45 protein-coding genes and 1 pseudogene (1 of these 46 only partly in view) are annotated in these 57029 nt (G+C 72.9%); 15 read left to right on the top strand and 31 right to left on the bottom strand.

The genetic code is table 11. The features are described 5' to 3' along the window. The 5 genes in view from ACFY2L_RS30635 to ACFY2L_RS30615 are tightly spaced (at most 30 nt apart) and all read left to right on the top strand, a layout consistent with a single transcriptional unit that may run on beyond the window. Positions 1 to 1071, top strand: the 3' portion of a protein-coding gene (locus tag ACFY2L_RS30635; RefSeq protein WP_390658829.1) for a beta-ketoacyl-[acyl-carrier-protein] synthase family protein. The gene continues 198 nt to the left of window position 1, outside the view; the window shows 1071 of its 1269 coding nt (coding positions 199–1269); the start codon falls outside the window, past its left edge; it ends in the stop codon at positions 1069 to 1071. Beyond that, on the top strand, positions 1068 to 2321 hold the full coding sequence (locus ACFY2L_RS30630) for a ketosynthase chain-length factor (RefSeq protein ID WP_390824000.1): 1254 nt from the start codon (positions 1068 to 1070) through the stop codon (positions 2319 to 2321). The genes ACFY2L_RS30635 and ACFY2L_RS30630 overlap by 4 nt, the downstream gene beginning before the upstream one ends. Positions 2322 to 2351: 30 nt before the next feature. Then, a complete protein-coding gene (locus ACFY2L_RS30625) occupies positions 2352 to 2609 on the top strand; it encodes an acyl carrier protein (RefSeq protein WP_390658831.1) in 258 nt (85 codons plus the stop codon). 1 nt (position 2610) lies between these two features. Next, the gene (locus tag ACFY2L_RS30620; protein WP_390658832.1) at positions 2611 to 3090 is read left to right on the top strand and encodes an SRPBCC family protein; all 480 of its coding nucleotides are present in this window, start codon (positions 2611 to 2613) and stop codon (positions 3088 to 3090) included. 22 nt (positions 3091 to 3112) lie between these two features. Next, a complete protein-coding gene (locus ACFY2L_RS30615; protein WP_390658833.1) occupies positions 3113 to 3436 on the top strand; it encodes a TcmI family type II polyketide cyclase in 324 nt (107 codons plus the stop codon). Between the two features lie 84 nt (positions 3437 to 3520). Here ACFY2L_RS30615 and ACFY2L_RS30610 read toward each other — a convergent pair whose 3' ends face one another. The 7 genes from ACFY2L_RS30610 to ACFY2L_RS30580 form a co-directional block, all read right to left on the bottom strand. Then, positions 3521 to 4549: a methyltransferase gene (locus ACFY2L_RS30610; protein ID WP_390658834.1), complete on the bottom strand. Its 1029-nt coding sequence runs from the start codon at positions 4547 to 4549 to the stop codon at positions 3521 to 3523. 37 nt (positions 4550 to 4586) lie between these two features. Next, the gene (locus ACFY2L_RS30605) at positions 4587 to 5669 is read right to left on the bottom strand and encodes a nitrous oxide reductase family maturation protein NosD (protein WP_390658835.1); all 1083 of its coding nucleotides are present in this window, start codon (positions 5667 to 5669) and stop codon (positions 4587 to 4589) included. 176 nt (positions 5670 to 5845) lie between these two features. Beyond that, positions 5846 to 6355: an O-acetyl-ADP-ribose deacetylase gene (locus ACFY2L_RS30600; RefSeq protein ID WP_390658836.1), complete on the bottom strand. Its 510-nt coding sequence runs from the start codon at positions 6353 to 6355 to the stop codon at positions 5846 to 5848. A gap of 51 nt (positions 6356 to 6406) precedes the next feature. Continuing rightward, positions 6407 to 7819: a phytoene desaturase family protein gene (locus ACFY2L_RS30595; RefSeq protein ID WP_390823999.1), complete on the bottom strand. Its 1413-nt coding sequence runs from the start codon at positions 7817 to 7819 to the stop codon at positions 6407 to 6409. Positions 7820 to 8258: 439 nt separating this feature from the next. Next, a complete protein-coding gene (locus tag ACFY2L_RS30590) occupies positions 8259 to 9116 on the bottom strand; it encodes an inositol monophosphatase family protein (RefSeq protein ID WP_390658838.1) in 858 nt (285 codons plus the stop codon). An 88-nt stretch (positions 9117 to 9204) separates the two neighbouring features. After that, positions 9205 to 11088: a gamma-glutamyltransferase family protein gene (locus ACFY2L_RS30585; protein WP_390823998.1), complete on the bottom strand. Its 1884-nt coding sequence runs from the start codon at positions 11086 to 11088 to the stop codon at positions 9205 to 9207. Between the two features lie 61 nt (positions 11089 to 11149). Next, positions 11150 to 12415: a YhgE/Pip domain-containing protein gene (locus ACFY2L_RS30580; RefSeq protein ID WP_390823996.1), complete on the bottom strand. Its 1266-nt coding sequence runs from the start codon at positions 12413 to 12415 to the stop codon at positions 11150 to 11152. A gap of 211 nt (positions 12416 to 12626) precedes the next feature. Between ACFY2L_RS30580 and ACFY2L_RS30575 the strand changes: the two genes are divergently transcribed. Beyond that, complete coding sequence (locus ACFY2L_RS30575) at positions 12627 to 13289, top strand: hypothetical protein (protein ID WP_390823995.1); 663 nt, start codon at positions 12627 to 12629, stop codon at positions 13287 to 13289. Positions 13290 to 13353: 64 nt separating this feature from the next. Here ACFY2L_RS30575 and ACFY2L_RS30570 read toward each other — a convergent pair whose 3' ends face one another. The 9 genes from ACFY2L_RS30570 to ACFY2L_RS30530 all read right to left on the bottom strand — a co-directional run bounded on the left by ACFY2L_RS30570 (position 13354) and on the right by ACFY2L_RS30530 (position 25037). Further along, the gene (locus ACFY2L_RS30570; protein ID WP_390658842.1) at positions 13354 to 14883 is read right to left on the bottom strand and encodes an NCS1 family nucleobase:cation symporter-1; all 1530 of its coding nucleotides are present in this window, start codon (positions 14881 to 14883) and stop codon (positions 13354 to 13356) included. A gap of 174 nt (positions 14884 to 15057) precedes the next feature. Next, positions 15058 to 16077 (bottom strand): TIGR03842 family LLM class F420-dependent oxidoreductase, encoded by a 1020-nt coding sequence (locus ACFY2L_RS30565; RefSeq protein WP_390658843.1) that lies wholly within the window; start codon positions 16075 to 16077, stop codon positions 15058 to 15060. Positions 16078 to 16088: 11 nt separating this feature from the next. Then, a complete protein-coding gene (hydA, locus tag ACFY2L_RS30560; protein WP_390823994.1) occupies positions 16089 to 17492 on the bottom strand; it encodes a dihydropyrimidinase in 1404 nt (467 codons plus the stop codon). Between the two features lie 139 nt (positions 17493 to 17631). Further along, positions 17632 to 18474, bottom strand: a complete 843-nt coding sequence (locus ACFY2L_RS30555; protein ID WP_390658845.1) for a nitrilase-related carbon-nitrogen hydrolase — start codon at positions 18472 to 18474, stop codon at positions 17632 to 17634. Between the two features lie 182 nt (positions 18475 to 18656). Next, positions 18657 to 20243 carry a PucR family transcriptional regulator gene (locus ACFY2L_RS30550; RefSeq protein WP_390658846.1) on the bottom strand — a complete coding sequence of 529 codons (1587 nt, stop codon included), beginning with the start codon at positions 20241 to 20243 and terminating at the stop codon, positions 18657 to 18659. A gap of 43 nt (positions 20244 to 20286) precedes the next feature. Continuing rightward, complete coding sequence (locus ACFY2L_RS30545) at positions 20287 to 21570, bottom strand: aspartate aminotransferase family protein (RefSeq protein WP_390658847.1); 1284 nt, start codon at positions 21568 to 21570, stop codon at positions 20287 to 20289. Further along, positions 21567 to 22409, bottom strand: coding sequence for a nitrilase-related carbon-nitrogen hydrolase (locus ACFY2L_RS30540; protein ID WP_390658848.1), 843 nt, complete (start codon positions 22407 to 22409; stop codon positions 21567 to 21569). The genes ACFY2L_RS30545 and ACFY2L_RS30540 overlap by 4 nt, the downstream gene beginning before the upstream one ends. Before the next feature lie 182 nt (positions 22410 to 22591). Next, complete coding sequence (locus tag ACFY2L_RS30535; RefSeq protein ID WP_390823993.1) at positions 22592 to 24628, bottom strand: hypothetical protein; 2037 nt, start codon at positions 24626 to 24628, stop codon at positions 22592 to 22594. 157 nt (positions 24629 to 24785) lie between these two features. Next, entirely contained in the window at positions 24786 to 25037 is a 252-nt protein-coding gene (locus ACFY2L_RS30530; protein ID WP_390658850.1) for a helix-turn-helix domain-containing protein, read from the bottom strand. A 32-nt stretch (positions 25038 to 25069) separates the two neighbouring features. Between ACFY2L_RS30530 and map the strand changes: the two genes are divergently transcribed. Continuing rightward, on the top strand, positions 25070 to 25846 hold the full coding sequence (map, locus tag ACFY2L_RS30525) for a type I methionyl aminopeptidase (protein ID WP_390658851.1): 777 nt from the start codon (positions 25070 to 25072) through the stop codon (positions 25844 to 25846). Between the two features lie 273 nt (positions 25847 to 26119). Beyond that, positions 26120 to 28663, top strand: a complete 2544-nt coding sequence (locus tag ACFY2L_RS30520; RefSeq protein ID WP_390823992.1) for an ATP-dependent Clp protease ATP-binding subunit — start codon at positions 26120 to 26122, stop codon at positions 28661 to 28663. Positions 28664 to 28685: 22 nt separating this feature from the next. Here ACFY2L_RS30520 and ggt read toward each other — a convergent pair whose 3' ends face one another. After that, entirely contained in the window at positions 28686 to 30497 is a 1812-nt protein-coding gene (gene ggt / locus ACFY2L_RS30515; RefSeq protein ID WP_390823991.1) for a gamma-glutamyltransferase, read from the bottom strand. Between the two features lie 143 nt (positions 30498 to 30640). Here ggt and ACFY2L_RS30510 point away from each other — a divergent pair, with 143 nt between their 5' ends. Continuing rightward, the gene (locus tag ACFY2L_RS30510) at positions 30641 to 31387 is read left to right on the top strand and encodes a hypothetical protein (protein ID WP_390658854.1); all 747 of its coding nucleotides are present in this window, start codon (positions 30641 to 30643) and stop codon (positions 31385 to 31387) included. A 97-nt stretch (positions 31388 to 31484) separates the two neighbouring features. Beyond that, positions 31485 to 33038, top strand: coding sequence for an alpha/beta fold hydrolase (locus tag ACFY2L_RS30505; RefSeq protein ID WP_390824006.1), 1554 nt, complete (start codon positions 31485 to 31487; stop codon positions 33036 to 33038). A 161-nt stretch (positions 33039 to 33199) separates the two neighbouring features. On the opposite strand, the gene ACFY2L_RS30500 is transcribed toward ACFY2L_RS30505, so the two are convergent. Together ACFY2L_RS30500 and ACFY2L_RS30495 are read right to left on the bottom strand one after the other, a co-directional pair. Then, entirely contained in the window at positions 33200 to 33943 is a 744-nt protein-coding gene (locus ACFY2L_RS30500) for an amino acid ABC transporter ATP-binding protein (protein WP_390658855.1), read from the bottom strand. Between the two features lie 134 nt (positions 33944 to 34077). Continuing rightward, entirely contained in the window at positions 34078 to 34497 is a 420-nt protein-coding gene (locus tag ACFY2L_RS30495; protein ID WP_390658856.1) for a DUF6278 family protein, read from the bottom strand. A 164-nt stretch (positions 34498 to 34661) separates the two neighbouring features. Between ACFY2L_RS30495 and ACFY2L_RS30490 the strand changes: the two genes are divergently transcribed. Next, the gene (locus ACFY2L_RS30490; protein ID WP_390823990.1) at positions 34662 to 36728 is read left to right on the top strand and encodes an SGNH/GDSL hydrolase family protein; all 2067 of its coding nucleotides are present in this window, start codon (positions 34662 to 34664) and stop codon (positions 36726 to 36728) included. Between the two features lies 1 nt (position 36729). Here ACFY2L_RS30490 and ACFY2L_RS30485 read toward each other — a convergent pair whose 3' ends face one another. From ACFY2L_RS30485 to ACFY2L_RS30465, 5 genes and pseudogenes are all read right to left on the bottom strand, one after another. Further along, entirely contained in the window at positions 36730 to 37509 is a 780-nt protein-coding gene (locus ACFY2L_RS30485) for an exodeoxyribonuclease III (RefSeq protein WP_390823989.1), read from the bottom strand. 30 nt (positions 37510 to 37539) lie between these two features. Continuing rightward, positions 37540 to 38175 (bottom strand): MBL fold metallo-hydrolase, encoded by a 636-nt coding sequence (locus ACFY2L_RS30480; protein ID WP_390658859.1) that lies wholly within the window; start codon positions 38173 to 38175, stop codon positions 37540 to 37542. Between the two features lie 70 nt (positions 38176 to 38245). Beyond that, entirely contained in the window at positions 38246 to 39547 is a 1302-nt protein-coding gene (gene pcaC, locus ACFY2L_RS30475; RefSeq protein ID WP_390658860.1) for a 4-carboxymuconolactone decarboxylase, read from the bottom strand. A gap of 201 nt (positions 39548 to 39748) precedes the next feature. Then, positions 39749 to 39970, bottom strand: a pseudogene (locus ACFY2L_RS30470) (potassium-transporting ATPase subunit KdpA); the annotation flags it as partial. 338 nt (positions 39971 to 40308) lie between these two features. Further along, on the bottom strand, positions 40309 to 41130 hold the full coding sequence (locus ACFY2L_RS30465; protein WP_390823988.1) for a universal stress protein: 822 nt from the start codon (positions 41128 to 41130) through the stop codon (positions 40309 to 40311). Between the two features lie 301 nt (positions 41131 to 41431). On the opposite strand from ACFY2L_RS30465, the gene polX reads away from it, so the two are divergent. After that, complete coding sequence (gene polX, locus ACFY2L_RS30460; protein WP_390823987.1) at positions 41432 to 43159, top strand: DNA polymerase/3'-5' exonuclease PolX; 1728 nt, start codon at positions 41432 to 41434, stop codon at positions 43157 to 43159. Between the two features lie 240 nt (positions 43160 to 43399). On the opposite strand, the gene ACFY2L_RS30455 is transcribed toward polX, so the two are convergent. Together ACFY2L_RS30455 and ftsH are read right to left on the bottom strand one after the other, a co-directional pair. Beyond that, a complete protein-coding gene (locus tag ACFY2L_RS30455) occupies positions 43400 to 43930 on the bottom strand; it encodes an HPP family protein (protein ID WP_390658863.1) in 531 nt (176 codons plus the stop codon). A 49-nt stretch (positions 43931 to 43979) separates the two neighbouring features. Next, positions 43980 to 45935, bottom strand: coding sequence for an ATP-dependent zinc metalloprotease FtsH (gene ftsH / locus ACFY2L_RS30450; RefSeq protein WP_390823986.1), 1956 nt, complete (start codon positions 45933 to 45935; stop codon positions 43980 to 43982). A gap of 308 nt (positions 45936 to 46243) precedes the next feature. Between ftsH and ACFY2L_RS30445 the strand changes: the two genes are divergently transcribed. Then, positions 46244 to 46672 carry a Crp/Fnr family transcriptional regulator gene (locus ACFY2L_RS30445; protein WP_390658994.1) on the top strand — a complete coding sequence of 143 codons (429 nt, stop codon included), beginning with the start codon at positions 46244 to 46246 and terminating at the stop codon, positions 46670 to 46672. Between the two features lie 24 nt (positions 46673 to 46696). Continuing rightward, a complete protein-coding gene (locus tag ACFY2L_RS30440) occupies positions 46697 to 47374 on the top strand; it encodes a CBS domain-containing protein (protein WP_390823985.1) in 678 nt (225 codons plus the stop codon). A 165-nt stretch (positions 47375 to 47539) separates the two neighbouring features. Here ACFY2L_RS30440 and ACFY2L_RS30435 read toward each other — a convergent pair whose 3' ends face one another. The 5 genes from ACFY2L_RS30435 to ACFY2L_RS30415 all read right to left on the bottom strand — a co-directional run bounded on the left by ACFY2L_RS30435 (position 47540) and on the right by ACFY2L_RS30415 (position 55742). Next, positions 47540 to 49897, bottom strand: a complete 2358-nt coding sequence (locus ACFY2L_RS30435; RefSeq protein ID WP_390823984.1) for an SWIM zinc finger family protein — start codon at positions 49895 to 49897, stop codon at positions 47540 to 47542. 77 nt (positions 49898 to 49974) lie between these two features. Continuing rightward, positions 49975 to 52815 carry an SNF2-related protein gene (locus tag ACFY2L_RS30430; protein ID WP_390823983.1) on the bottom strand — a complete coding sequence of 947 codons (2841 nt, stop codon included), beginning with the start codon at positions 52813 to 52815 and terminating at the stop codon, positions 49975 to 49977. 85 nt (positions 52816 to 52900) lie between these two features. After that, positions 52901 to 53494, bottom strand: a complete 594-nt coding sequence (locus ACFY2L_RS30425) for a sugar kinase (protein ID WP_390658868.1) — start codon at positions 53492 to 53494, stop codon at positions 52901 to 52903. 87 nt (positions 53495 to 53581) lie between these two features. Continuing rightward, positions 53582 to 54730, bottom strand: coding sequence for an ROK family glucokinase (locus ACFY2L_RS30420; protein ID WP_390658869.1), 1149 nt, complete (start codon positions 54728 to 54730; stop codon positions 53582 to 53584). A 262-nt stretch (positions 54731 to 54992) separates the two neighbouring features. Beyond that, positions 54993 to 55742: a GntR family transcriptional regulator gene (locus tag ACFY2L_RS30415; RefSeq protein ID WP_390658995.1), complete on the bottom strand. Its 750-nt coding sequence runs from the start codon at positions 55740 to 55742 to the stop codon at positions 54993 to 54995. 117 nt (positions 55743 to 55859) lie between these two features. Here ACFY2L_RS30415 and ACFY2L_RS30410 point away from each other — a divergent pair, with 117 nt between their 5' ends. Further along, positions 55860 to 56864, top strand: a complete 1005-nt coding sequence (locus ACFY2L_RS30410; RefSeq protein ID WP_390658870.1) for a Gfo/Idh/MocA family oxidoreductase — start codon at positions 55860 to 55862, stop codon at positions 56862 to 56864. The last annotated feature ends 165 nt before the right edge of the window (positions 56865 to 57029 follow it).

Here is a 57029-nt window from a genome sequence, read left to right as displayed (position 1 = left end):
ACCGCCCGGAGCGACCGGTACATACAGTTCGCGCTGGTCGCCGGGGCGGAGGCGGTGCGCGACGCCGGCCTCGACCTGGGCCGGGAGAACCCGTGGCGGGTCGGCGTCTCGCTGGGCACCGCGGTCGGTGGCACCACCCGTCTGGAACACGACTACGTGCTGGTCAGTCACCGCGGTCAGCGCTGGGACGTGGACCACCGGCAGGCGGAGTCGCATCTGCACCGGGCGTTCACGCCCGCCACCCTCGCGGCCACGGTGGCCGAGCGGTTCGAGGCGCGCGGTCCCGTGCAGACCGTCTCCACCGGCTGCACCTCGGGGCTCGACGCCGTGGGGTACGCCTTCCACACGATCGAGGAGGGACGGGCCGACGTCTGCATAGCGGGTGCGTCGGACTCACCGATCTCCCCCATCACGATGGCGTGCTTCGACGCGATCAAGGCGACGTCGCCGAACAACGACGACCCGGCCCACGCCTCGCGCCCCTTCGACGCCGACCGCAACGGCTTCGTCATGGGCGAGGGCGGTGCCGTCCTCGTGCTGGAGGAGCTGGAACACGCCAGGGCCCGTGGCGCGCGGGTGTACTGCGAGCTGGCCGGCTACGCCACCTTCGGCAACGCCTACCACATGACCGGCCTGACCAAGGAGGGCCTGGAGATGGCCCGGGCGATCGAGTTCGCCCTGGACCACGCCCGTCTCGACCCGACGGCCATCGACTACGTCAACGCCCACGGGTCGGGCACCCAGCAGAACGACCGTCATGAGACGGCCGCCGTGAAGCGGGCCCTGGGGCAGCACGCCTACGCCACCCCCATGAGCTCCATCAAGTCCATGGTGGGTCACTCGCTCGGCGCGATCGGCGCGATCGAGGTCGTCGCCTGCGTCCTGGCCGTGGCCCACCAGGTGGTACCGCCCACCGCGAACTACGAGACCCCCGACCCCGAGTGCGACCTGGACTACGTGCCGCGGGTCGCGCGCGAGCGGACGCTGAACAGCGTGCTGTCCGTGGGCAGCGGGTTCGGCGGGTTCCAGTCCGCGGTGGTCCTGACCCGGCCGAGGGAGAGGACACGATGAGCGAACCGCATCCACGGCGCGCCGCCGTCACCGGAATCGGTGTGGTAGCGCCCAACGGAACCAGCACCCAGGCCTTCTGGAAGGCCACGCAGGAAGGCATCAGCGTCCTGGACCGGGTGACCCGCGAGGGGTGCGAGCACCTGCCGCTGCGGGTGGCCGGCGAGGTCCGTGGCTTCGACCCGGCGGCCGCCGTCGAGGAGCGCTTCCTCGTGCAGACGGACCGGTTCACGCACTTCGCGATGGCCGCGGCCGACCTGGCGCTGGAGGACGCCCGGCTCGGGCAGGCCGACACCGCCGACGCCCCGTACTCGGTGGGCGTCGTCACCGCGGCCGGATCCGGCGGCGGCGAGTTCGGGCAGCGCGAGCTGCAGCAGCTGTGGGGCAAGGGCAGCCGGTTCGTCGGGCCGTACCAGTCGATCGCCTGGTTCTACGCGGCCAGCACCGGCCAGATCTCCATCCGCCGCGGCTTCAAGGGCCCCTGCTCGGTGGTCGCCGCCGACGAGGCGGGCGGCCTGGACGCCCTCGCGCACGCGGCGCGGGCGGTGCGGCGGGGCACCGATGTGCTGGTGACCGGCTCGACCGAGGCGCCGCTCGCCCCGTACTCGGTGGTCTGCCAGCTCGGCTACGACGCGCTGAGCACCGTCGAGGAGCCGGATCGGGCCTACCGCCCGTTCACCGACTCCGCGTGCGGGTTCGTGCCCGCCGAGGGCGGTGCCATGTTCGTCGTGGAGTCGGAGCGCTCGGCGCGGGAGCGGGGGGCGCGGATCCAGGCCACCCTGGAGGGGCACGCGGCGACGTTCACCGGGGCCGGCCGCTGGGAGGCGTCCCGGGAGGGACTCGCCCAGGCCGTCCGGGGCGCGCTGGACGAGGCGGGCTGTGCCCCGGAGGAGATCGACGTGGTCTTCGCCGACGCCCTCGGGGTGCCGGAGGCGGACCGGGCCGAGGCCCTCGCGATCGCCGACGCCCTCGGGGCGCACGGCCGGAAGGTGCCGGTCACCGCGCCGAAGACCGGCATCGGCCGGGCCTACGGCGGGGCGCCGGTGCTGGACACGGCGGCCGCGGTGCTCGCGATGGAGCACGGCCTGATCCCGCCCACCCCGCATGTCTTCGACATCTGCCATGACCTCGATCTGGTGACCGTCCGTGCCCGTGCCGTCGAGATGCGCACGGCGCTGGTCCTCAGCCGGGGCCTCATGGGCTCGAACTCGGCGCTGGTGCTGCGGCACGGCGCCGCCCACGCCTCCTGGTGAGGCGCCGCAGAACAGAAGGAGTGGAACCGTATGAGTGACCGCATCACCGTGGAAGAGCTGTCCGAGCTGATGAGGAAGGCCGCCGGGATCACCGTCCCGCCGGCCGAGCTCCAGGAGCAGTCCGACACCGGTTTCGACGAGCTCGGCATCGACTCGCTCGGCCTGCTGGGCATCGTGGGCGAGCTGGAGAACCGGTACGGCGCGCCGATGCCGCCGGACGCGGAGCGCTGCAAGACGCCCCGGCAGTTCCTGGATCTGGTGAACAGCGCGCTGCCGGCGGGGGCGTGAGATGACCGGACACACGCAGAACGAGATCACCATCGCCGCCCCGCTGGACCTGGTCTGGGACATCACCAACGACCTGGAGAACTGGCCGCGGCTGTTCAGCGAGTACGCCTCCGTGGAGATCCTGTCCCGGGAGGGGCGCAGGACCACGTTCCGGCTGACCATGCATCCGGACGAGAACGGCAAGGTCTGGAGCTGGGTCTCCGAGCGGGAGCCGGACCGCGACGCGCTCACCGTCCGGGCGCGCCGGGTCGAGACCGGGCCGTTCGCGCACATGGACATCCACTGGCGGTACGAGGAGGTCCCGGCCGGGGTGCGGATGATCTGGACGCAGGACTTCGCGATGAAGCCGGACGCGCCGGTCGACGACGAGTGGATGACCGACAACATCAACCGGAACTCCAAGGTCCAGATGGCCCTGATCCGGGACCGCATCGAGAAGGCCGCGGCCGAGCGCGGAGCCACGCCGGGCCTGACCGACTGAGCCGGACGGAGGACAGTCCCCCATGCACCAAGCCCTGATCGTCGCCCGGATGGCCCCGGGTTCGGCTCCGGACATCGCCAAGGTGTTCGAGGAGTCGGACCGGGGAGAGCTGCCGCACCTCGTCGGGGTCGCCCGGCGCAGCCTCTTCCAGTTCGGCGACGTCTACCTGCATCTGATCGAGTCCGAGCGCGATCCGGGACCGGCCATCGCCAAGGTGACGGATCATCCCGAGTTCCGGGGCGTCAGCGAGCGTCTGTCGGCGTACGTCAGCGCGTACGACCCGCAGACCTGGCGGTCCCCCAAGGACGCGATGGCGCAGCGCTTCTACCTCTGGGAGCGCGATTGACGCCGGCTGATCCCCGCCGACGTCACCGGTCGCCGGGTCCGCGACGCTGCGGGCCCGGCGACCGGTGGTTTCGGGGCGTCCGGCTCAGCCGGGGACGTGGCAGTCGAACGCGTGCAGGTACGGGTTGACCGGCCGGATGTCGTCGATCACCAGGCCCGCGTCGGTCAGCCGGCTCACCATGCTCTCGGTGGTGTGCTTCGCGCCGCCGACGTTGAGGAGCAGGAGCAGGTCCATGGCGGTGCTGAAGCGCATCGAGGGCGTGTCGTCGACGAGGTTCTCGATGACGACGACCCGGGTGCCGGGTCCGCCCGTCCCGATGACGTTGGCGAGGGTGCGGGCCGTGGACTCGTCGTCCCACTCCAGGATGTTCTTGATGACGTAGACGTCGGCCTTGACGGGTACGGCCGCGCGGACGTCACCGGGCACGATCCGGGTGCGGTGGGCGAGGTCGCCGCCCTCGCGCAGCCGGGGCAGGGCGTTCTCGACCACACGGGGCAGGTCGAGCAGGGCGCCCCGCATCGCCGGGTACTTGTCGAGCAGGCTGGCCACGACGTGGCCCTGGCCGCCGCCGAGGTCGGCGACCGAGGTGCTGCCGGACAGGTCGAGGAGGGCCGCGACCTCGCGGGCCGACTGCTCGCTGGACGTGGTCATCGCCCGGTTGAAGACCTCGGCGGACTCGGGGGCGTCCTCGTTGAGGTAGGTGAAGAACTCCTTGCCGTAGAGGTCCTCCACGACGTTGTGGCCGGTGCGCACCGCCTCGTCGAGCTTGGGCCAGGCGTCCCAGGTCCACGGCTCGGTGCACCACAGTGCGATGTTGCGCAGGCTGTGCGGGTCGTCCTCGCGCAGCAGCCGGGACATGTCGGTGTGGGTGAACGTGCCGTCGGGGCGCTCGGCGAAGACGCCGTGGCAGGACAGGGCCCGCAGCAGCCGGCGCAGCGGCTTCGGCTCGGCCTTCACCGCGGCCGCGAGGTCCTCCACGGTCATCGGGCCGTCCCCGAGGGCGTCGGCGACCCCCAGCCGGGCGGAGGCGCGCAGGGCGGCGGCACATGCCGCCCCGAACACGAGCTCCCGTAGCCGCATGGGTGGGGGCGGGGCGCTTTGAGCGGTCGTCATGTGCCGCCTTCCTTCCTCTTCTGGGTGGGGTGTCAGGTCAGCACAGGCCCGCGGGCTTGGAGGCCTTGCAGGAGTTGCCCTTGAAGGTGTTGCCCTTGCCGGTGTCGGTGACGACGAGGTCGGCCGGCGAGTTGCCGCGCAGGACGTTGTCGCTGATCCGGTTCCGCTCGCTGGTGGTGCCGACGAAGCTCTTGAACAGGACGATGCCGCCGGAGAGCGGGGAGCCGCCGACGTTGTCGGTGATCACGTTGCGGGTGATCACGCTGTCCTCGGCGCCGGTCAGGACGATGCCGGAGCCCTGGAGGGCGTCCAGCCGGGCGGTCTTCGGGCAGGACTTGTTGTTGCGGGTGATGCGGTTGTCGCGGACGGTGACGTGGCCGGCCTTCGGCTTGTTCTCGTCGCCGACGACGAAGACGGCCGCGCAGTTGCCGGTCATGGTGTTGCCCGCGACGGTGAGCTCGCGCAGCCGGCGGACGGTGACGCCGATCCGGTTGCCCTCCAGCCGGTTGTCGAGGACCCGTGTGCCCCTGGTGTCCGTGGCACCCTGCTCCTCCTTGACCGTGTTGGCGAGGAACAGGCCGGCGTCGCCGTTGGCGCGGGCGGTGTTGCCCCGCAGCAGGGTGCGCACCGAGGCCTCGGTGGCGATGCCCCAGACGCCGTTCTTCTCCGCCGTGACGTTGCGTACGGTCAGCTTGTCGGTGGCCGTGGCGTACACACCGTTCCTGGTGAACCCGGAGACGGTCAGGGAGGTGAGGGTGACGCCCTTGACCTTGCGGTCCTTCGTGCCGGTCACGCAGATGCCGTTGCCTTCGGCGGCACAGGTGTTCGCGGCCTTGTTCTTGGCCGGGGCCGGCTGGAGCACGGTGTCGTGGCCCGCGCCGCGCAGGGTCACCCCGCTCTTGGCGATGGTGACGCTCTCGCGGTAGAGGCCGGGGGTCAGGAAGACTGTGTCGCCGGGGGCGGCGGCGTCCACCGCCTTCTGGATCGACTGTCCCGGCAGGACCACACGGATCGCGTGAGGTGCGCGGGGGGCGGGACCGGCGGCCGCCGGGGCGGCACCGAGCCCCGTCCCGACGATCGCGGCGGTGCACGCCAGATACAGAGCATGGCATTTCGTCATATTCCAGACAATATGCCCGAATTCAACCGGATCTGGTGGATGAGCCGTCCGGCGGCGTGTCACCCTCGGGGCCGCACGACGGGTCCGGCGCCGGACGGCGCGTCCCGTGCCGGCTCCGCCTCTCCCGGCGCACCGGACCTGCTCCCCCCGAGCTCACCGGACCCGCTCCCCCGAGGTCACCCGACCCGCGCCCCGAACGCCTCGTGGGCCCGCTCGTCGAACAGTACGAACCTCACCTCGTCGACCTGCGTCTCCGTGGCCCTGACCGTCTCCACCGCGATCCGGGCGGCGTCGTCCATCGGCCAGCCGTAGATGCCCGCCGAGACGGCGGGGAACGCGACCGTGCGGGCGCCCAACTCGTCCGCGACCCGCAGGGACTCGCGGTAGCAGGAGGCCAGCAGCGCGGAGCGGTCCTCGCTCGCGCTGTACACGGGGCCCACGGTGTGGATCACCCAGCGCGCGTCCAGGTCGCCCGCGGTCGTGGCGACCGCCCGGCCGGTGGGCAGGCCCTTGCCGTAGTGGGAGGCGCGCAGCCGACGGCAGTCGGCGAGGATCGCGGGGCCGCCCCTGCGGTGGATGGCACCGTCGACGCCACCGCCGCCGAGGAGCGAGGAGTTGGCCGCGTTGACGATGGCGTCCACGGACTGGTCGGTGATGTCGCCCCGGACGAGCGTGATGGTGGTCATGCCTGTGTATACCAACAGCCCGTGACCGGCGACCCGCATGACCGGCAGGCGTCAGCCCTGCTCGCGCAGCCTGCGCCACACGGCCTTGGCCGCGTTGTGGCCCGACATGCCGTGCACGCCCGGGCCCGGAGGGGTGGCCGAGGAGCAGATGAACACGGCCGGATGCGGGGTCGAGTAGGGGAACAGGGACAGCCGGGGCCGCAGCAGCAGCTGGAGACCGGTGGCCGCGCCGGTGGCGATGTCACCGCCGACGTAGTTGGCGTTGCGGGCGGCGAGTTCGGCGGGACCGGCGATGGCGCGGGCGAGGACACGGTCGCGGAATCCCGGTGCGAACCGCTCCAGTTGGCGTTCGATGGCGTCCGTGAGGTCGCCGGTCCAGCCGTTGGGGACGTGCCCGTAGGCCCAGAACACCTGCCGGCCGGCCGGGGCGCGGGTGGGGTCGGCGACGCCGGGCTGGACCGTGATCAGGAAGGGCCGCTCGGGTGCGCGGCCCTCCCGGGACGCGGCGCGCAGGGCGGCGCCGATCTCCGCGCTGTCCGCGCCGATCTGCACGGTCCCGGCCACCCGTGCCTCCGGCGCGGTCCAGGGCACCGGTCCGTCGAGCGCGTAGTCGACCTTGAAGGCGGCGGCGCCGTAGCGGAACCGGGCGTAGTGGCTGCCGAAGCCGGCGATGCGGGCGAGGGCGGTGGGCGAGGTGTCGAAGACGTACGCGCGGGCCGGGGGCAGGTCGTCGAGGCGCTTGACCTCGTAGTCGGTGTGGACGCTGCCGCCGAGGTCCCGCAGATACGCGGCGAGGGCGTCGGAGATGGCCTGGGAGCCGCCGCGGGCCACGGGCCAGCCGCGCGCGTGTGCGGCGAGGGCGAAGACCAGGCCGATGGCGCCGGTGGCGAGACCGTTGAGCGGGGACATGACGTGGGCGACGAGACCGGCGAACAGGGTCTTGGCCGGTTCGTCGCGGAAGCGGCGGGCCAGCCAGGTGGACGGGGGCAGGCCGGCCAGGCCGAAGCGGGCCAGGGTGACCGGGTCGCGCGGGAGCGCGGTGAGGGGGAGGGACATGAAGTCGCGGGCGAGGGTGTCCCAGCGGGGCAGGAAGGGCTCGACGAGACGGCGGTACGCGCCCGCGTCGCGGGGGCCGAAGGACGCGGCGGTCTCGGCGACGGAGCGGGACAGCACGGCGGCGGAGCCGTCGGGGAACGGGTGCGCCATGGGCAGTTCGGCGTGCAGCCACTCCAGGCCGTAGCGCTCCAGGGGCAGGGCGCGGAACGCGGGTGAGTTGATGCCGAGGGGGTGGGCCGCGGAGCAGGGGTCGTGGCGGAAGCCCGGCAGGGTGAGTTCCTCGGTGCGGGCTCCCCCGCCCACGGTGTCGCGCGCCTCGAAGAGCGCCACCGAGAAACCGCGCCTGGCCAGCTCCACCGCGGCGGTCAGCCCGTTGGGCCCCGCCCCCACCACGACCGCATCGAGCATCGACGGCACTTCCGACCCCTTCGTCAGCGGGTGGCCCCCGCAGCCCGGCGGCCTCCGGGGCCAGGATATGCCGGTGGTACGACAGCCCCCTCGGCCCGGCCCGGCCCGAGACGCCCGGAACCGCCCCACCGCCGCCCCCGGACCGGCCCCCGCCCGGCACCCGCCGGGGCGGACGGCCCCGGCGCGCCGAGAACCCGCGCCCGCCCACCAGCCGTCACCCCGCCCGGCCCCCGGTCCACGGCCGCTCCGAAACCGGTCACGGCCTCCCCCGCCGGACCACCGCACCGCAACCCGTCACGCCCTCCCCCGCCGGACCACCGCACCGCAACCCCTCACGGCCTCCGCCGCCAGGCCACCGCACCGCAACCCGTCACGGCCTCCCCCGCCGACACGAAGGGGCCCCCGAGCCCCAAGCCGTACCCCCGTCCGTTGGGCCCCGTCAGCCCGCCGCGGGCCCCGTTCCCGACAGCAGGCTCGCCACCCGGCGGGCCGTAGCCGCGTCGCGGGCCGCGGTGAAGGGCAGGGAGTTGCCGCCGGTGATGCGGAACGGTTCGCCGGTGAGGGTCAGGTGGGCGCCGCCCGCCTCCTCGACGAGGAGCAGTCCGGCCGCGTGGTCCCATGCGGCCTCCCAGGAGAAGGCCGTTGCGTCCAACTCGCCGCGGGCTATGGCGAGATACTCCAAACCGGCCGATCCGCAGGGGCGGGGTGCGACGCCGTCCGTGCGCAGGGCCAGCAGGGCGCGCTTCTGCTCGTCGGTGGTGTAGTCGGGGTGGGAGGTGGCCACCACGAGGTCGCGGCCGGGCGCGGGCGGTCCGGCGAACAGCCGCTCGCCGTCGAGGAAGGCGCCGCCGCCGCGCACGGCGGTGGCGAACTGGTCGCGGGCCGGGGCGTACGTCCAGGAGCCGCGCAGGACGCCGTGGTGGGCGAGGGCGACCAGGGTGCAGAAGCCGTCGTCGCCGTGCACGAACTGGCGGGTGCCGTCGACGGGGTCGACGATCCAGACCGGGGCGTCGCCCTGTATCGCCTCGTACGTCGCCGGGTTGGCGTGGACCGCCTCCTCGCCGACGACGACCGAGCCGGGCAGCAGGGCGGCGAGGGCGTCGGTGAGGAACAGCTCGGCGCCCCGGTCGGCGTCGGTCACCAGGTCGTGGGGGCCGTTCTTCTGGTCGACCTCGTGCGCGGCGAGCTGCCGGAAGCGGGGCATGATCTCGGCCTCGGCGGCCTTGCGCAGTGCCTCCTCCACGTCCGCCGAGCGGCGGGCGAGAAACTCGTCGATGGTTTCCTTGTCTTCGATCATGCCCTCCATGAGAGCACGCCCCACTGACAATCCCCACCCCGCCGGTGCACTCCAGGCGGAATCGGGATGAAGAACGAGTACGCCGAGTTCAGCGGCCCACCGCGTACCCCTGCATCCCCCGCGGGTTCGCGGCCGCCGACAGGATCCCGGTCCGCGGGTCGCGGGCGACGGCGCACAGCCGTCCCTCCGACCAGGGGTCGCCGACGGTCACGTCGTGCCCGCGCCGGCGCAGCCCCTCCACCACCTCCGCCGGCGTCCGGGACTCCACGGTGACGCTGCCCGGCCGCATGCCGCGCGGGTAGAAGGAGCCGGGGAAGGAGTCGTTGTGCCAGTTCGGGGCGTCGATCGCGCCCTGGAGGTCGAGACCGCCGCGCACGCGGGCGCGGAGGGCGACGGCGAGGAAGAAGTGCAGCTGCCACTGGTCCTGCTGGTCACCGCCGGGCGTGCCGAACGCCAGCACCGGCACCCCCTCGCGCAGCGCGAGGGAGGGGGTGAGGGTGGTGCGGGGGCGGCGGCCCGGCGTGAGCGAGTTGGGCAGGTCCTCCTCCAGCCAGGTCATCTGCAGCCGGGTGCCGAGCGGGAAGCCCAGTTCGGGCACGACCGGGTTGGACTGCAGCCAGCCGCCGCTGGGGGTGGCCGCGACCATGTTGCCCCAGCGGTCGACGACGTCGAGGTGGCAGGTGTCGCCCCGGGTGAGGCCGTCCGCGCGGACGCCGGGCCCGCCCCGGGTCGCCGCGTCCGCACGCGCGCGTGCCCCGCCGGCCCTCTCCGGCTCCCCCGGCACCGGCGAGGCGGGGCCCTGGGCTACGGTCGGCTCGCCGGCGCCCATCGGGTCGAAGCCGGGGCCGTCGCCGGCGACGACGTACGCGTGCGCGCACAGCCGGGGGGTGCGGCCGCCCGGGCTGCCCGGCCGCAGCTCGTGGGACGCCTTCTCGCCCACCAGCGACCGGCGCCCGGCGTTGTAGGCGTCCGACAGCAGCTCGGCCAGCGGGACGTCGGCCGCGTCGCCGTACCAGGCCTCCCGGTCGGCCATGGCGAGCTTGCAGCCCTCGACGAGCAGATGGACGTACTCCGCGGAGCCGTACGCGGGCAGCTCGGGCGGGAGCAGGGCGAGTTGCTGGAGCAGGGCGGGGCCCTGGCTCCAGGGGCCGGCCTTGCACACGGTCCAGCCGTTCCAGTCGTACGTCGCCGGCGCCTCGTAGGTCGCGGACCAGCCGGCGAGGTCGGCGGCCGTGAGGGTGCCGGTGTGGCGCTCGCCGCTGGTGTCGAGGGTGGGCCGGGCGGCCTGCCGGAGCAGCGCCTCGGCGACGAAGCCGCTCCGCCACACCTGTCGCGCGGCCTCGATCCGCGCCTCGCGGTCCCCGGCGCCGGCGGTCTCGGCGAGAAGCCGCTTCCAGGTGGCGGCGAGGGCGGGGTTGCGCAGGAGTGCGCCGGCCCGCGGCGCCTTCCCGCCCGGCAGGTACACCGCGGCCGACGACGTCCACTCCGTCTCGAACAGTTCCCGGACCGTCTCGACGGTCGCCCCGACGTTCTCCACGGGCGGGTGCCCGTGCTCGGCGTACCCGACGGCGTACTTCAGGACGTCGGCGAGGTCCTTGGTCCCGTGGTCGCGCAGCAGGACCATCCAGGCGTCGAACGCGCCGGGCACCGCGGCGGCCAGCGGACCCGTCCCCGGTACGAGGTCCAGGCCGAGTCCCTTGTAGTGCGCGACCGTCGCGCCCGCGGGTGCCACGCCCTGCCCGCACAGCACCCGCACCTCGCCGCCCGCCGGGGCGAGCAGGATCGGGACCTCGCCGGCGGGCCCGTTGAGATGCGGCTCGACGACGTGCAGCACGAACGCCCCGGCCACGGCGGCGTCGTACGCGTTCCCTCCGTCCTCCAGCACGGCCATCGCCGACTGCGAGGCCAGCCAGTGCGTGGACGACACCATGCCGAAGGTGCCCTGGAGGGTGGGCCGGGTGGTGAAGCTCATCTCTCACCTCGCTGGTGGCGCGCCGACTGGTCGCGGGAAGGCTGTCCACCGGGGGCGTGTGTCACGCGGGCTGCGGTGTGAGGCGTCGGTGGCCCTTGCGGTCGTAGTAGCGCGTCATCGCGAAGCCGAAGAGCGGGGCGAGGACCGCGCCGATCGCGATCATGATCCAGGAGCGGGTCAGTCCGGCGTCGCCGCGCGCGTCGAAGTAGAGGATGGCGCGGACTCCGTCGCTGAGCTGGCGCATCGGCTCGAAGTGGGACAGGAAGCGGTAGAAGCCGGGCACGGCCTGGAGCGGGACGGTGGCGCCCGAGGACGGCAGCCCCAGGACGATGAACACGAACATGGACACGAGCTGGCCGATGCCGCCGAAGGCGGCGTTGATGGCCTGCACGCCCAGACCGACGGCGAGGGACGCGCAGTAGGAGTAGATCCACAGCAGGGGCAGGTGGGTGGCGTCCATGCCGAGGACGCCCACGCAGGAGACCATCACCAGGGAGGCGCTGAGGAGCGTGATGCCCGCCGTCATCACCATCTTCAGCAGCAGGGTCTGGGTGCGGTCGATGGGCACGGTGGGCCGGCGGGTGTGCCAGGGGCCGATCTCGTTGTCGGCGTAACCGAGCGCGGTGTCCACGCCGTTGCTGATGACGTTGCCGCCCATGAAGCCGGCCAGCACGAGCAGCAGGGTGTAGTAGAAGGCGCTCAGGCCGAGGCCGCTGTGGGCGCCGACGGGATGGCCGACGCGGGTCACGACGGCCACGGGGTCGGCGAGCAGCAGCCGGGTCGTGGAGTCGGCGCCGGGGGCGGCCGCCGTGAGCCGCTTGCCGAGGGTCAGCGAGACCTGGTGGGCCGCGTCGGTGGTGATCCGGTTGGCCAGGGAGGAGCCCAGGCTGCCCTTGCCGGGGTTGGTGAGCGTGGTGATCGTCGGCCGTGTGGTGGCGCGGGTCGTGGTGAGCGCGGTGACGGAGTCGGTGAAGCCGGCGGGGATGACGAGCGCGCCGTAGACCTTGCCGGAGTCCAGCTGGTCCTGGGCCTGGGCGCGGCTGAGCCGGCGCCACTGGGCCCTGCCGCCGGCGGTGTCGGCGGCGATGGCGGCGGCGGCCTGGGTGCCGAGGTTCTGCCGCTGCCCGGCGGGCGGCTCGCTGGTGTCGCCGTCGACGAGGGCGATGGGCAGGTCGCGCAGGTCGTCGTCGGGGCTGACGATGCCGCCCATGTAGAGCAGGGACAGCAGCAGGGCGAGAATTCCGGTCAGCACCGCGGGTACCAGCCACAGTCTGGGGCGGGCCAGCAGGGTGACGGCACGGGCCTCGGGGGCGGCTGGTTCGGGCATGGCTCTCCGTACGTTACCGGCTATGGGGGTACATATCCCTTTCTCACCGTACGCCCGATACATCCGACGATGCGTCAGAACCTGTGCACCCCTTCGTCACCGCGCCGCCACGCAGCGAGTTTTCGCTTCCGCCTCATAGGGAGTCGTGTGACACTGGCGTCCTTGTCCGCACTGCGGACCCCGTCCGCACCGTCCCCCACGAAAGTGCGCCGTGCGTTCTCTCCCACTGCCGCTCGCCCTCACCGCACGCCTGACCCCGGTGGTCGTGCTGGCCTGCGCGGGCTGGGCGCTGACGTCCGGTCCGGACACCGACACGAAGGACACCGCGGCCAAGGACACCCGGCAGACCCGGTCCGAGAAGACGTCCGGACCGTCCGAGACCGCCGTGTCCAAGACGTACGCCGCCGCGCCCGCGCCGTGCACGAGCGTGGCCACGAAGACGGTCACCTCGCTGGTGCCGGGCGCCAAGACGGCCGGCAAGGAGATCCCCTCCACGGACACCGAGCTGCGCCGCACCTGCTCCTGGAACGCGCTCAAGGGGTACGACTACCGCTGGCTGGACATCTCCTTCGAGATCACGGAGTCGGACGACGCGGCACAGACGTCGTACAAGGAGCGTCTGAAGGAGAAGAGCGGCGGCGGCGCGGTGCCGGGGCTCGGCGACGAGGGCTACTCGGTGGTGAACCTGACGACGGAGGACAAGCAGCAGACCCGTGAGGGCACGGTCATCGCCCGGGTCGCCAACGCGCTGGTGGTCGTCACCTACAACGGCAGCGACTTCGAGTCGAAGAAGGCCCCCGGCACCGACGTGATCAACAAGGGGGCCATCAAGGCGGCCAAGGAGGCCGTGGCCACGCTGCGGAAGAACGTCTGACCCGCTCCGCGGCGGAGAACGGCCGGGAAGGCCGACGCCCTCCCGGCCGTGCGTGCGCCACGCGTCAGGCGCCGCGTTCCTCCTGTCGTCCGCGCAGCAGCATCAGCGCCAGGTACACCACCGTCGACGTGCCCAGGCCGACCGCCCAGCCGTAGTCGGCGAGCGGTTCGAGCGCCGGAACGGGCCGCCCGTCGAGGATCGGCTTGAAGCTGGCGCCGCCGACCGCGAGGACGCCGCCGGCCAGGAAGGCCGCCACGGCCCGCCAGTTCCAGCCGCCCTCGTACCAGTAGCGGCCCCCGGTGCGGTACAGGTCGGTCAGGTCCAGCCTGCCGCGGCGCAGGATCCAGTAGTCGGCGATGAGGATGCCGGCGACCGTCCCCAGCAGACCGCCGACCAGGCCCAGCCAGGTGAAGATGTAGCCCTGCGGGTCGGAGTACAGCTTCCACGGGAAGATCAGCACACCGAGGACGCAGGTGGCGAGGGCGCCCGTCCGGAAACTGATCCTGCGGGGCGCGATGTTGGAGAAGTCGAACGCCGGCGAGACCAGGTTGGCCGCGATGTTCACCGACAGGGTCGCCACCAGCACGGTCACCAGCGCGAACAGCAGCCCGAAGACGTTGTCCGTCCTGGCGGCCAGCTGGACCGGGTCCCAGATCGTCTCGCCGTACACGGCCTGCGAACCGGAGGTGACCAGCACGGACAGCAGCGCGAACAGCGTCATGGTGGTGGGCAGTCCCAGCGCCTGGCCCCATGTCTGCGCCTTCTGGGACTTGCCGTACCGGGTGAAGTCCGGGATGTTCAGCGACAGCGTGGACCAGAAGCCGATCATGCCCATCAGGGACGGCCAGAACAGCTTCCAGAAGTCGCCGCCCCAGCCGAGCTTGGAGGGCTGGTCGAGCAACGGGCCGAAGCCGCCGGCCTTGTCGCTCATCCAGATCAGCATCACGAACGCGCCGACGAGGACGAAGGGCGCCGCCCAGTTCTCGAAGCGGCGGATCGTCTCCATGCCGCGGTAGATGATCGCGACCTGGATCGCCCAGAAGATCGCGAACGACAGCCACATGGTCCAGGCGTGGCCGCCGATCTTGCCGGCCTCGCTCCAGCCGTTGCCGATCAGTTTCCCGGCGAGGAAGTAGATCGCCTCACCGCCGATCCAGGTCTGGATGCCGAACCAGCCGCACGCCACCAACGCCCTGACGACAGCGGGGAGGTTGGCGCCGCGGACGCCGAAGGAGGCACGGGCGAAGACCGGGAAGGGGATGCCGTACTTCGGGCCCGCGTGCCCGGTGAGCAGCATCGGGATCAGCACGATGACATTGGCCAGCGCGATGGTGAGCACCGCCTGCTTCCAGTCCATGCCGACGGCGATCAGACCGGAAGCGAGCGTCCACGACGCCGTGTTGTGGGCCATGCCGACCCACAGCGCGGAGAAGTTGTACGTGGTCCAGGTGCGCTTCTCGACGGGGACCGGGAGCAGGTCCTCGTTGGCGAAGGGGCCGCTGGGCAGCGGCGAACCAGGAGCGATCTCCACCCGGCCGTCGGCGAGGGTGACTTGGGAGGTCGGCGGTATGGCCGTGGGAGCGGTGTCGGTCATGGGCAGGCCAATCAAACGAGGGCGGATCCGGAAAGGCCGTGCGGGGCCGGCGGGGCCGGGGAGGGGCGGCGTGGGGGCGTGTCCGCCCTTCCCTTCTCCCGCCCCCCTCCCCCGGGACGGCGGGAGAGGGGAGAACTGGGGTGGGGGGACGGGGAGTCGGTCCGTGGGGAGGGGTCAGCCGTTGACGGCCGGGATCACCTGCGCGCCGTACGCGTCGATGACCTTCTCCTGCGCGTCGTGCATGTCGTAGACGGCGAACTGGTCGACGCCCAGCTCGCGCAGGGCGTTCAGCTTCTCGATGTGCTTCTCGACCGGTCCGATGACGCAGAACCGGTCGACGATCTCGTCGGGCACGAAGGCGGTGTCGGGGTTGTCGCTGCGGCCGTGGTGGGAGTAGTCGTACCCCTGGCGGGCCTTGATGTAGTCGGTGAGTTCCTCGGGGACCTGGGAGGAGTGCTCGCCGTACTTGGACACCAGGTCGGCGACGTGATTGCCGACCATGCCGCCGAACCACCGGCACTGGTCGCGGGCGTGGGCGAGCGCCTCGGGCGAGTCGTCGTCGGTGACGTAGGCGGGGGCGGCGACGCAGATCTTCACCTCGGACGGGTCACGGCCGGCGGCGACGGCCGCGTCCTTGACGGCCTTCACCATGTACTCGGTGAGGTACAGGTCGGAGAGCTGGAGGATGAACCCGTCGGCCTCCTCGCCGGTCATCCTGAGCGCCTTCGGGCCGTACGCGGCCATCCAGACCGGCAGCCGGGCGTCGTCCCTGATCCAGGGGAACCTGACGACCGTGCCGCCGAGGTCGGCCTCCTGGCCCGAGCCGAGCGCCCGGATGACCTTCATGGCCGCGCTGATCCGGGCCAGCGTGTTCGGGGAGCGGCCCGCGACGCGCATCGCGGAGTCGCCGCGGCCGATACCGCACACCGTGCGGTTGCCGAACATGTCGTTGAGGGTGGCGAAGGTGGAGGCGGTGACCTCCCAGGTGCGGGTGCCCGGGTTCGTCACCATCGGCCCCACGGTCAGCGTGCGGGTGTTCGCCAGGATCTGGCTGTAGATCACGAACGGTTCCTGCCAGAGCACGGCGGAGTCGAAGGTCCAGCCGTAGGTGAAGCCGTTGCCCTCCGCGCGCTTCATCAGCTCGACGACCTTCGAGGCCGGCGGGTCGGTCTGCAGGACGAGTCCGAAGTCCATGTGCGCCCTTCCTAGTTGAGGTACTGACAGGTGGAGCGCGGGGTGTAGACGCCGTGACCCGCGCGTCCGGTGTACTCCCGCTCGGTGATGACGAGTTCGCCGCGCGACAGGACCGTCTCGACGCGGCCGGTGAGGCGCCTGCCCTCGTACGCCGAGTAGTCGACGTTCATGTGGTGCGTCTCGGCGGAGAGGGTCTGCTCGGCGTGCGGGTCGTAGATGACGACGTCGGCGTCGGCGCCCGGGGTGATGGTCCCCTTCTTCGGGTACATGCCGAACATCCGGGCCGGGGTGGCACAGGCGATCTCGATCCAGCGGCGGCGCGAGATGCGCCCCTCGACGACGGCCTGGTGGAGCAGGTCCATCCGGTTCTCCACGCCCGGCAGACCGTTGGGGATCTTGGAGAAGTCGCCCCGGCCGAGCTCCTTCTGGCCGACGAAGCAGAACGGGCAGTGGTCGGTGGAGACGACCTGCAGGTCGTTCGTCCGCAGGCCCTGCCACAGCTTGGCCTGGTGCTCCTTGGGCCGCAGGGGCGTCGAGCACACGTACTTCGCGCCCTCGAAGTCCGGCTCGGCGAGGTTGTCGGTCGACAGGAACAGGTACTGCGGGCAGGTCTCGCCGAAGACGTTCAGACCCTCGTCGCGTGCCCTGGCCAGCTCGGCGACCGCCTCCATCGCCGAGACGTGCACGACGTAGAGCGGAGCGCCCGCGACCTGCGCGAGCCTGATGGCGCGGTGGGTGGCCTCGGCCTCCAGCAGCGCCTTGCGGACCTCCCCGTGATACCTCGGATCGGTCTCCCCCCGGGCCAGCGCCTGCTCCACCAGCACGTCGATGGCGATGCCGTTCTCCGCGTGCATCATGATCAGGCCGCCGTTGTCGGCGGAGCGCTGCATGGCGCGCAGGATCTGGCCGTCGTCCGAGTAGAAGACCCCGGGGTAGGCCATGAACTGCTTGAAGGAGGTGACGCCCTCCTCGACCAGCAGGTCCATCTCCTTGAGGGTGTCCTGGTTCACGTCGGAGACGATCATGTGGAAGCCGTAGTCGATCGCGCAGGTGCCCTCGGCCTTGGCGTGCCAGGCGTCCAGGCCCTCGCGCAGGGTGTGGCCGACGCTCTGCACCGCGAAGTCGACGATGGTCGTCGTCCCGCCCCAGGCGGCTGCCCGGGTGCCGGTCTCGAAGGTGTCGGAGGCGAAGGTGCCGCCGAACGGCAGCTCCATGTGGGTGTGGGCGTCGACCCCGCCCGGGATCACGTACTTCCCGGTGGCGTCGATGACCTGTTCGGCCGTCCAGGCCTCGGCGGCCGGGGTGCCGGAGGCGGCGAGGGCGGCGATGCGGCCGTCCTCGATCAGGACGTCGGCGTGGATCTCGTCGGACGCGGTGATGACGAGACCGCCGCGGATGATTTTCCGGCTGCTCATACTCCAACTCCAGAACGGCGATCGGGAAGGTGCGGGTCGTCGGTGGCGGGTCGCGCCCCGCGGCGGAGCCGGGGACGGACGCTGCCCCGCGCCCCGGGGAGGGCTGCGCCCTTCCTCGGTCGCGCGGGGAGCCACGGGGTCAGGGAGCCGTCAGCGGGCCGTACGCCTCGGGGCGGCGGTCCCGGTAGAACTGCCAGCGGTCGCGGACCTCGCGCAGCTTGGCCAGGTCCAGGTCGCGGACGACGAGTTCGCTCTCCTTGTCGCTGGCCACCTCGCCGACGAACTGGGCCTCCGGGTCCACGAAGTAGGAGGTCCCGTAGAAGTCGTTGTCGCCGAGTTCCTCGGTGCCGACCCGGTTGATCGCGCCCACGAAGTACTCGTTGGCGACGGCCGCCGCCGGCTGCTCCAGCTGCCACAGGTAGGCGGACAGTCCGCGCGAGGTCGCCGAGGGGTTGAAGACGATCTCGGCGCCCTCCAGACCCAGGGCCCGCCAGCCCTCGGGGAAGTGGCGGTCGTAGCAGATGTAGACGCCGATCTTCCCCACGGCGGTGTCGAAGACCGGCCATCCCACGTTCCCGGGGCGGAAGTAGAACTTCTCCCAGAAGCCCTTGACCTGCGGGATGTGGTGCTTGCGGTACTTGCCGAGGTACGAGCCGTCCGCGTCGATCACGGCGGCCGTGTTGTAGAGGACGCCCGGCTGCTCCTCCTCGTACATCGGCAGCACCAGGACGATGCCCAGTTCGCGGGCGAGCGCCTGGAAGCGCTGGACGATCGGGCCGTCCGGGATCCGCTCGGCGTACTCGTAGAACTGCGGGTCCTGGACCTGGCAGAAGTACGGTCCGTAGAACAGCTCCTGGAAGCACAGGACCTGAGCACCCTGCGCGGCCGCGTCGCGGACCGCCTGCTCGTGCACCTGGATCATCGATTCCTTGTCGCCGGTCCAGGCCGTCTGGAAGACGGCGGCGCGGATCACTCTGCTCATCGGGACCTCCGGTCGCTCGGTGTGCGAGGAGCCTAGGAAGTCCGCGAGCGGGCTTTGAGTTGCAGCGTGTCACGTCTGCACGGGCGCGGCGTGCCACCGTGTCACGTCTTCGCCGACCCATGTTTCACCGCCGTTTTCGCAGGTCGTTGCTTGTTTCCGGGCTGTTGCGCAGGCCCCTTCGGTCACGCCTGTTGCGCGTCGTGCGCGAGCAGCGCGATGTGCACCGAGGCGGCCTGTTCGAAGTCGTCCAGGTCCACTCCGAGCCGTGCCTGTATGGCCTCCAGCCGGCGGTACAGGGCCGGCCGGGAGACGTGGTGGAGCTGCGCGGTGCGGGACTTGTTGCGGCCGGTGGCCAGATAGGTGCGCAGCACGGCGAGCAGGTCGTCGGCGGCCGTGCCGCACAGCAGCCCGTCCAGTTCCCGCTCGGCGAAGGACTGCACGTGCGGGTCGTCCCGCAACAGCCGTATCAGGCCGCGCAGATGGACGTCCCTGAGCCGGACGACGGGCGGGAGGTCGAGGGCGGCCGAGGAGTCGGCGACGGCGTCGGCGACGTGCTGGGCCTCGCGCAGCCCGGCCGGGACGTCGTCCCAGCCGGTGCGCGGACCGGCCGAGGCGACGACCGTGGCGGGTTCCCCGGACTCGGTGCGCAACCGGGCCGCGAAGTGCGCGGCGAGCGCCTCGGCGTCCTGGTCGCGGGCGAGGCTCAGCAGCACGGCGGTGGCGCCGTCGGCGAGTTCCGCGACCAGGCCGGGCAGCCCCAGCAGCCGGAGCATCCGGTCGAGGTGGGCGGGATCGCCGTCCCGTACCACCAGCGGGACGAAGGTGCGCCGGTTGACGGGCAGTCCGGCCGCGCGGGCCCGCGGCAGCAGCTGCCGCGCGGGTACGACACCGGAGACCAGGTCCGTCAGCAGGCCCTGCGCGGACTGCTCCTCCCAGGTGTGGGCGGAGGTGCCGCCGAGCATGCGGTGCAGGACGAGGGCCTCGGCGGCCCGGTCGGCGAGCAGCCGCCCGCCGGCGGTGTCGCCCCGGTAGCCGCACAGCATGATCTGTCCCCACCGCTCGCCACGACCGCCCAGTTCGGCGCGGATCCAGCCGTCTCCCTCGGTGCCGCCGGCCTGCCGGGCGATGCGCTCCCAGTCCCGCAGCACGTCGTCGACCGCCGACCGCTCCCCCGCCGTGGCCAGCACCCGGTGGGCGAGGTTGGTGACGACGACGGGGCAGCCGGTGTGGTGGGCGACCTCGTCGAGCAGCCGCTGCAGCGGGGCCCCGGCGGTGATCAGCCCGGTCAGGGCGGTGCGGACCGCCTCGGAGAGGCTGACGGCGGCGAACTTGCGGCGTACGAGCCGGGACTGCACCTCCTCGGTCAGCTCGGCGAACGGGAAGGGCCGGTGCAGCACGACCATGGGCAGTCCGCACCGCTCGGCGGCGCGCCGCATCACGTCCGGCGGGGCGGGGAAGGCGCGCCCCAGGCCGAGGACCACGGCGGCCGCCTCGGCCCGGTGCAGGGACCGGATGTACTCGGCCTGCGCGCCCTCGTCACCGGCGAGCAGCACGCCGGTGGTGAGGACCATCTCGCCGCCCCTGAGCATCACGCCGACGTCGGCGGCCTCGGCGACGTGCACCCAGCGCACCGGCCGGTCGAGCCGGTCCGCCCCGGCGACCACCTCGGGGTCCCCGGCCAGGACGCGTTCCAGGGAGAGGACCTGGCGGACCGACAGGGCGGGTTCCAGGGGCTCGACGGGGCCCCAGGGCTCCGAGGTGGTGGTCATGGCGGTGTTCCCTTGCTCAACCGTCCGGCCCGGGCCGGTGCTGCTACCGCGTGCTTCTCAGCGCGCTTTCGAGGATCGCGGCGCCCTCCTCGGCCTCCGCGACGGTCAGGGACAGCGGCGGGGCGATGCGCAGGGCGCTGGTGTCGTGCCCGCCGCCCTTGCCGATCAGCAGGCCGCCCTCCCGGGCCGCCTCCAGCACGGCGGACGCCCGCTCCGGGTCGGCCCGGTCGGTGCCGGGCTTCGTCAGCTCGACGCCGATCATCAGTCCGCGTCCGCGCACCTCCCGGACGCCCGGGTCCTGGGCGGCCGCGGACCGCAGCCGCTCGATGAGCAGGCCGCCGACCCGCCGGGCGTTGCCCTGGAGGTCGTGCTCCAGGAGGTAGGTGAGGTTGGCGAGGCCGGCCGCCATGGTGAGCTGGGTGCCGCCGAAGGTGGAGATGCTGTTGGCGTCCAGGCAGTTCATGATCTCGGCGCGGGCGATCACGCCGCCGATGGAGGCGCCGTTGCCGATGCCCTTGGCGAAGGTGACGATGTCCGGCGGGCCGCTGCGGCCGTGCGCCTGCCAGCCCCAGAAGTGGTCGCCGGTGCGGCCCCAGCCGGTCTGCACCTCGTCGGCGATCCACAGGATGCCCCGCTCGTGCAGCACGTCCCGGAAGGCCGCGTAGAGGCCGTCCGGGGGCGAGGTGAAGCCGCCGACGCCCTGGACGGGCTCGGCGATCAGCGCGGCGGGCGGACGGGTGTGGCCGAGGAGGTCCTTCAGGTCGTCGACGCAGGCCGCGATGAACTCCTCGTCGCCGAGCCCGGCGAACGGGCCGCGGCCGCGCACCCCGCCGTGCACGTACAGCGTCTGCAGCGGGGACAGCGAGGTCGGTGACCAGCCGCGGTTGCCGGTGATGCCGACCGCGCTGAAGGAACGGCCGTGGTAGCTGTTGCGCATCGCCAGGATCGTGTTGCTGCGCCGGTACGTGGTGGCGAGCAGCAGGGCGGTGTCATTGGCCTCGGTGCCGGAGGTGGTGAAGAAGACGCGGGCGTCCGGGACGCCGCTCAGCTGGGCGATGCGCTCGGCGAGTTCGACCATCGGCCGGTTGAGGTACAGGGTGGAGGAGTGGACGATCCGGCCGGCCTGCTCGGTGACGGCCTTGGTCACCTCGGGCAGGGCGTGGGCGGTCATCGTCGTCAGGATGCCGCCGAAGAAGTCGAGGTACCTGGTGCCGTCGGCGCCCCAGACGTACCGTCCCTCCCCGTGGGTGATCTCCAGCGGCTCCTCGTAGTAGAGCGCGAGCCAGTCCGGCAGGACGCCTCGGTGACGCGCGTACAGGTCGCTCACGGCTGCACCAGCCCTTCGTAGGCGTCGGGGCGGCGGTCGCGGTAGAAGGCCCACTGCTGCCGCACCCGGTCGATCAGGTCGAAATCGAGGTCGCGGACGACGAGTTCCTCGCTCCGGTCACTCGCGACCTCGCCCACGAACTGCCCTCGCGGGTCGACGAAGTACGACGTCCCGTAGAAATCGTTGTCCCCGTACTCCTCGACTCCCACACGGTTGATCGCCGCGACGAAGTACTCGTTGGCGACGGCGGCGGCCGGCTGCTCGAGGCGCCACAGGTGGGAGGACAGACCGCGGTGGGTGGCGGAGGGGTTGTAGACGAGCTGGGCGCCGTTGAGCCCGAGCTGGCGCCAGCCCTCCGGGAAGTGGCGGTCGTAGCAGATGTAGACGCCGACCTTGCCGACGGCGGTGTCGAAGACGGGCCAGCCGAGGTTGCCCGGCTTGAAGTAGTACTTCTCCCAGAAGCCCTTGACCTGCGGGATGTGGTGCTTGCGGTACTTGCCGAGATAGGAGCCGTCGGCGTCGATCACGGCGGCGGTGTTGTAGTAGAAGCCCGACTGTTCCACCTCGAAGACCGGGACGACGATCACCATGCCCGTCTCGCGCGCGAGCTCCTGCATACGACGCACGGTCGGCCCGTCCGGCACCGGCTCGGCCCAGCGGTAGTGCTCCGGCTCCTGGACCTGGCAGAAGTACGGGGCGTTGAACACCTCCTGGAAACCGATCACCCGGGCGCCCTGCCGGGCCGCCTCACGGGCGTGCTCCTCGTGTTTCCCCACCATGGACTCGGTGTCGCCGGTCCAGGTGGCCTGGACCAGTGCGGCGCGTACGACCTCGGTCATGAGCTGCTCCTTCGACGGGACGTCAGAGCCTCTACGCCCGTAGACGACGGTCGTAGAGGGACGAACGTAAGCCTCCGGGAGGGGCTTGCCAAGACCATCGTCGTTAACCCGCGGAGTCGATCGCGTTTCACACTCTCGTGGGGGAGTCGCGGGGCGTACGGCCTACCGGAACGCGCCCCCGCTCAGGTGGTGAAGCCGGCCACCCGCAGGGCGTGGACCAGGTCCCAGTGGCGTTGCTCCGAGACTTCCCGGGCGGACTCCAGCAGGAGAGGGACGAGGGTCTGCGGGTCGGGCGCGGCGCTGCGGGCCGCCTCCTCGGGGGTGCGGACGCGGACGTAGGCGTCGAGCAGGGCGCGGACCTCCCGGCGGCGGCCCTCGCCCGCCAGCCGCAGGACGGCCTGCCCGATCTCCTCGGCCGGGCGGGCGACACCCTGCCGCAGGATCTGCTCGCCGTCGGCCGTACGCCCCACGGCGACCAGGGCGTCCGCCGCCTCCACCAGCCGGTCGGCGGGCAGGGAGGCCGCCTCCCAGAGCAGGGTGGTCCAGTCGGCGCTCAGCCCGGCGCGCTGCAACTCGGCGGCGAGCAGCGGGATACGGGCGGCCGGCCAGTACGCCAGCTCGACGAGCAGCGCGTGCGCCTCGCCGCTGCGGCCCTCCGCGCGCAGCGCCACCAGCCGTTCCACGGCCCGGACCGTCTCCTGCCGGGCCTCGGCGTCCAGGGGCTCCCGCTGCGGCTGGGGCGGCCGCTCCGCCCGGTCGGCGGCCCCGGCGAACCGCGCGCCGCGGAGGGTACGCCGGGCGGCGGGAGCGGGCGCGGGCAGCGCCGGCCCGGCGGCGGGGGGTACGACGACGGGGGCGTCGTCCTCCTCGGCCATCCCGGCGAACCGCGCACCGCCCCGACGGCGCTTGCGCTGCTTGGGGAGGGAGGCCTTGCCGGGCGCGGCCGACGCGCCCTCGGCGAGGGACGCGGCGGCTTCCGGCTCGGGGGCGGGAGGCTCCAGGGGGGCGGGGGCGGAGCCGGGGGCGGGGGCGGGTGTGGAGGCGGGGTCCGGGTGAGCGGCGGGGCCGGGGTCGGTGCCGGTGCCGAGGCCGGCGCCGTGGGCGGGACCTCCCCGGCCGGAGCCTGTCCCCCTGCCCTGGGCGGGACCTCCCGGCTCGGCCCCTCTCCCGGTGCCGTGGGAGGGACCGCCGGGGCCGAACCCTGGCTCGGTGCTGTGGGCGGGACCGCCAGGGCCGGACCCAGGCCCAGTGCCGTAGGCCGGACCGCCAGGGCCGGACCCAGGCCCGGTGCCATAGGCGGGACCGCCGGGGCCTGACCCAGGCCCGGTGCCATAGGCCGGACCGCCAGGGCCTGACCCAGACCCGGCGCCATAGGCCGGACCGCCAGGGCCTGACCCAGACCCGGCGCCATAGGCCGGACCGCCAGGGCCTGACCCAGACCCGGCGCCATAGGCCGGACCGCCAGGGCCGGACCCAGACCCGGCGCCATAGGCCGGGCCTCCCCCGCCGGACCCTCTCCCCATGCCCCGGGCGGAACCGCCCGGCTCGGCTCCTGACCCGGTTCCGTAGCCAGCACCACCCGGGTCGCCTGCGGGGCCGCTCTCGGTTCCGTCCGCGTACGCCGGGGAGGTTCCGTACGCGGGGGCGGTGGGCGCCCGTGGGGCGGTCCGGTGGGCCGGAGGGGCGGCGGCGCCGATCCGGCCCTCCGCCGTTCGCCGGTCCAACTCGGCCATCCGGTAACGGAGTTCGGCACAACGGGCGACGGCGCGTTCATGGTCGTCGTGGGCCCAGGCGAGGTCGAGGCGGATGGCCTCGGTGTCCTCGGGGGTGGCCGCGCCGGCGAGCAGGCGCCCGAGTTCGGCCTGGCGTTCGGCGGCGTAGCGCTGTTCGCGGAGCATGACGTCGAGGCGGTCGCCGAGGGCGTCACGGCCGCCGGGGCGGGCGTCGTACGCGGCGAGCGCGGCGGCGTGCAGCGACCGTACGCGCTCCGCCTCCTGGGCGGCGGCCGGCGTGCCGTACTCGGCGGCGAGGTCCTGGAGCAGGGCCTCCACCACGTCCCAGGGCGGCACCTCACGCCCGTCGAGACAGGCCCGCATACCCTCGGGATCGCGCTGCCAGAACACCGCGCACCATCCGGCGCCCTGGTCGAGGCGCGCCAGCAGCCCGTTCAGGTGGTTCGCGAACTCCCGCACCCGGCCCGGGAGTTGATCCAAGCCCATCGCCCAACTCCCGCCCGACCGGAACACTCCGGTCCGTAGAAAACACCAGCTGTGTTACAGCCGGGCTACGAAGAGTTTTCAAAGGGGGCGCGGCAGGCGTCCCGCTCGATCTTGACCGGAAAGCGCCCACCACCGTCCGAACGCCGTCGCAGACGCCTCACACGCCGACCGGAGCACACCGCCCGGCCAGTTCGTCCATGGACAGTCCGAGCGCCCCGGCGAGCGCGGCGACGGTGAAGAACGCCGGGGTCGGGGCCCGTCCGGTCTCGATCTTGCGGAGGGTCTCGGCGGAGATGCCCGCGCTCGCCGCGACCTCGGTCATGCTCCGGCCGCCGCGTGCCTCGCGGAGCAGCCGGCCGAGCCGCTCGCCGCGCTCGCGCTCTTCTGGGGTCAACGGGGTGCGCACCATGCCGTCATTCTAATACCGGTATAGTAATTGGCATGGTGGAACTGAAGACGAAGGCGTCGATCGACGCCATGTACGAAGCGGGCCAGGTCGTGGCGCATGCCCTGATCGCGGTGCGCAAGGCCGCTGACGTCGGCGTTTCCCTGCTGGAGCTGGACGAGGTGGCGCGGGAGGTGCTGCGGGAGGCAGGCGCCGACTCGCCCTTCCTCGGCTACCGGCCGGCCTTCGCGCCGACCCCGTTCCCGGCCGTCGTCTGCGCCTCGGTGAACGACGCGATCGTGCACGGCATCCCCACCCGCTACCGTCTGCGCGACGGAGATCTGGTGTCCATCGACTGCGGTGCCCGGCTGAACGGCTGGGTCGGCGACTCGGCGATCAGCTTCACCGTGGGCCGCCCGCGCCCGGCGGACGTCCGGCTGGTCGAGACGGCGGAGAGCGCCCTGGCGGCGGGCATCGAGGCGGCGGTCGTCGGCAACCGCATCGGCGACATCGCCCACGCGATCGCCGCGGTCTGCCGCGCGGGCGGCTACGGCGTCCCCGCCGGCTTCGGGGGCCACGGCGTGGGCCGCAGCATGCACGAGGATCCCCCGGTCCCCAACGAGGGCCGTCCCGGCCGCGGCCTGCGTCTGCGCCCCGGCATGGTCATCGCGATCGAGCCGATGCTGATCGCGAGCGGCAGGGACGACTACCACGCGGCCCCGGACGGCTGGACCCTCAAGACGAACGACGGTTCGCGGGCCGCCCACACGGAACACACCGTGGCCGTCACGGAGGACGGCCCGAGGGTCCTCACCGAGCGACGCCAGGGGTAGTACCGGGCAGACGGGCACGGGGCAGGGCAAGTACGGGGCAGGGGCAGCTACGGAGCAGGGCAAGTACGGGGCAGGGTCAGCTACGGGCGTGGTGACACCGCGCCTCCCCCGCGTGGGCGCGGCCGTCCGCCGCACGGCCCGCACCCGCGCCCGCCGTACGACCGCATCCCGCAGGACATGCCGCCCCTCAACGAACGTGCAATCGTGGTGTAGCCCGGCACGGACAGGGCACCCGTCGGCACCGGCATACGCACGTCGATCGATCGGAACGCCATGACCAGCGGCTACACCAGCCCGGAGGGCTACGGCGACCCCTTCGGTGAGTTCCTGGCCCGCTTCTTCGGCGGGCCCCGCCCAGGCCCCCGCCAGATCAACATCGGACAGCTCCTCAGCCAGCCCGCCCGGGAGCTGGTCCGGGGCGCGGCCCAGTACGCCGCCGAGCACGGCAGCCGCGACCTGGACACCGAGCACCTGCTGCGCGCGGCCCTCTCGGCGGAGCCGACCCGCAGTCTGCTCAGCCGGGCCGGCGCGGATCCCGACTCCCTGGCGACGGAGATCGACAAGCGGTCGGGCCCGGTCCAGCACTCGCCGGGCGAGGCGCCTCCGCCGACCTCGCTGTCCCTGACCCCGGCCGCCAAGCGCGCCCTGCTGGACGCGCACGAGCTGGCCCGCTCCCGGGGCGCGGGATACATCGGCCCGGAGCATGTGCTCAGCGCCCTCGCCGCCAACCCGGACTCCGCGGCCGGCCACATCCTCAACGCGGCCCGGTTCGCCCCGACGGGACTGCCTCCGGAGGCCCCGGAGACGACCCAGGCCCACCCCGAGCGGCAGCGGCCCACCGGCACGCCCACCCTGGACAAGTACGGCCGCGATCTCACCGAGCTCGCCCGGCAGGGCCGTATCGACCCGGTGATCGGGCGGGAGGACGAGATCGAGCAGACCATCGAGGTGCTGTCCCGGCGCGGCAAGAACAACCCGGTGCTGATCGGTGACGCGGGCGTCGGCAAGACCGCCATCGTGGAGGGGCTGGCCCAGCGCATCGCGGACGGCGACGTCCCGGACGTGCTCGGCGGGCGCAGGGTGGTCGCCCTGGACCTGACCGGGGTGGTCGCGGGCACCCGCTACCGCGGCGACTTCGAGGAGCGCCTGAACACCATCGTCGGCGAGATCCGCGCCCACTCCGACCAGCTGATCGTCTTCATCGACGAGCTGCACACGGTCGTCGGCGCGGGCGGGGGCGGCGAGGGCGGCTCGATGGACGCGGGCAACATCCTCAAGCCGGCCCTGGCCCGGGGTGAGCTGCACATCGTGGGGGCGACGACGCTGGAGGAGTTCCGGCGGATCGAGAAGGACGCGGCGCTCGCCCGCCGCTTCCAGCCGATCCTGGTGCCCGAGCCGTCCGTCGCGGACGCGATCGAGATCCTGCGCGGGCTGAGCGACCGCTACGAGGCCCACCACCAGGTCCGCTACACCGACGAGGCGCTGGTGGCGGCCGTGGAGCTGTCGGACCGCTATCTCACCGACCGCCGGCTGCCGGACAAGGCGATCGACCTGATCGACCAGGCCGGAGCCCGGGTGCGGCTGGGCGCCCGCAGGAAGGGCACGGACGTACGCGCCATGGAGCGCGAGGTCGAGCAGCTCGCCCGGGACAAGGACCAGGCGGTCGCCGACGAACAGTACGAGCAGGCCACGCAGTTGCGGGACCGCATCGTCGAGCTGAAGCAGCGCATCGCGGACGAGACCGGGGAGGAGGCCGCCGACGAGGGCATGGATCTGGAGGTCACCGCGGAGGCCGTCGCCGAGGTGGTGTCCCGGCAGACCGGCATCCCGGTCGCGAGCCTGACCCAGGAGGAGAAGGACCGGCTGCTGGGCCTGGAGGAGCATCTGCACGAGCGGGTCGTGGGCCAGGAGGAGGCCGTACGGGTCGTCTCGGACGCGGTGCTGCGGTCACGCGCGGGACTGTCGAGCCCGGACCGGCCGATCGGCAGCTTCCTCTTCCTCGGCCCGACCGGGGTCGGCAAGACGGAGCTCGCCCGGGCGCTCGCGGAGATCCTGTTCGGCAGCGAGGAGCGCATGGTCCGGCTGGACATGAGCGAGTACCAGGAACGGCACACGGTCAGCCGGCTGGTGGGGGCCCCGCCCGGGTACGTGGGCCACGAGGAGGCCGGGCAGCTCACCGAGGTGGTGCGCCGGCATCCGTACTCGCTGCTGCTGCTCGACGAGGTGGAGAAGGCCCACCCGGACGTCTTCAACATCCTGCTCCAGGTCCTGGACGACGGGCGGCTGACCGACTCCCAGGGCCGCACGGTCGACTTCACCAACGCGGTGATCGTGATGACCAGCAACCTGGGTTCGGAGGTGATCAGCAGGCGCGGCGCCGGCATCGGTTTCGGGCCGGGCGGCACGGAGGCGGCCGAGGAGGCGCGGCGCGAGCAGATCCTGCGCCCGCTGCGGGAGCACTTCCGGCCGGAGTTCCTCAACCGCATCGACGAGATCGTCGTCTTCCACCAGCTGACGGATGATCAACTGCGGCGGATCACCGAGCTGTTGCTGGACAAGACACGGCGGCTGCTGCACGCGCAGGGCATCGGCGTCGAGTTCGCGGCCGAGGCGGTCGACTGGCTCGCCGAGCGCGGCTACCAGCCCGAGTACGGCGCCCGCCCGTTGCGCCGCACCATCCAGCGCGAGGTCGACAACCAGCTGTCCAGGCTGCTGCTGGACGGCCGGGTCAAGGACGGGGACCGGGTGCGGGTGGAGGTCGAGGGCGGGCGGCTGGCGTTCCGTACGCAGCCGCCCGCCCCCACCGCCGAACCCTGACGCCGGTGCTGTGAGGCCGCTGTTACGGGGCCGGACGGACGACCTGTGCGGAGCCGCCGCCGCGCCGTACGGTCTCGGCGGCGGCCAGCCACCTGCCGTCCGGCAGCCGCTGCACGCCCGTCGCCGCGCCGATCTCCGCGTTCGGCTTGAACGAGTGCCCGATCGCTTCCAGCCGGGACCGCAGGCTGCCCGCGCCGGTGGCGTCGTAGAGGGCGGGTTCCAGTTCCGTCTGGGCCGCGTTGCGCTGGCTGGCGCGCGGCGCGGCGATCGCGTCGACCAGGGGCAGGCCACGGTCCAGGAACTCGGTGAGGGTCTGCAGCACGGTCGTGATGATGGTCGCGCCGCCGGGCGAGCCGAGCGCCACCACCGGCCGGTCGTGCCGGTCGAGGACGATCGTGGGCGAGATCGAGGACCGCGGCCGCTTGCCCGGGCCGGGCAGGTTCGGGTCGTGCACGGCCGGGTTGGCCGGGGCGAAGGAGAAGTCCGTCAGCTCGTTGTTGAGGATGAAGCCCCGGCCGGGGACGGTGATGCCGCTGCCGCCGGTCTGCTCGATGGTGAGCGTGTAGGAGACGACGTCGCCCCACTTGTCGGCCACCGTCAGATGCGTGGTGTTCTCGCCCTCGTAGGTGGTGGGCGCCGCCGTGCCGGCGCTGTCGCAGGCGGCCGGGTGGCGCGGGTCGCCGGGCGCCACCGGGCTGGTGAGCACCGCGTCGTCCTTGATGAGGCAGGCGCGCGAGTCGGCGTACTTCTGCGACAGCAGTTCCTTCGTGGGTACGTCCTCGAAGGCGGGGTCGCCGACCCAGCGTCCCCGGTCGGCGAAGGCGATCCGGCTCGCCTCGACGAAGTGGTGCAGGTACTGCACCTCGCTCGCCTTGGACAGGTCCGTCTTCTCGAGGATGTTGAGGGCCTCGCCGACGGTCGTGCCGCCGGAGGACGAGGGCGCGATGGAGTAGACGCCGAGACCGCGGTACGTCGTCCTCGTGGGCGCCTGGAGCTTGGCGCGGTAGGCGGTGAGGTCCTTGGCGGACAGCTTGCCGGGGCGCGCCTTCCAGCCGGAGGCGGGGTCCACGGGCGGCCTGTTGACCGTGTCGACGATGTCCTCGCCGAGGTCGCCCCGGTAGAGCGCGGCGACGCCCTTGCGGCCCAGCTCCTCGTAGGTCTCGGCGAGGTCGGGGTTCTTGAACGTCGAGCCGACGACGGGGAGTTGTCCGCCGGGCAGGAACAGCTTCGCCGTGTCCGGGAAGTAGCGGAAGCGGGTCTCGTTGGCTGCGGTCTGGGAGCGGAAGGTGCTGTCGACGGTGAAGCCGTCGCGGGCGATGCGCTCGGCGGGCCTGAGGACCGTACCGAGTTTCCTGCTGCCCCACTTGTCCAGCGCGGTCGCCCAGGTGGCGGGGGTGCCCGGGGTACCGACGCTCAGGCCGCTGCTGACGGCGTCGGCGAAGGCGAGCGGGGAGCCGTTCTCCAGGAACAGGTCGGTGCCCGCGGTCAGCGGGGCGGTCTCCCGGCCGTCGATGGTGTGCACGGAACGGGACCTGGCGTCGTAGTAGACGAAGTAGCCGCCGCCGCCGATGCCGGAGGAGTAGGGCTCGGTGACACCGAGGGCGGCGGCGGTGGCGACGGCCGCGTCGACGGCGTTGCCGCCCTTCCTCAGCACCTCGATACCGGCGGCGGACGCGTCCGCGTCGACGCTGGCGACGGCGCCGCCGTAGCCGACGGCGACCGGGACCTTCTCAACGGCCGTTCTCTGTGCGGCGGGTGGCGCTGCCGCCCCCACCGTGACCACGGCGGCCGAGACCGCCAGGACCGACAGTTTCCGCGCGACAGGGCGACGCATCCGTACCTCCAGTCCAGGACCGTCCGCGCAGCGTAACCACATTCACAGGGCCTCGACAGCCTCCTTCCGGGCACTGTCATACGTCTGCCACACCTCGAACACGGGTACGTAAAGGTCGTGTCGGCCCGCTAGCATGCGCGCCCATGAACGACGACGTGCGCAACATCGTCCTGGGGGTCATCGCGACCGGCCTCAGCGCCGCGCTCGGCTGGGTGGCCCGCACCTACCTGTGGCGGCGCAAACTCCGGCGCAAGCAGGCGTTCTTCGGGCTGCCCGAGAACTCGGAGTGCCTGCTCGTCGTCAACCGCGACGCGGGCAGCCCCGATCTCGCGGTGCACCGCCACGACGTGTTCGCCCTGCTGGAGCTGGCCGCGCTCATCAAGGACTGCGGAGCGGGCGCGGAGGTCGTCACCCAGGACGCGGCCCGGCAGGGCTTCGGCGAGCGGACGGAGTTCTGCGTCGGCGGCCCGGGGTCGAACCGGCGCATGGCGGCCCACATCAGCGCCATGCTGCCCGGGGTGCGTGTCAACACCGACCGGGAACCGGGGCCGGACCGGCTGGCGTTCCAGATCGGCGGCGAGCACTACCGCATGGAGGCGGGCGTCACCGAGTACGTCCTGCTGGCCCGGCTCACCGCGAGTCAGCGGCGTGAGGCACGGCCGGTGTTCCTGTTCTGCGGCCAGCGCGCCATCAACAACCAGGCCGCCACCCGCTACCTCGTCCGCAACCACGAGCGACTGGCCCGCAAGCACGGCAACGGTTCCTTCGTCCTGCTCCTGAAGGTGATCAACTCCCAGGCGTACGGCCCCGATGTGGTCGAACTGGTCGAGGACGTGACGCGGGCGGCCCAGGCACCCCTGCCGGACACAACAATCGTTACTGCCACGTAACTTACCGGCGGGTTACTTCCGGTAAGACGCGCCGGTTACCGTCGGGTCACTTTGCTGGACGCATGTCGAGGAGTGACCCGTGGGACGACCCCACCGCATGGCCCTGCGCACGACCGCCGTCGGCGCCGTCTCCGCCTCCCTGGTCGCGGGCGGCGTCCTCGGCCTCGCCCCCGCCGCGCAGGCCGCCACCGGCGGCATCCGGTACGTCGACATCGCCGGGGACGGCGGCACGGTCCTCAAGGCCAACGTGGTCACACCCGCCGGCGCCGACGGCACCCGCCGCTATCCGCTGATCGTGCTCCCCACCAGCTGGGGTTTCCCGCAGGTCGAGTACCTCGCCCAGGCGCGCAGGCTCGCCGACGACGGCTATGTCGTGCTCAGTTACAACGTGCGCGGCTTCTGGCAGTCCGGCGGGGAGATCGACGTGGCCGGTCCACGCGACGTGGCCGACGCGGCCAAAGTGGTCGACTGGGCGCTCGCCCACACCCCCTCGGACGCACGGCACATCGGCATGGCGGGTGTCTCCTACGGCGCCGGCATCAGCCTGCTGGCCGCCGCGCACGACCCGCGCGTCAAGGCCGTGGCCTCGCTCAGCGGCTGGGGCGATCTGATCGACTCGATCTACTCCGGCCGCACCCAGCACCTCCAGGCCGCCGCCCTGCTCGACACCGTGGGCACGGTCGCCGGGCGGCAGAGCGCGGAGTCCCGGGAGGTGTTCTCCGCCTTCTACTCCTCCGACCTGGCGAAGGAGAAGGACATCGTGGCCTGGGGGAAGAAACGTTCCCCCGCGAGCTTCCTGGACCGGCTCGACAAGAACGGCACGGCCGTCATGCTCGCGGGCGCCTGGGGCGACACCATCTTCCCGCCCAACCAGACCGCCGCCTTCTACGAGCGGCTGACCGGCCCCAAGCGCCTGGAGTTCCGCTCCGGGGACCACGCGACCCCCGAGATCACCGGCCTGTTCGGCCTGCCCAACGACGTGTGGAGCGACACCCGGCGCTGGATGGACCGCTATCTCAAGGGCGTGGACAACGGCATCGACCGCGAGCAGCCGGTGCAGCTCAAGTCCCGTTCCACGGGCGGCTACGAGGGCTACCCGGACTGGAAGTCGGTGGGCGCGACCCGCACGAAGCTCGCCCTCGCCGGCACGACCACGATCCACACCAACGTCGACTCGGGCGCCGACGGCGGGATCGTGTTCCTCTCCAGCATCCTCGACCAGATCGCCCGGGTACCGCCGGTCGCCTCGATCCCGCTGCTCCCCCGGTACTGGGCCGCCGTCTGGCAGTCGGAGAAGTACGCCACGGCCCGGCAGGTGCGCGGCACCACGAAGATGCACACCACGGTCACCCCCACCGCGGAGAGCGGCACCCTCGTCGCCCACCTCTACGACGTGGGGCCGCTCGGCCTCGGCAAGCTGGTCTCCCACGCGCCGTACACCTTCCACGGGCGTACGCCCGGGAAGCCGTTCGGTCTCGACCTGGAACTGTTCTCCACGGCCTACGACGTGCCGGCAGGGCATCGGCTCGCCCTGGTGGTCGACACGGTCGACCCGCTCTACATCGAGCACAACCCGTCCGGCGCGCGGCTGACCTTCTCCTCGCCGGTGAACGACCCGTCGTACGTGTCGGTCCCGCTGCGCGAGCAGTGATCTCCGGCCGGCGCCGGCCGGGCAGGGCTCTGTGACTGCCGCCCCCTACGGCCGGGTTGCCGCGGAGGGTCCCCCACCACCTGGCAGTGTCCCCGGTTCTGCCGCGGCGGCGGTCGCGATCCCGGTTTCGGGGGATGAACGGCCCATCCTAGTCGCCCCCTTCAGTGCTTGAGAATCTTGGACAGAAAGTCCTTGGCCCGGTCGCTGCGCGGGCTGGTGAAGAACTCGTCCGGGGTGCGGTCCTCGACGATGCGGCCGTCGGCCATGAACACCACGCGGTTGGCGGCCGACCGGGCGAAGCCCATCTCATGGGTGACGACGATCATGGTCATGCCGTCCCGGGCGAGCTGCCGCATGACCTCCAGGACCTCGTTGATCATCTCCGGGTCGAGGGCGGAGGTGGGCTCGTCGAACAGCATCGCCTTGGGTTCCATGGCGAGGGCGCGGGCGATCGCCACGCGCTGCTGCTGACCGCCGGAGAGCTGGGCGGGGTACTTGTCGGCCTGATCGGCGACGCCGACCCGGTCGAGGAGGGCGCGGGCCTTCTCCTCGGCCTGCTTCTTGTCGGTCCTGCGGACCTTGACCTGGCCGAGTATCACGTTCTCGAGCACCGTCTTGTGCGCGAAGAGATTGAACGACTGGAAGACCATGCCGACGTCGGCCCGCAGCCGGGCCAGCTCCTTGCCCTCCCCCGGCAGGGCCTTGCCGTCCAGCAGGATCTCGCCGGACTGGATGGTCTCCAGCCGGTTGATCGCCCTGCACAGCGTCGACTTCCCCGACCCCGAGGGGCCGATGACCACGACCACCTCCCCCCTGCCGACGGAGAGGTTGATGTCCTGCAGAACATGCAGGTCACCGAAGTACTTGTTGACGTCTCGCAGCTCGATCAATGGATCGACGGCCATCCGCAGCCCTACTCACTCTCAGCTGTGTCGTGGTTGCCGCAAACTATCCAGCGCCGCCCGGCCCCATGACACGACACGCACCCGTCGGGCATTAGCCGTATTTACGCCGCGCTTATGCCGGATGTGTGCGGGGCTCAGGCCTCGGCCACCTCACCGTACAGCTGGGACAGTTCGGGAACCCCGTTCGCCGCCCACTCGTGGCCGGCCGTCACGACGTCGAACTCCCGCCCCGACGCCAGCCGGACGACGGGCTGCCCGCCCGGCCAGAAGTCCCACGCGGCGCCGGGGACGGTCCGCACGATGACCGTGCCCAGATAGAGCCCGGCGTCGTTGCCGAGCCACGGCAGGATCTCCTCGTCGTCGCGCCAGCGCGGCACGAGCTGGTCCAGCGCCTCCAACGAGGTCCCGGTGTCGTCGAGTCGGATCCCCTCCCGGGCCGCCAGGGAGCGCAGCAGCTCGCATTCGGAGAGGAGTTCGGCCACCCCCTCGGCGTCCACGGCCGGCACCGCTTCACCGTGCTTCTTGCGCCTGTTGCCCAGGAAAGGGATGTTCATACGTCCAGCGTGTCATTCGCACCGACGTACGCACCACAGGCGCGCTGGCGCGTGCTTACGGTCGAATTCGCGGCCCGGGCGGGCATGGCGCGTTGACCGGCACGCGGCCGGTCCCTAGCGTCGCGAGGCGCTGTTGGCCGCCGGTGTACGGGAGGAGTCGGTACGTGCGCCGACGTGTCCGGGAGTTCCCGCTGGTCCTCGCCCTGTGCGGGCTGCTCCTCACCCCCGCGCAGGCGGCGACGCCCCCGCCGCCCCCGCCGCTGGAGACCCTGTACGACAACGCGGCGCGGGCGGACCTCGACGGTACGGGCGCCGCGCTCGTGGCGTCGGACCTGGCCGCGGCGGGCTGGACGCCGGGGCGCACGCTGACCCTGCGGGGCGCCCGGCTGACCTGGCCGCGCCGCCCGCCGGGCGCCCCCGACAACGTGCGCGCCGCCGGGCAGACCGTGCGCGTCCGCGGGCGCGGCGACGCGCTGGCCTTCCTGGTCACGAGCACGGGCGGCCGGGAGGCGGGCGGCGCGGGCAGCGTCACGTACGCCGACGGTTCCCGCTCCCCGTACCGGCTCACCGCCCCCGACTGGCGCACCGGCCCGCTCGGCGCCACGGTGCTCGCCCTGCCGCACATCGCCACCCCCGGCGGGCTGCTCGCCGAGCGGGCCCGGCTGTACGTCGTGACGGTCCCGCTGGTGCGCGGGCGCGAGGTCGCCTCGGTGCGGCTGCCGGTCGCCCCGCGTCTGCATGTGTTCGCGCTGGCCGTGCGGGAGTCCTCACCGGGCCGGACGGGCACCTGGGCGGCGGCCACGTCGGGGCGGCCGGCGGTGGGCCCGTGGACCGGCCGGACCCTGCGGCTGGTGGTGCACGTCTCGACGGGCGGGCGGTGGGTGCGGCTGCGCTTCGACAACACCTTCGCCCCGGCACCGGTACGCATCGGAGCGGCGACGGTGGCCCTGCGGGCGGCGGGAGCGGCGGGCGCCCGGACCGTCGCGGTACCGCCCGGGCCCGGCGTCCACCCGGCGGCACGGCCCGACACCGGCACGGTCACGCGGACGGCACCCGCGCCGGTGGGCTTCGGGGGCCGGCGGGGTGTTGACGTGCCCACCGAGGCACGGACGGTCGGCGATCCGCTCGCCTTCGCCGAGCCGGACGGGAGCCCGGGCGGCCGGAAGGGGGCGGTCACCCACGGGGCACCCGCGCCGGTGGGGTTCACGGGTGAGCGGGGCCTTCACGTACCCACCGAGGCACGCACGGTCGGCGATCCGCCCGTCTTCCCCGTGCCGGACGGGAGCGCGGGCGGCCGGAAGGGGGCGGTCGCGCAAGGGGTGCCCGTGCCGGTGGGGTTCGGGGGTGAGCGGGGTGTTGAGGTGCCCGCCGGGGCGCAGGTGGTCAGCGATCCGCTGGCCTTCGCCGTGCCGGACGGGGGTGATCTGCTGGTGAGTCTCCATCTGCCCGGCACGGTGGCCTCGGTGCCCCTGCACGGGCTCGCGGTGCAGCGCTCGTACGTCAGCGAGCCGGGTGATCACACGGCGGACGCGGGCGGGACGGCGTACACCGGGACGATCACCACCTGGCCGCTGCTGACCGGGGTGGACGTGGCCGGCGGGCCGGGGTCGGTGGTGCTGCTGGGGGACTCGATCACCGACGGGGACCGGTCCACGGTGGACGCCGGCCGGCGCTGGCCGGACGCCCTGGCCGCCCGGCTGCGCGCGCAGCACGCCGTGCCGCGTTTCGGCGTCCTGAACGCCGGGATCGCCGGCAACCGGGTCCTCGCCGACCGCTATCCCGGCGACGGGGTGTCCACCGTCGTCGCCGGGGTGAGCGCGCTGCACCGCCTCGACCGGGACGTGTTCGCGCAGACGTCGGTACGGACGCTGGTGGTGTTCGAGGGCATCAACGACCTGCGGGCCCGGGCGACGGCGGCGGAGGTGATCGCCGGGCTGCGGGAGATCGCGGAACGGGCGCGGGAGCGCGGGGTGCGGGTGCTCGGAGCGACGCTGCCGCCCTGCGGGGGCTCCGCGCGGTGCACACCGGCCGTGGAGACCGAGCGGGCCGCGCTCAACGCGTGGATCCGCGACGCCGGCGCGTTCGACGGCGTCCTCGACTTCGACCGCGCCCTGCGCGACCCCGCCGCCCCGGCGCGCATGCTGCCCGCGTACGACAGCGGGGACCACCTGCACCCCGGGGACGCGGGGTACGCGGCGCTCGCGGAGGCCGTGGACCTCGGGGCGCTGTGAGCTACACGTCCAGGTCGACCACCACGGGCGCGTGGTCCGAGGCGCCCTTGCCCTTGCGCTCCTCACGGTCGACGTAGGCGTCCTTGACGGCCTTCGCGAACGGTTCGTTGCCGTATACCAGGTCGATGCGCATGCCGCGGTTCTTGGGGAAGCAGAGCTGGCGGTAGTCCCAGTACGTGAACGGGTGCTCGTACTTCAGGGGGCGCGGGACCACGTCGGACAGGCCCGCCTCGCGCAGGGACGCCAGGGCCGCGCGCTCGGCCGGGGTGACATGCGTGAGGCCCTCGAAGGCGGCCACGTCGTAGACGTCGTCGTCCGTCGGCGCCACGTTGTAGTCGCCCAGGACGGCGAAGGGGCGGCTGCCGGCGGCGTCACCGGCGACGGCGGCCTTCAGCGCCTCGAACCACAGGAGCTTGTAGGCGTAGTGCGGGTGGTCCACCTCCCGCCCGTTGGGCACGTACACCGACCAGACGCGGGCGGGACCGCAGGTCGCGGAGATGGCGCGGGGCTCCGGTGCTCCGTCGTAGCCCGGGTCGCCGGGCAGGCCCTTGACGACGTCCTCGATGCCGACGCGGGAGATCACCGCCACGCCGTTCCACCTCCCGGTGGCGTGGACCGCCGCCTCGTAGCCCAGCTCGCGCAGCTGGTCGAACGGGAACTGCTCCTCGGCGACCTTGGCCTCCTGGAGGCAGAGCACGTCGGTGCCGCTGCTCTCCAGCCAGGCCAGCAGCCTCGGCAGGCGGGCGGTGATCGAGTTGACGTTCCAGGTCGCGATGCGCATGCCTCACAACCTACCGGGCGCCACCGACACTCACAGGGCCGTGCTCTCCCCGGGCGCCAGCCGCAGGTGCTCCGCGCCGCCGAGGGCGCCGATCTGGTTGTCGTAGATGGGGCGGGCGAGGTCGGTGAGGAGGGCGTCGTGGATGTCGTAGGCGCGCTGCGGCTTCACCTCGCGCACGTAGTCGATGACCTCGGAGATCTTGCTCCAGGGGGCCATGACCGGAAGCATCAGCGTCTCCACGGCGCGGTCGGGGACCGTCAGGGCGTCGCCCGGGTGGAAGACGCGGCCGCCGTCGATCAGGTAGCCGACGTTGGTGATGCGCGGGATGTCGGGGTGGATGACCGCGTGCAGTTCGCCGTGCACCTGGACGTCGAAGCCGGCGGCGGTGAAGGTGTCGCCGTGGCCGACGGTGTGGACGCGGCCCGGGAAGGCGGCGGAGATCTTCTCCGCGACCGACCGGAGGGTCCAGATCTCGGTGGCCGGATCGGCGTCCAGCGCGGCCCGCAGCCGCTCCTCGCTGAAGTGGTCGGGGTGTTCGTGCGTGACCAGGATCGCCTCGGCGCCGAGGGCCGCGTCCGGCTCGCTGAATCCGCCCGGGTCGAGGACGAGCGTGCGCCCGTCCTTCTCGAGACGGACGCAGGCGTGCGACTTCTTCGTGAGCTTCATGGCTCCATCCTGCCGCGTCCCGGGCGGCCTCGGGCGGCTCAGCCTGGTGCTCCCACTCCCCGGCTGACGATCACTCCGTCGGCGTGGTCTCCTCGCGGATGATCTGCTGCGCCACCCGGAAGGCGCTGTTCGCCGCCGGTACGCCGCAGTAGACCGCCGCCTGGAGCAGCACCTCCTTGATCTCGTCGGGCGTGAGGCCGTTGCGCAGGGCGGCCCGGGTGTGGAAGGCGAGTTCGTCGAGGTGGCCGCCGGCGACGAGCGCGGTGAGCGTGACGCAGGAGCGGGAGCGCCGGTCCAGGCCGGGACGGTCCCAGATCTCGCCCCAGGCGTAGCGGGTGATGAACTCCTGGAAGTCGCCCGAGAAGTCGTCGGCCTGCGACAGCGCCCGGTCCACGTGCGCGTCCCCGAGGACCTCGCGGCGCACCTTCAGCCCGGCGTCGTACGGGTCCGGGCGGCCCATGACCTGCGGCGGCTCGACGACGGGTGCGGGCGCGATCTCGGCGATGGGCACCGCCTGCGGGGGCGCGGTCACGACCGCCCGGACGGGGATGCCCGGCACGGCCGTCTGTCCGGTGCTGGACTCGTAGGCGGGCTGCCACGCGGTGGAGAAGTGCCGTACGAGGAGATCGGTGACGGCCGCGGGCTGCTCCACCGGGACCAGGTGGGAGGCGCCGGGTACGACGGCCAGGCGGGCGTCGGGGATCCCGGCGACCAGGGTGCGTGCCTCGGCGGGGCCGGTGACCTGGTCGTCGGAGCCGACCAGGACCAGCGTCGGGACGCCGACCCGGCCGAGCTCGGCGCGGACGTCGAACGCGGCGAGCGCCTCGCAGGCCGCGATGTAGCAACCGGGGTCGGTGGTGCGCACCATCTGCACCGCCCACTCGGTGATCGCGGGCTGCGCCGCCGCGAACCCGCCGGTGAACCAGCGGTCGGGCGAGGTGCGGGCGATGGGGTCGAGCCCGTTCGTCCGGACGATCACCCCGCGCTGGCGGAACTCGTCCGCCGTGCCGAACCGCGGCGAGGCCGCGATCAGCGCGAGCGAGGCGACCCGCTCCGGGTGACGCAGCGCCAGCTCCACGCCGACCGCGCCGCCGAACGCGCAGCCCGCGTAGCCGAAGCGCTGCACACCGAGGCCGTCGAGCGTGGCGAGCAGACGCTCGGCGAGATCGGCGACGGAGCCCGCCGGGTAGGCCGGGGCACCGCCGTGTCCGGGCAGGTCGAAGCGGAAGATCCGCCACTGCTGGGCGAGTTCGGGGACCTGACGGTCCCACATGTGCCAGGTGGTGCCCAGGGAGGGACCCAGGATCAGGACAGGTGCGTCTTCTGGCCCGTCAAAGCGGTATTGCAGGGTGTTCGGTGGTGTCTCGCTCACCCGTCAGACCCTCTCATCTCTCACGGAAGCCCCTGGAGCGGGGGCCTGCACGAAGGCTGACCACATCGTGCCACGAAGGCCGAAACGGCAGGGTCAGGTCCCGGCCGAGCGCAGCGCTCGGCACCGGACGACATGGAGCGCCACGGTCAGCCATCAGGCCAGCCATCACGTCAGCGTCCTCGTGCTTCGTCACGTCGGTCGTCATGACGCCGGCCCCTCGGCGAGCGGCCCCAGCGCCGGAGCGCGGAAGAAGGGCGGACCGGTGCCGATCAGGATCGCGCCCACGGGCAGGCCGGTGAACAGCGGCTTCTCGGTGCGCAGGGTGCCCGCGGCCACCGGTGCGGGCTTCTGTCCGGCGAGCGAGCCGGCCAGCGCCGGCACGAACACCATCGGCAGGAACCGGCCCAGGATCATCGCCAGGCCCGCCGTGATCCGGCCTCGCCCCGGATGCGGGGTGCTCGCCCCGGAGCGTCCAGAGGGTCCTGCCGTCCGGGAACGCCGCTGGTCCGGACGGCGACGAGCGGCTTCTCAACGTTCTCCCGCAGGAGGCACGGCGCAGACACTCACCGTGGTACGGATCGCAGACCGATGACCACCCGTCAGCCCTGGCCGACGCCGGGGTTCGAGCGCTTGCCGTGGACTGCCATGGGACGGACGGGCGCGGGAACGCCGCCTCCCGGCAGTCCGGCGCCCACAGGCCCGCACCCCGGCCGGCGTTCAGCGCCTCCCCCATGCCGCCGTGCGCAGCCGAGGCGGGCGGGTCACGACGGGGCCGGTTGCGTATGCGGACGGATGACCGCCATGGGGCACATGGAGTACTGGAGAAGAGCGTGGCTGACCGAGCCGAGGGCCAGCCCGCGGAAGCCGCCGCGACCGCGGGAGCCGACGACCAGAAGGTCGGACCGGTCAGAGGCACGGGCCAGGGCGAGAACCGGGGATTCGTGTGCCAATTCCTCCACGACCGCCACGTCCGGATACTTTTGGCGCAGCGGAGCAAGCCACTCCTGCAGTGCACGCCGGTGCTCCGCGTCCGCCTCGTCCTGGGCAGGGCTGACCGGCGCAGGCCCCCCGGGGGGCCTCCAGGCGTACAGTGCCTGAAGCTGTGCACCACGCAAGGACGCCTCCTTGAAGGCGTACTCCAGAGCGGCCTGGGAGTGCGCCGAACCGTCGGCACCGACAGTGATGCGGCCCTGGTCGAGAGGAACGTGGCTGACGACGACCACCGGGCTCGCGGCATGTCCGACGACCTGCAGGGCGACCGAACCGAGCATCAAGGTCCCGAAGCCTCCTCTGCCCTTGGCACCCAGAGCCACGGTGTGCGCCCGCTCGGACTCGGAGAGGAACGCGGCCGCCGGCGTGCCGTCGAACTCGGCAGAGACCACCTCCAGCCCGGGGTGGGCTTGCCCGGCAATCGCGGTGGCCTCACTCACGATCCGGGAATCCGGCACCGGACCCGGTTCGAGGGACAGCACGTGGACGATGCGCAGCGGGCAACGGTGCAGTGACGCCTCTTGCGCGGCCCACAGCAGGGCCCTCAGGCTGCGCCCGGAGCCGTCGACCCCGACCACGATCGGATCAGTCATCGCCTCTCCCGGGGTTCATGTCGAATTCCCTGGTCGCCGCCGGACCGGTGCAGGTCGCCGGGACCGCGGCAGACCCTGGTGACGTCCTCCTCCTGCTGCCGCGTGCGGCCCGTCGAGGAGCAGGCTCCCTTCCTCTCCCTTCCACCGTCCCGCATGCGCACTGCGTGGGCATCCCGGGGACGAGCGAAAGCGATGCCGGACCGCGTTGCCTGAGGTGTGACCACCTGGGTCCGGTCGTGGTGCCGCCGGGCACCTGCCCTCAACTGGCATGCCGGACAGGTCGGTTCCTAGACTGTGAGACGTGGTCCGACCCAACGAGGAGGTCGAGGCACTCCTTCAGGAGTACGCGGATCTCATCGCGATCACCGGAGGCGAGGCGTTCAAGGCGCGCGCCTACGAGAAGGCCGCCCGCGCGATCGGCGGCCACCCGGCCGATGTCTCCCATCTCGACGTCGCGGGTCTGAAGGAGATCCCGGGCGTGGGCAGGTCGATCGCGGAGAAGGTCATCGAGTACTTCCGCACCGGCAAGGTCACCGTGGTCGAGGAGAGGCGGGCCAGGATCCCCGCGGGGGTACGGCAGCTGATCGCCATCCCCACCCTCGGCCCCAAGAAGGCGATGGCGCTCTACCAGGATCTGCACATCTCCTCGGTGGACGAGCTGACCGACGCCATCAAGGCGGAGAAGCTGCGCGACCTGAAGGGCTTCGGGGAGAAGACCGAGGCGAACATCCTGCACGGCATCGCCCTCCTGCAGCAGGCAGGAGAGCGGATCCCGCTGAGCACGGCCATGGAGTCCGCCGAGGACGTCGTCGCGGAACTCTCCCGGGTCGCCGGCTGTGGGAACTGCGCATACGCCGGTTCGCTGCGCCGCATGAAGGAGACCATCGGCGACATCGACGTCCTCGTCGCCGCCGACCGGTCGGCCCCCTTCATGGACGCCCTCACCGAACTGCCCTCCACCGCAGAGGTCATCGCCCACGGCGAGAAGAAGACCTCGATCCGCACCGCCGGGGGACTCCAGGTCGACCTGCGCGTGGTACCGCCGGAATCGTGGGGCGCGGCCCTCCAGTACTTCACCGGCTCCAAGGCGCACAACATCCGCACCCGCACCATCGCCGTCCACCTGGGGCTGAAGCTCTCCGAGTACGGCCTGTCCGAAACCGACGGCGGAAAGAGGGTCGCCTCCCGCTCCGAGGACGAGGTGTACGCCAGGCTCGGCCTGCCCTGGATCCCACCCACGCTGCGCGAGGACCGGGGCGAGATCGAAGCCGGCCTGCGCGGCGAGCTGCCCGAGGTGGTGACCGCACAGGACATCCGCGGTGACCTGCACACCCACACCGACCTCACCGACGGCCTCGCCCCGCTGGAGGAGATGGTGGCGGCGGCCGCCGAGCGCGGATACGCGTACTACGCGATCACCGACCACGCACCGAACCTGTACATGGAGCGCATGACCGACGAGAAGATCCTCGCCCAGCGCGAACGGCTACGGTCACTGGACGGCAGGCACCGCCGGATGCGGCTGCTGCACGGCACCGAGCTCAACATCGGCCCCGACGGGGAGGTCGACTGGCCCGACGCGTTCCTCCAGGGCTTCGACATCTGCGTGGCCTCGGTGCACTCCCACTTCCACCTCGACCGCAAGGCGATGACCCGGCGGATCGTCCGCGCCTGCGAGAACCCCCACGTCAACGTCATCGGCCACCCCACCACCCGTCTGATCGGCAGACGTCCGGGCATCGACGCCGACTGGGACGAGGTGTTCGCGGCCTGCGCCCGCACCGGCACCGCACTGGAGATCAACGCCCAGCCCGACCGCCTCGACCTGGGCGACGAGGACATCCTCCGCGCCAGGAGTCACGGGGCGAAGTTCGCCATCGACACCGACGCCCACTCGGTCCCCACCCTCGCGTACCTCCGCTACGGAATCGGCACGGCACAGCGCGGATGGCTCACCCCCGACGATGTGATCAACACATGGCCACTGCGGAGACTGCGCGGGTTCCTGCGCGGGAACCGGGCGGCATGACCGGTGGCACGGGTGAGTGCGTACCAGGCGAACTCGTGGATCAGCGGGTGTCCGCGCCGTACGTGTGCGTCGTGATCAAGGACAGGTCGTCACCGCAGGTGGCCGCCCGCCCGTCGGAACCTGCCCGGGCCTCGACGAATCGCCGAGGCCGACGTTCATGCGTGATCGACGAGTTGCGCAATGCCCTTCCGGCGCGTGGGCGTGGGGAGAAGGCTTACCGCGTGCCTCCGTGGTGGGCGGTCAGGGAACCGCCGTTCCGCGGTGGCCCCGGCGGGGCGGCAGCCCGGGCAGCACTGTGGGCGGAGCTTGCGGCCGTGTGCCGGCGGATTCCTCTCGTACCGGGTGGCCGGCGAGGGTCGCGACGATGTCGGACGCGGTCAGCACCCCGGCGAGACGCCCGTCCTCCTCCAGTACCGGGAGCGCGTCGAGTTCGGTGTAGCCCATGAGATCGGCCGCGTGCCGCACGGTCTGCTCCACGTGTATGAGCGCCGGTCTGTGGCCGGGCAGGAGGTCGCCCACACGCAGGCCGGACAGCGAGACAGCCGGTGCCGCACAGGCGACCGCCACGTCGGCCCTGTCCAGCAGGCCGGCACAGCGACCGTCCGGGTGCACGACCGGAAGGTGACGGGAGCCGGATCGCTCCAGCAACTCCCAGGCCACGAGTACGGTTTCATCCACAGCGATCGTGACCACAGCCGTGCGCATCACGGCGGCGACCGTCCGCGCCAGGACCTCCTGCTCGTCGTGGACCGCCCCTGGCTGGTGTTCCATGGCCGCCTCCCTCCGTGCCTTCCTGTCTGCGCGGGCGTCCTCCGCGGCGTTACGAGGAGGACGTCGGTTTCCCTGCCGCGGCGGGTGGGTGACCGTCCTGCCGCGGTGGCTGTTGACGGAGCACGTCGAGGACCACGGACCCGTCGACGGTCTCGCGGGTGGTGAGCAGGCCGGCCAGGGTGTCCAGCGCGGCCCGGTGGTCACGCAGCAGATCCACCGCACGTTTCTCGGCTTGCCGCACCAGGCGGCCGGTCTCCTCGTCGACGATCCGCTGGGTCTGCTCGGAATAGGGCCGCTGCAGCGCCTCTTCGGGGCTTTCGCCGCCGAGGTAGTGGGGGGCTCCGGAGCCGTACCCGACGGGGCCGAGGGCCGGGGACAGGCCGAACTCGCGGATCATGCGAGCGGCGATCTGGGTGGCTCCGGCGAGATCGTCGGCGGCGCCGGTCGAGCCCTCGCCGAAGACGACCAGTTCGGCCGCCCGTCCGCCGAGCCGGACGGTGAGCGAGTCGATCAGATAGCTCTCGCTGTACAGGTGCCTTTCGGCTTCGGGGAGTTGCTCGGTGGCGCCCAGCGCGGGCCCGGAGGGCAGGATGGTGACCTTGGCGACCGGGTCGGCGTGCTCGCACAGGGCCGCCACGAGCGCGTGTCCCGACTCGTGGACGGCGACGGAGTGCCGTTCCTCCGGAAGCAGGGCGTTGGTGGACTCCCGCCGCCCGAGCAGCAACCGGTCGCGGGCCTCGTCGAGATCCTGGGCGTCGATCACGGCACCACCCGCCCGGACCGCGTTGATGGCGGCCTCGTTGACCAGGTTGGCCAGGTCCGCACCGGAGAAGCCCGGTGTCGCCCGGGCCACGACGTACCAGTCGACGTCCGGTGCCAGGGTCTTGCCACGGCCGTGGACGGCCAGGATCGCCGCCCGCTCGCCCTGGTTGGGCAACGGCACGGTCACATGCCGGTCGAAGCGGCCCGGGCGCAGCAGAGCCGGGTCGAGGGTCTCGGGCCGGTTGGTCGCGGCCAGGACCACGATGCCGCTGGCCTGGTCGAAGCCGTCCATCTCGGCAAGGAGCTGGTTGAGGGTCTGCTCGCGTTCGTCGTTGCCGCCGACCCGGGAAGCCCCGCCGCGACGGCTGCCGACGGCGTCGATCTCGTCGATGAAGACGATCGACGGCGCCCGCTTGCGCGCCTCCGCGAAGAGGTCACGCACCCGTGAGGCCCCGACGCCGACGAACATCTCCACGAACGCCGAGCCGGTCACCGACAGGAACGGGACCTCTGCCTCGCCCGCCACCGCGCGGGCGATGAGGGTCTTGCCGGTACCCGGCGGACCCACCATGATCACGCCTCGTGGCCCCTTGGCTCCCGCGATCGCATAGCGCTCGGGATGGCGCAGGAAGTCGACGATCTCGCTGATCTCCTGTTTGACCCCCTCGTAGCCGGCGACATCCTCGAAACGGGTGGTCGGCCGCTCCGTTTCGATGATCTTGGCGCGGGCACGCCCGATGGCGCTGAGCCCCCCGCCCAGTGTCCGGGCCGCCTGACGGCGGGCCCACACGAACAGGGCGACGATGAGCAGCAAGGGCAGGAACAGCACCAGCAGCGTTCCGAGCGGGCTGCCGCTGCTGCTCCGGGACGCTGTGATCTCCACCTTCTTGGACCGCAGCTGCTGTTCGAGGCGGCTGTTGTCCAGGGCCGTGGGTATCCGCGTGGTGAACTTCGTACCGTTCTCGAGGCTGCCCTTGATGGCGCCCTTGTCGTTGATGTCGACCGTCTTGACCTGACCGCCGCCCACCTTGCCGACGAAATCGCTGTACGAGAGCGACGCGCCGTGCTGGGACGGGGTTCGTGTCAGCACCACGAGCAGCAGGACCAACGTGGCGAGGGGCAGCAGCCAGCGCGCCCAGGAAGGCGTGGGCGAAGGCGCCGACGGCCTGGGCGGCTCATGGGGCGGCCCGGGCTTGGCCGAGCGGGACGAATGCCGTCCCGGCAGACGGACTGATGTGATCAACGGACGGCTCCCTCGGGGGAGGACGCGAAGAGGCGCGGACCGCAGGCGGACGTCCCAGTTCCAGGATCGGCTCTTTCTCCGCCGTCGGCAGGACCGGACCCACGGGCGCCCGGGTTGCGCCACGCCGGTTTGCGGCGATGGTGGAGTCATGCGGCCGGGAGCAGGACGCCGCGGGGGTCCCGCTCCCCGCCGGGCTCTGCGTCGGCCGCGTGCTGAGACGTCCGTGACCGGACAGGAGCCCGCCTCCGCTTCGAGGTCGCGGGGAAGGGACGGCGATCGTGGTTGCGAGGACCGGCGTTTTCGGCGCCATGACCAAGGAGCATCGCGAGCAGCTCATGTCACACGCTCGTGAGGTGTCGTTCGAGGCAGGCGAGCGCATCTTCGACGAGGGCGGCACGGCCGACCGCTTCTGGATCATCCACACGGGCACGGTCGTTCTCGACCTTCAGGTACCTGGCAGACAGGCAGCGGTCATCGAGACCCTCGGTGCCGGAAAACTGCTGGGCTGGTCCTGGCTGGTCCCTCCCCACCAATGGCATCTGGGGGCCGAGGCGGGCAGCCCGGTCCGGGCCTACGAGTTCGACGCGGCGGCGGTGCGCGAGATGTGCGCGAAGGACCCGGGGCTGGATCACGAGCTGTGCACTTACGTATCCGGGGTGCTCGCGCGCCGGCTCAGGTCCGCCCGGGTGCGACTGCTCGACCTGTACGCCCCCCACGGTGCGGGCGAGATCCCCTGACAAGGCGAGACGAGGTGCTTCGAAGTGCCGCAGACCCCGCACATCGTTAGCGATGTGATGACTCAGACGGTCGTGGCTGTCGGACGCGACGCGCCCTTCAAGGAGATCGTCCGGACCATGGAACAGTGGAAAGTCAGCGCCTTGCCCGTCCTTGAGGGCGAGGGGCGCGTGATCGGCGTCGTCTCCGAAGCCGACCTGCTGCCCAAGGAGGAGTTCCGTGACAGCGACCCGAGCCTCCTCGAGCAACGCGGGCGTCTGTCCGATGTAGCCAAGGCCGGAGCAGCGACGGCGGCAGAACTCATGAGCACCCCCGCCATCACGGTCCACCCCGGTGCCACCCTGGCCCAGGTCGCCAGGATCATGGCCGTCCAACACGTCAAGCGTCTGCCCGTGGTCGACGACATCGGCATGCTCCAGGGCATCGTCAGCCGCGCCGATCTGCTGAAGGTCTTCCTGCGGTCGGACGAGGACATCGAGGAGGAAGTCCGCCGGACCGTGGTCTCCTACCTCTTCCCGGCCTTCAGCCACACCATCCACGTGAACGTGCACGACGGAGTCGTCACCCTCCGCGGACACATCCGCGACACCTCGCTCATCTCGGTCGCCGTGCGCCTCGTGCGCGCCGTGGAGGGCGTCGTGGACGTCGAGCCCCGACTCACCGGCGAGTCCGCCAGGCCGGCTGCACCAGGGGGCGCGCCATGAGGGGTGGGCCGTGCGGCCCCGCGATCAGGGTGGGAGGGGGCCCGGTCGCAGGGGCGGTCGGTTCCCAGAGCACGCCGGAGCCGCTGCACGCGCTCGAGGACGGTGGTGGCGGGGCGCGTACGTCGCGCGCCGACGGTCGCCCGGGGCACCGGCGCGGTGCGGTGGTCACAGCTCGTCGGTGCCGCCCAGGCCGGTCAGCGCGCCCACCGGATCGGAGTCGGGGGTGCCGCGCGGCCACCAGTCGTCGTGGCCGGGCTCCGACTCGTACGCGTACCACAGGCCGTCGCGGCCGAGGCGGAGCTGGACGTGGCCGCGGGGGTGCGTGAGGTGGTTGCGCCAGGGGCGGAAGGCGGGGAGGTCCGCGGAGAGGAGGAGGGGGCGGGCCCGGTCGAAGCGGCCCGCCGGGGGGTCCCAGGACTCCTCCAGGACGATGAGGCCGTCCGGGCCGCCCTGCCGCCATGCGGCGACCGCGCGCGCCAGTTCGGACGGGGTGCGGCCGGCGGCGGAGGCGAGGGCCGCGTAGAGGGAGCGGCTCGCCGCGGTGAGCCCGGAGCCGGGGCGGGCGGCGGCGAGCCGTACGGCGTCCTGCCAGAGGGTCAGTTCGCCGATCTCGTCGTGGCCGGTGGCGAGCAGGGCGTGGGCGCGGGCGGCGGCGTCGGACGCGAGCTGGTCGAGGGCGAAGGAGTCGGGGCCGTTCGGGGCGGACGGGTAGGCCGGGGGCTGCCCGGGGTGCGGCGGGACGGGCAACGGGGCGGGGAGCGGCGGGAGTTGGGTACGCCGGCTCAGGGCCACGGCCTCCGTGGCCCGGACGCCCGGCAGCGGCGCGGGTTCCTGCTCCTGGGCGGCGCGGGCCGCACGGGTGGCGTTGCGCCGGGACAGCGCGTCCAGCAGTTCGCGTTCACCCCGGCCGCGCAGCAGGAGCAGGACGAACGGGTCGGCGTCCAGCAGTCGCGCCGTCTGGTAGCAGAGGGCGGCCGCGTGCTTGCAGGGGTGGGCGCGGTCGGGGCAGCTGCAGTGCGGGTCGAGCTCGCCGGGTCCGGGCAGCAGCGGCACCCCGCACTCGGCGAGGGACTCGGGCATCTCCTTGTCGAGCAGCGCGGCGATGTGCGCGGGGCGTTCCACCGCGGTGTCCAGGAACCGCTCCCAGTCGTCGTCCCCGAACGTCCGCAACCGCACCTGCACGCGGTACGGACGGGGACGGCTGCCCTGCACGTACGCCAGGACGAGTCCGGGCGTGACGGTGATGGCGTCCACATGCCCCCGCTGGGCGTAACCCCGGCCGCGGGCCAGCCTCTTGACGTCCAGCGCGCCCTCCTCCAGGGCGGCCACCCAGGCGTGGCCCCACCAGGTCTCGGCGAACCGGGGCTCGTCCTCCTCCCCGGTCGCGGACAGGGGCGGGAAGGCGGGGAAGGTGCGGCGGTGCTCGCCGTCACGGGAGGGGGCGGCCATGGAGCGGGGGGAGGCGGGCGGGCCGGGGGTGGTGCGGGGTTCCGGGGCGGGGGCGAGGGTGGGGGCAGGGGCGGGGCGCGCGTCGGCGGCGGTCCGGTGGGCGGCGGGGTCGGGGGCGGGCTCGGGTTCGGATTGCTGCCGCGCCGCGCCGTCGGGCGCGGGTGAGGTGGTGGCCTCGGCGGGCTCGGCGGGCTCGGGCGCGTCCTCGGCGGGCATACGGAAGGCATCGGCGAGGAACTCCCGTACGTCGCGGGCGCGTTCGCGAGCGACACGGTCACCGGCACCCCGGCCTCGCGCGGTGCCGGCGCCGCGGCGCCCGAGGGTCGCGTCGCCGGCGGCGGAAGGGCCGGGTCGTGCGGCGGCACGGGGCGAGGTGCGACCGGGACCGTCGTCCGTCGGCGGTGCGTCGGGCGCGTCCTGTCGTGCCCGGGCCCGGGCGGCCCGCAGGGCCTCGCGCGCGATGTCCGCCGGGCGGGCGCCCACAGCGGCGGGCTTCGGCGCGGGAGTGCTCGACGCGGGGGCCGCGGACGTGGGGGTGTCGGGGGTGGAGGTGTGGGCGGTGGGGGTGGAGGCGGGCGTGGCCGGGGTGGCGCTCCTCGGCGCGGGGCTTGCCGGAGCGGGTGTTGCCGGTGTGGGCGGGGCGGGCTCCGCAGCGGCGGGAGTGGCGGCGCCGAGTGCTCGCCGCAGGGCCGCGCGGGCGGCGTCCGCGGGCCGGGGGGCGGTCTCGCCCGGACGGGGACCAGAAGTGCCGAAGCGGGGCTCGGCGTCACCGGAAGACCCGGGGACGGCCTCGGCACCGGCGTGGGCGGCGTCGGCGGACCCGGCGACCCTGCCGTGGGCGAGGGCTGCGCCGGGGGCCGTATCGCCTCGTGGCGGCTCGGCGCGCACCGAACGCCCCGCCGAAGCCTCGTCGGTCTCCCCCGGCGGCACGCCCTCGGCCCCGCTCCCCCGCTCCCGTGCCGCGCGCAGGGCACGACGCACCGCGTCGGCGGGACGGTCGCCCGCACCCTCCCCGGGCCTCTCCGCGCCACCCTCGCCCGCCCCGCTCACCGGGACCTCCTCACCTCGGCTCACCACGGTCTCCCCCGCTCGCGTCACCGCGTCTGCCCCGGTCCCGTCCGGGGTGTTCCCTCGCTGCTCCCGCTCGTCCATCACACCTCCCTCCGCAGACGCACCAGGTCGGTCAGCTCGCGGTCGGTCAGCTCGGTGAGGGCGGACTCGCCGGAGCCGAGGACGGCGTCGGCCAGGGCGCGCTTGGATTCCAGCATCTCGGCGATGCGGTCCTCGACCGTGCCCTCGGTGATGAGGCGGTGGACCTGGACGGGCTGGGTCTGGCCGATGCGGTAGGCGCGGTCGGTGGCCTGTTCCTCCACGGCCGGGTTCCACCAGCGGTCGAAGTGGACGACGTGGCCGGCGCGGGTGAGGTTGAGGCCGGTGCCGGCGGCCTTGAGGGAGAGGACGAGGACCGGGGTGGCACCGCTCTGGAAACGGTCCACCATCCGTTCGCGCTCCGGGACCGGTGTGCCGCCGTGCAGCAGGTCCACCGGGATCGCGCGGGTGGCCAGGTGGGCGGTGATCAGCCGGGCCATGCCGACGTACTGGGTGAAGACGAGCGCCGAACCGTCCTCGGCGAGGAGGGTGTCCAACAGCTCGTCGAGAAGGGCGAGTTTGCCGGAGCGGGTGGCGAGCCGGTCGCCGACGGCGGCGGTCTCCTCCTTCAGGTACAGGGCGGGGTGGTCGCAGATCTGTTTCAGCGCGCCCAGCAGCTTCAGCACCAGGCCCCGGCGGGCGATGCCCTGCGCCGTCTCGATGGCGAGCAGCGACTCGCGCACCACCGCCTCGTAGAGCGCGGCCTGTTCGCGGGTGAGCGGCACCGGATGGTCGGTCTCGGTCTTGGGCGGCAGTTCGGGCACGATACCGGGGTCCGACTTCCTGCGGCGCAGCAGGAAGGGGCGGACCAGGCGGGCGAGGCGCTCCACCGCCTCGCCGTTCTCGACGTGCTCGCCGTTCTCCACGGCGCGCGCGTGGCGGGCGCGGAAGGACTTCAGCGGGCCGAGGAGTCCGGGGGTCGTCCAGTCCAGCAGGGCCCACAGTTCGGAGAGGTTGTTCTCGACGGGGGTGCCGGTGAGGGCCACGCGCGCGGGGGACGGGATCGTCCGCAGCGCCTTCGCGGTCGCCGAGTAGGGGTTCTTCACGTGCTGGGCCTCGTCGGCGACGACCATGCCCCACGGCTGTCCGGCCAGCGTCGCGGCGGCGGAGCGCATGGTGCCGTACGTGGTGAGGACGAAACCGCCGGTCAGGCCGTCCAGGCTGCGGTCGGGGCCGTGGAAGCGGCGGACGGGGACGCCGGGCGCGAATCGGGTGATCTCGCGCTGCCAGTTGCCCAGGAGGGAGGCCGGGCAGACCACGAGGGTCGGTTCGGTGCGGGCCCGCTTGAGGTGGAGGGCGATGACGGTGATCGTCTTGCCGAGGCCCATGTCGTCGGCGAGGCAGCCGCCGAGGCCGAGCGAGGTCATGAGGTCCAGCCAGGCCAGGCCCCGGAGCTGGTAGTCGCGGAGGGTGGCCCGCAGGCCGGCGGGGGGCGCGGCGGGGCGCACCCCGGCCGTGAGGCGGTCGCGCAGGGCGGCCAGGGCGCCGACGGGGACCGCCTCGACGGTCTCGCCGTCGACCTCGGCGGTGCCGGTGAGCGCGACGGACAGGGCGTCCACCGGGTCCAGCAGGCCCAGTTCGCGCTTGCGGGCCTTGCGGACCAGGGCCGGGTCGACGAGGACCCACTGGTCGCGCAGCCGCACCACCGGGCGGTGGGCCTCGGCCAGCGCGTCCATCTCGGCCTCGCCGAGCGGGTCGCCGCCGAGCGCCAGCTGCCAGCGGAACTGCAGCAGTTCCTCGCTCTCGAAGAAGCCGGTGCCGTCGGTCGCCGAACCGGGTGCGGGCCGGACCACCGCGGCCGCGGTCAGGTCCTGCGCCAGGTCCCTGGGCCAGTGCACGGCGACCCCGGCCGCCGCGAGCCGGGTCGCCGCGACGCCGAGCAGGTCGCTCAGCTCGTCCTCGGACAGGGCCAGCACGTCGGGCGCGTCCTGTTCGGCGAGCCGGGACAGCGGCGGCCACACGCGTGCCGCGCGCCGCACCGCGAGGGCCGCGTCCACCCGCGCGCGCGGGCCGAACGCCGCGTCCGCCTCGCCCGCCCACAGGGCCGCCGCGTCGGTCACCAGGGTGGGGTCGGCGAGGCTGTGCACCTGGACGATCGCGGCTCCCGCGCCGCGCACCCGCCCGCCGTCGTCGGACACGTCGAACATGTCGTACGCCGACAGGTCGAGGCGGAGCGAGATCCGCACGCCCGCGTCCATGCCGGCGGCGACCTCCGCCGCCCAGTCGTGCGCGCCGGGCAGCCGCTGCGGGCGGCGGTCGGCGAAGGGCTTGCCTGCGGCGTACGGCGCGGCGGGGGTGCGCGGCAGGGTGTCCGCCACGGCGTCCAGGAAGGCGCGCATCAGGGCCTCCGGCCGGGGCAGCCGGAGCGGGCCGGGACCGGGCAGCGGGACGGCGTGCCCCTCGTGGGGCAGGGCGGCGGCGACGGCGCGCAGGTGGGCGACGTCCTCCGGGTCCAGGGGGCCGGCCCGCCAGGCGTCGTGGCCGGACGGGGTCAGGCCGGGCAGCAGGCGGCCGCGGGCGGTGAGCCCCAGCGCGTGCAGCGCGGCCGCGCCCCAGCAGGCGGTGGCGGGGTGGGCGGCGGGGTCGCGGCGGGCGCGCACGAGCAGCGGGAGCGCCCGGTCGAGGGGCAGCACCAGGGCGGGGGCCTGCCGGCGGCGGACGGAGGCGCCGTGCGGGCGGACGACGGTCAGCTCCGTGGCCTCGGCGGCCGGCGGATCGGGGAGCGGGTCGTCCTGCGGGTCCCAGAAGGCGACGCGGCCCTCGCGCGGGACGGGGGCGGGCAGGAAGACGGCGGCGAGACGCACCGGGACGCCCGCCTGTTCCACCGCGGCCCTGTCGCTCATACGCCCTGTCCACCTCCCGCCCGCATGCCGGTCCAGTCGTCTTCGACTCTACGGGCGGGGTCTGACAATCGGTCCCGGCGGCCGGTCAGGGAACCGTGCGCGAGACGACGTAGACGAAGGGGTAGGTCGGGTTGCCGTAGTTCACGACGACGTCCAGGGTCGGCGTCGGGTTCTTCTTCTCGCGCACGATGCCGGCGAACTCGCCCTTGCGGGCGCCGGGGCCCCTGAACCGCCAGCCCGTGACGTCCTGGTCGCGGGCGCTGATGGTGATGTCGCCCTTCCTCAGGTCGTCGCGGCTGACGCCGATCTGCGCGAGGAACTGGTCCAGGCCGGCGTGCGTGGTCTGGAACTGCACGTAGAGCCGGCTGGTCTTCCAGTTGTTCGTCTCGTAGTAGGCGACCTGGTTGGAGGGGTGCGGGACCGGCACCTGGTAGAGGCGGCGCTGCACCTTCGAGGGCCAGCCCTCGGTCAGGCCGGTCGCCGAGTACTTCGCCTCCTTGTCCTTGCCGCTGTCGCGGCTCTGGTTGGCGGAGATCACCAGGTAGCCGGCCGGAACGCCGATGAGCAGCACGATGATCAGCAGGGTGAGCGCCCGGCGCCGGATCACATGACGGCGGTCCTCCGGCGGCCGGGACGGCTCGTCGGGGGGCGCGGCCTGGCGGGGCAGCGAGGCGGTCATCCGGCGTCCCCGGCCGTGCGGAGCGGTGCGGTCATGCGGTGTCCCTGGTCGTGCGGGCCGTACTGGTCGTGCGGGGTGGTGCGGGGGTCATGCCGTGTCCTGGGTGCGGCGGGCCGCCTCGGTGAACCGCTCGAACCTCTCGAAGCGCTCGACGCGGCGCCGCTTGGCGCGCCGGAAGCGGCGGGCGACCAGGCGGGCGAGGTCGGCGGCGCCGACCATGCCGGCCTCGGGGCCGAGCTGGGCGCGGACGATCCGGGCCTCGGGGCGGTAGCCGCGCCCGGTGAGCTGGCGCTTGAACGCGTCCCGCGCGGGGGCGATCAGCAGGTCGTCGGCGGCCGACACCCCGCCGCCGATCACGAAGCAGGACGGGTCGAGGGCGGCGGCGAGGTTGGCGATGCCGACGCCGAGCCACTGGCCGATGTCCTGGAGCAGCTCGATGCACATCGCGTCGCCCTCGCGGGCCAGCTCGGTGATCATCGGGCCGGTGATGTCACCGATCTGCCCCTTGACGTGCTCGATGATCCCGTACGCCACCGGGGAGTCGGCGGCGGCCAGCTCCTTGGCCTCCCTGACCAGGGCGTTTCCTGAGCTGTACTGCTCCCAGCAGCCGCGGTTGCCGCACGGGCAGCGGTGGCCGCCGGGCACCACCTGCATATGTCCGAACTCGCCCGCGACCCCGTATTTGCCGCGCTTGACCTGGCCGTCCTCCAGGATCGCGCCGCCGATGCCGGTGCCCAGCGTGATCATGACCAGGTGGTCCTCGCCGCGGCCCGCGCCGAAGCGCCACTCCGCCCAGGCGGCGGTGTTGGCGTCGTTGTCGACGAGGACGGGCACGGAGAGCCGGCCCGAGAGGCGGTCCCGGAGCGGCTCGTTGCGCCAGGACAGATGGGGCGCGAACAGGACGCGGTTGCGGTCGGCGTCCACCCAGCCGGCCGCGCCGATGCCGACGGCGTGCACGTCGTGCCGGTCGGACAGGTCCAGGACCAGCTCGACGATCGTGTCCTCGACGACCTTCGGGCTCTTGGACTTGTCCGGCGTCTCGGTGCGGACCTTCTCCAGGATGTTGCCGTCGGCGTCGACCACGCCCGCCATCACCTTGGTGCCGCCGATGTCGATGCCCACCGTCGGCACGCGCGGTGCCGTGAGGTGCGAGCGGCGCTCCCTGGTGCCCACTGTCCGCAGGGCGGGGGCACGCCGGGAGCCGATGGGGGCGCTGAAGTTGCCGTAGGTGCTCATCGCCGCCGATTCTGCCTCACCGCCGCGTCCTACGCCGAGCGGGGCATCAACGGGGCGGTTCCGGACCAATGCCGCCCGCGGGGGCGTCGTGACGGGTCGCGCCCACGCGGCGCGGGCGCGGACCGGTACGGCCCCGCGCCGCCGGGGGCGGCCGCCCCGTGGCGGAAATCGCACCCGTGTTTGTCCGCACAATACGACCGGAACGGCCGGGGAGGACGGCCCTCAGGACCGCACGCCGGCCCTCAGGCTCGTACGGCAGCCCTCAGGACCGTACGAGCAGCTGGAACTCGAACGAATAGCGGGAGGGACGGTAGATGTGGTCGCCGAATTCCACCGCCCGGCCGGTGTCGTCGAAGGTCGTGCGCTGCATGGTGAGCAGGGGGGCGCCCTCGTCCTCGGCGAGCCGCTCGGCCTCGGCGGGCGTGGCGGCGCGGGCGCCGATGGACTGGCGGGCGCTGTGCAGGGTGATCCCGGCGGCCCGCATCAGGCGGTACAGGCCGGTGGCCTCCAGCTGCCCGGTGTCCAGGTCGAGGAGGCCGGAGGGAAGGTGGTTGCACAGGTACGCCATCGGCTCGCCGTGCGCGAGCCGCAGCCGCTCCACCCGGTGCACGTCACTGCCCTCGGCGACCGAGAGGGCGGCGGCGACCTCGGCGGACGCGGGAACGACCGTGTTGACCAGGACGGTCGTCGCGGGACGCTGCCCGGCCGCCTCCAGGTCGTCGTAGAGGCTGCTCAGCTCCAGCGGACGCTTGACCTGGCTGTGCACGACCTGTGTGCCGACGCCCCGGCGGCGCACCAGCAGGCCCTTGTCGACGAGCGACTGGATCGCCTGGCGCACGGTCGGACGGGACAGACCGAGCCGCGCGGCGAGCTCGATCTCGTTGCCCAGGAGGCTGCCGGGGGTGAGCGATCCGTGCTCGATCGCGGCCTCCAGCTGTTGCGACAGCTGGAAGTACAACGGCACCGGGGAGCTGCGGTCCACACGGAGTTCGAGCTGCGCGGTCGGGTCCACTTCTGGTTTCGGCACCCGCCGAGCGTAGCTCCGTGCGCTGTTGACGGGAAGTTGTGTAGTTCGGTTGTCCGGACATACGCATTGACATCGTGCGGCCTGCGACGTCACTTTGTTTTCATGCGCATCGGGGTCATCGGGACGGGCCGCATAGGCACCATTCATGCGAACACACTCAGCCGTCACCGCGAGGTCGGATCCCTGATCCTGACGGACGCGGACCCCGCGCGGGCTCAGGAGCTCGCGCTGCGGCTGGGCGAGACGGCCGCCCCCGGGGTGGACGAGATCTTCCGCTGGGGCGTGGACGCGGTGGTGATCACCACGGCGACCTCGGCCCACGCCGAACTGATCGGTCGGGCAGCACGCTCGGGCCTGCCGGTCTTCTGCGAGAAGCCCATCGCCCTGGACCTGGCGGGGACCTTACAGGCGATCGCCGAGGTCGAGGCCGCGGGAACGATCCTTCAGATGGGGTTCCAGCGCCGCTTCGACGCGGGCTACACGGGGGCCCGGGAGGCCGTACGGTCCGGCCGGCTCGGGCGGCTGCACACCGTGCGGGCGCTGACCTCCGACCAGTCGCCGCCGCCCGCCGAGTGGCTGCCGGTGTCCGGCGGGATCTACCGGGACGCCCTCATCCACGACTTCGACTGCCTGCGCTGGGTGACCGGGCGCGAGGTGCGGGAGGTGTACGCCACCGGATCCGACGCCGGTCCCGCGATGTTCCGGGCGGCGGGGGACCTCGACACCGCGGCGGCGGTCCTCACCCTGGACGACGGCACTCTCGCCACCGCCACGGCGACCCGGCTGAACGGCGCCGGCTACGACGTCCGCATGGAGCTGGCCGGCGAGCTCGACCAGATCGTGGTCGGCCTGGACGACCGTACGCCGATCGCCTCCACCGAGCCCACCGGTCCCCCGGCCGCGGACAAGCCCTGGGGCGGCTTCCTGGAGCGGTTCGGGCCCGCGTACGAGGCGGAACTGGTCGCGTTCGTGGAAGTGGTGCGGGGCGAGCGCGCCAACCCCTGCGACGGACGCGAGGCGCTGCAGGCCTTCCGGATCGCGGAGGCGTGCGACGTCTCGCGCCGGGAGCGCAGGGCGGTGTCGCTGACGGAGATCCGGGGGGCGTGAGGCGCCACAACGCGACGTCACGGCACACGACGCCACCAGGTCCAGCCGCGGGCCCCCCCCCCCGGGGGGGGGGGGGGGGGGGGGCGGGGGGGGGGGCCCCCCCCCCCCCCCCCCCCCGCGCCCCCCCCCCCCCCCGGGGGGCCCCCCCCCCCCCCCCCCCCCGCC

Source organism: Streptomyces sp. NPDC001381 (assembly GCF_042895685.1).
Lineage (GTDB): Bacteria > Actinomycetota > Actinomycetes > Streptomycetales > Streptomycetaceae > Streptomyces.
Note: the sequence above shows the minus strand (reverse complement) of the source record. Positions and strands in the feature narration are given on the sequence as shown.

Excerpts from the sequence above, each read along its gene's own strand:
- ACFY2L_RS30485 (WP_390823989.1), bottom strand. The coding sequence starts at position 37,509 with ATGCGCATCGCGACCTGGAACGTCAACTCGATCACCGCCCGCCTGCCG.
- ACFY2L_RS30600 (WP_390658836.1), bottom strand. The coding sequence starts at position 6,355 with ATGACCACCATCACGCTCGTCCGGGGCGACATCACCGACCAGTCCGTG.
- ACFY2L_RS30625 (WP_390658831.1), top strand. The coding sequence starts at position 2,352 with ATGAGTGACCGCATCACCGTGGAAGAGCTGTCCGAGCTGATGAGGAAG.
- ACFY2L_RS30535 (WP_390823993.1), bottom strand. The coding sequence starts at position 24,628 with ATGGGCTTGGATCAACTCCCGGGCCGGGTGCGGGAGTTCGCGAACCAC.
- hydA (WP_390823994.1), bottom strand. The coding sequence starts at position 17,492 with ATGAGCAGCCGGAAAATCATCCGCGGCGGTCTCGTCATCACCGCGTCC.
- ACFY2L_RS30580 (WP_390823996.1), bottom strand. The coding sequence starts at position 12,415 with ATGCCCGAACCAGCCGCCCCCGAGGCCCGTGCCGTCACCCTGCTGGCC.
- ACFY2L_RS30430 (WP_390823983.1), bottom strand. The coding sequence starts at position 52,815 with ATGAGCGACAGGGCCGCGGTGGAACAGGCGGGCGTCCCGGTGCGTCTC.
- ACFY2L_RS30540 (WP_390658848.1), bottom strand. The coding sequence starts at position 22,409 with ATGACCGAGGTCGTACGCGCCGCACTGGTCCAGGCCACCTGGACCGGC.
- ACFY2L_RS30615 (WP_390658833.1), top strand. The coding sequence starts at position 3,113 with ATGCACCAAGCCCTGATCGTCGCCCGGATGGCCCCGGGTTCGGCTCCG.
- ACFY2L_RS30520 (WP_390823992.1), top strand. The coding sequence starts at position 26,120 with ATGACCAGCGGCTACACCAGCCCGGAGGGCTACGGCGACCCCTTCGGT.
- map (WP_390658851.1), top strand. The coding sequence starts at position 25,070 with ATGGTGGAACTGAAGACGAAGGCGTCGATCGACGCCATGTACGAAGCG.
- ACFY2L_RS30610 (WP_390658834.1), bottom strand. The coding sequence starts at position 4,549 with ATGACGACCGCTCAAAGCGCCCCGCCCCCACCCATGCGGCTACGGGAG.
- ACFY2L_RS30410 (WP_390658870.1), top strand. The coding sequence starts at position 55,860 with ATGCGCATCGGGGTCATCGGGACGGGCCGCATAGGCACCATTCATGCG.
- ACFY2L_RS30630 (WP_390824000.1), top strand. The coding sequence starts at position 1,068 with ATGAGCGAACCGCATCCACGGCGCGCCGCCGTCACCGGAATCGGTGTG.
- ACFY2L_RS30590 (WP_390658838.1), bottom strand. The coding sequence starts at position 9,116 with ATGATCGAAGACAAGGAAACCATCGACGAGTTTCTCGCCCGCCGCTCG.
- ACFY2L_RS30565 (WP_390658843.1), bottom strand. The coding sequence starts at position 16,077 with ATGGACTTCGGACTCGTCCTGCAGACCGACCCGCCGGCCTCGAAGGTC.
- ACFY2L_RS30570 (WP_390658842.1), bottom strand. The coding sequence starts at position 14,883 with ATGACCGACACCGCTCCCACGGCCATACCGCCGACCTCCCAAGTCACC.
- ACFY2L_RS30555 (WP_390658845.1), bottom strand. The coding sequence starts at position 18,474 with ATGAGCAGAGTGATCCGCGCCGCCGTCTTCCAGACGGCCTGGACCGGC.
- ACFY2L_RS30465 (WP_390823988.1), bottom strand. The coding sequence starts at position 41,130 with ATGACTGATCCGATCGTGGTCGGGGTCGACGGCTCCGGGCGCAGCCTG.
- ACFY2L_RS30420 (WP_390658869.1), bottom strand. The coding sequence starts at position 54,730 with ATGAGCACCTACGGCAACTTCAGCGCCCCCATCGGCTCCCGGCGTGCC.
- ACFY2L_RS30585 (WP_390823998.1), bottom strand. The coding sequence starts at position 11,088 with ATGAGCTTCACCACCCGGCCCACCCTCCAGGGCACCTTCGGCATGGTG.
- ACFY2L_RS30505 (WP_390824006.1), top strand. The coding sequence starts at position 31,485 with ATGGCCCTGCGCACGACCGCCGTCGGCGCCGTCTCCGCCTCCCTGGTC.
- ACFY2L_RS30510 (WP_390658854.1), top strand. The coding sequence starts at position 30,641 with ATGAACGACGACGTGCGCAACATCGTCCTGGGGGTCATCGCGACCGGC.
- ACFY2L_RS30425 (WP_390658868.1), bottom strand. The coding sequence starts at position 53,494 with ATGACCGCCTCGCTGCCCCGCCAGGCCGCGCCCCCCGACGAGCCGTCC.
- ggt (WP_390823991.1), bottom strand. The coding sequence starts at position 30,497 with ATGCGTCGCCCTGTCGCGCGGAAACTGTCGGTCCTGGCGGTCTCGGCC.
- ACFY2L_RS30495 (WP_390658856.1), bottom strand. The coding sequence starts at position 34,497 with ATGAACATCCCTTTCCTGGGCAACAGGCGCAAGAAGCACGGTGAAGCG.
- ACFY2L_RS30455 (WP_390658863.1), bottom strand. The coding sequence starts at position 43,930 with ATGGAACACCAGCCAGGGGCGGTCCACGACGAGCAGGAGGTCCTGGCG.
- ACFY2L_RS30620 (WP_390658832.1), top strand. The coding sequence starts at position 2,611 with ATGACCGGACACACGCAGAACGAGATCACCATCGCCGCCCCGCTGGAC.
- ACFY2L_RS30480 (WP_390658859.1), bottom strand. The coding sequence starts at position 38,175 with ATGAAGCTCACGAAGAAGTCGCACGCCTGCGTCCGTCTCGAGAAGGAC.
- ACFY2L_RS30595 (WP_390823999.1), bottom strand. The coding sequence starts at position 7,819 with ATGCTCGATGCGGTCGTGGTGGGGGCGGGGCCCAACGGGCTGACCGCC.
- ACFY2L_RS30605 (WP_390658835.1), bottom strand. The coding sequence starts at position 5,669 with ATGACGAAATGCCATGCTCTGTATCTGGCGTGCACCGCCGCGATCGTC.
- ACFY2L_RS30445 (WP_390658994.1), top strand. The coding sequence starts at position 46,244 with ATGACCAAGGAGCATCGCGAGCAGCTCATGTCACACGCTCGTGAGGTG.
- ACFY2L_RS30500 (WP_390658855.1), bottom strand. The coding sequence starts at position 33,943 with ATGGCCGTCGATCCATTGATCGAGCTGCGAGACGTCAACAAGTACTTC.
- ACFY2L_RS30530 (WP_390658850.1), bottom strand. The coding sequence starts at position 25,037 with ATGGTGCGCACCCCGTTGACCCCAGAAGAGCGCGAGCGCGGCGAGCGG.
- ACFY2L_RS30550 (WP_390658846.1), bottom strand. The coding sequence starts at position 20,243 with ATGACCACCACCTCGGAGCCCTGGGGCCCCGTCGAGCCCCTGGAACCC.